50 protein-coding genes and 5 tRNA genes (1 of these 55 running past the window's edge) are annotated in these 57,671 nt (G+C 49.7%); 51 read left to right on the forward strand and 4 right to left on the reverse strand.

Translation table 11 applies throughout. The features are described from left to right. Positions 1 to 496: 496 nt before the first annotated feature. The 8 genes from WC659_00005 to WC659_00040 all read left to right on the forward strand — a co-directional run bounded on the left by WC659_00005 (position 497) and on the right by WC659_00040 (position 5,584). Positions 497 to 691 (forward strand): type II toxin-antitoxin system HicB family antitoxin, encoded by a 195-nt coding sequence (locus tag WC659_00005; GenBank protein MFA4872308.1) that lies wholly within the window; start codon positions 497 to 499, stop codon positions 689 to 691. 119 nt (positions 692 to 810) lie between these two features. Continuing rightward, complete coding sequence (locus tag WC659_00010) at positions 811 to 1,062, forward strand: type II toxin-antitoxin system HicA family toxin (protein ID MFA4872309.1); 252 nt, start codon at positions 811 to 813, stop codon at positions 1,060 to 1,062. Between the two features lie 5 nt (positions 1,063 to 1,067). Beyond that, entirely contained in the window at positions 1,068 to 1,595 is a 528-nt protein-coding gene (locus WC659_00015) for a GNAT family protein (protein MFA4872310.1), read from the forward strand. Positions 1,596 to 2,268: 673 nt separating this feature from the next. Next, positions 2,269 to 2,691 (forward strand): EamA family transporter, encoded by a 423-nt coding sequence (locus tag WC659_00020; protein MFA4872311.1) that lies wholly within the window; start codon positions 2,269 to 2,271, stop codon positions 2,689 to 2,691. A 65-nt stretch (positions 2,692 to 2,756) separates the two neighbouring features. Continuing rightward, complete coding sequence (locus WC659_00025; protein MFA4872312.1) at positions 2,757 to 3,056, forward strand: hypothetical protein; 300 nt, start codon at positions 2,757 to 2,759, stop codon at positions 3,054 to 3,056. A gap of 241 nt (positions 3,057 to 3,297) precedes the next feature. Further along, positions 3,298 to 4,020, forward strand: a complete 723-nt coding sequence (locus WC659_00030; GenBank protein ID MFA4872313.1) for an SIMPL domain-containing protein — start codon at positions 3,298 to 3,300, stop codon at positions 4,018 to 4,020. Positions 4,021 to 4,254: 234 nt separating this feature from the next. Next, the gene (locus tag WC659_00035; protein ID MFA4872314.1) at positions 4,255 to 5,013 is read left to right on the forward strand and encodes an SIMPL domain-containing protein; all 759 of its coding nucleotides are present in this window, start codon (positions 4,255 to 4,257) and stop codon (positions 5,011 to 5,013) included. Between the two features lie 289 nt (positions 5,014 to 5,302). Further along, a complete protein-coding gene (locus tag WC659_00040) occupies positions 5,303 to 5,584 on the forward strand; it encodes a hypothetical protein (GenBank protein MFA4872315.1) in 282 nt (93 codons plus the stop codon). A 387-nt stretch (positions 5,585 to 5,971) separates the two neighbouring features. Here WC659_00040 and WC659_00045 read toward each other — a convergent pair whose 3' ends face one another. Beyond that, a complete protein-coding gene (locus WC659_00045; GenBank protein ID MFA4872316.1) occupies positions 5,972 to 6,328 on the reverse strand; it encodes a PspC domain-containing protein in 357 nt (118 codons plus the stop codon). Between the two features lie 114 nt (positions 6,329 to 6,442). On the opposite strand from WC659_00045, the gene WC659_00050 reads away from it, so the two are divergent. From WC659_00050 to WC659_00195, 30 genes are all read left to right on the forward strand, one after another. Next, the gene (locus WC659_00050) at positions 6,443 to 7,864 is read left to right on the forward strand and encodes an amino acid--tRNA ligase-related protein (GenBank protein ID MFA4872317.1); all 1,422 of its coding nucleotides are present in this window, start codon (positions 6,443 to 6,445) and stop codon (positions 7,862 to 7,864) included. A 205-nt stretch (positions 7,865 to 8,069) separates the two neighbouring features. After that, positions 8,070 to 8,438, forward strand: coding sequence for a hypothetical protein (locus WC659_00055; GenBank protein ID MFA4872318.1), 369 nt, complete (start codon positions 8,070 to 8,072; stop codon positions 8,436 to 8,438). A gap of 59 nt (positions 8,439 to 8,497) precedes the next feature. Then, a complete protein-coding gene (locus tag WC659_00060) occupies positions 8,498 to 9,043 on the forward strand; it encodes a YbaK/EbsC family protein (GenBank protein MFA4872319.1) in 546 nt (181 codons plus the stop codon). Positions 9,044 to 9,271: 228 nt separating this feature from the next. Beyond that, positions 9,272 to 10,039, forward strand: a complete 768-nt coding sequence (locus WC659_00065) for a segregation/condensation protein A (GenBank protein ID MFA4872320.1) — start codon at positions 9,272 to 9,274, stop codon at positions 10,037 to 10,039. Between the two features lie 141 nt (positions 10,040 to 10,180). After that, positions 10,181 to 10,762 (forward strand): SMC-Scp complex subunit ScpB, encoded by a 582-nt coding sequence (scpB, locus tag WC659_00070; GenBank protein ID MFA4872321.1) that lies wholly within the window; start codon positions 10,181 to 10,183, stop codon positions 10,760 to 10,762. 150 nt (positions 10,763 to 10,912) lie between these two features. Then, complete coding sequence (locus WC659_00075; protein ID MFA4872322.1) at positions 10,913 to 11,863, forward strand: D-alanyl-D-alanine carboxypeptidase family protein; 951 nt, start codon at positions 10,913 to 10,915, stop codon at positions 11,861 to 11,863. Positions 11,864 to 11,974: 111 nt separating this feature from the next. Next, entirely contained in the window at positions 11,975 to 12,745 is a 771-nt protein-coding gene (gene tpiA / locus WC659_00080) for a triose-phosphate isomerase (GenBank protein ID MFA4872323.1), read from the forward strand. Between the two features lie 10 nt (positions 12,746 to 12,755). Continuing rightward, a complete protein-coding gene (locus tag WC659_00085) occupies positions 12,756 to 13,559 on the forward strand; it encodes a hypothetical protein (GenBank protein ID MFA4872324.1) in 804 nt (267 codons plus the stop codon). A gap of 374 nt (positions 13,560 to 13,933) precedes the next feature. Next, positions 13,934 to 14,009 (forward strand) — tRNA-Thr (locus tag WC659_00090). A 228-nt stretch (positions 14,010 to 14,237) separates the two neighbouring features. Next, positions 14,238 to 14,996, forward strand: coding sequence for an SDR family NAD(P)-dependent oxidoreductase (locus WC659_00095; protein ID MFA4872325.1), 759 nt, complete (start codon positions 14,238 to 14,240; stop codon positions 14,994 to 14,996). A gap of 137 nt (positions 14,997 to 15,133) precedes the next feature. Then, positions 15,134 to 15,217, forward strand: a tRNA-Tyr gene (locus WC659_00100). A gap of 2 nt (positions 15,218 to 15,219) precedes the next feature. Next, positions 15,220 to 15,295 (forward strand) — tRNA-Thr (locus WC659_00105). Positions 15,296 to 15,557: 262 nt separating this feature from the next. Continuing rightward, positions 15,558 to 15,713, forward strand: coding sequence for a 50S ribosomal protein L33 (rpmG, locus tag WC659_00110; GenBank protein ID MFA4872326.1), 156 nt, complete (start codon positions 15,558 to 15,560; stop codon positions 15,711 to 15,713). Between the two features lie 129 nt (positions 15,714 to 15,842). Continuing rightward, positions 15,843 to 16,226 (forward strand): hypothetical protein, encoded by a 384-nt coding sequence (locus tag WC659_00115; GenBank protein MFA4872327.1) that lies wholly within the window; start codon positions 15,843 to 15,845, stop codon positions 16,224 to 16,226. Further along, positions 16,227 to 16,297 (forward strand) — tRNA-Trp (locus tag WC659_00120). A 79-nt stretch (positions 16,298 to 16,376) separates the two neighbouring features. Continuing rightward, positions 16,377 to 18,497: a hypothetical protein gene (locus WC659_00125; GenBank protein ID MFA4872328.1), complete on the forward strand. Its 2,121-nt coding sequence runs from the start codon at positions 16,377 to 16,379 to the stop codon at positions 18,495 to 18,497. Between the two features lie 237 nt (positions 18,498 to 18,734). Next, entirely contained in the window at positions 18,735 to 19,076 is a 342-nt protein-coding gene (locus WC659_00130) for a hypothetical protein (GenBank protein MFA4872329.1), read from the forward strand. Positions 19,077 to 19,368: 292 nt separating this feature from the next. Further along, on the forward strand, positions 19,369 to 21,174 hold the full coding sequence (locus WC659_00135; GenBank protein MFA4872330.1) for a hypothetical protein: 1,806 nt from the start codon (positions 19,369 to 19,371) through the stop codon (positions 21,172 to 21,174). Positions 21,175 to 21,255: 81 nt separating this feature from the next. Beyond that, the gene (locus WC659_00140) at positions 21,256 to 21,861 is read left to right on the forward strand and encodes a class I SAM-dependent methyltransferase (GenBank protein ID MFA4872331.1); all 606 of its coding nucleotides are present in this window, start codon (positions 21,256 to 21,258) and stop codon (positions 21,859 to 21,861) included. Positions 21,862 to 22,325: 464 nt separating this feature from the next. Continuing rightward, complete coding sequence (locus WC659_00145) at positions 22,326 to 23,264, forward strand: DUF5655 domain-containing protein (GenBank protein MFA4872332.1); 939 nt, start codon at positions 22,326 to 22,328, stop codon at positions 23,262 to 23,264. Positions 23,265 to 23,329: 65 nt separating this feature from the next. Next, the gene (locus WC659_00150; protein MFA4872333.1) at positions 23,330 to 23,911 is read left to right on the forward strand and encodes a hypothetical protein; all 582 of its coding nucleotides are present in this window, start codon (positions 23,330 to 23,332) and stop codon (positions 23,909 to 23,911) included. Between the two features lie 47 nt (positions 23,912 to 23,958). Further along, positions 23,959 to 24,948, forward strand: coding sequence for an endolytic transglycosylase MltG (gene mltG / locus WC659_00155; protein ID MFA4872334.1), 990 nt, complete (start codon positions 23,959 to 23,961; stop codon positions 24,946 to 24,948). A 291-nt stretch (positions 24,949 to 25,239) separates the two neighbouring features. Further along, complete coding sequence (locus tag WC659_00160) at positions 25,240 to 30,651, forward strand: Ig-like domain-containing protein (protein ID MFA4872335.1); 5,412 nt, start codon at positions 25,240 to 25,242, stop codon at positions 30,649 to 30,651. 2 nt (positions 30,652 to 30,653) lie between these two features. Further along, a complete protein-coding gene (gene amrB, locus WC659_00165; GenBank protein ID MFA4872336.1) occupies positions 30,654 to 32,426 on the forward strand; it encodes an AmmeMemoRadiSam system protein B in 1,773 nt (590 codons plus the stop codon). A 363-nt stretch (positions 32,427 to 32,789) separates the two neighbouring features. Next, complete coding sequence (locus WC659_00170; protein ID MFA4872337.1) at positions 32,790 to 33,368, forward strand: hypothetical protein; 579 nt, start codon at positions 32,790 to 32,792, stop codon at positions 33,366 to 33,368. Positions 33,369 to 33,372: 4 nt separating this feature from the next. Beyond that, positions 33,373 to 33,750 (forward strand): FAD:protein FMN transferase, encoded by a 378-nt coding sequence (locus tag WC659_00175; protein MFA4872338.1) that lies wholly within the window; start codon positions 33,373 to 33,375, stop codon positions 33,748 to 33,750. Next, the gene (locus WC659_00180) at positions 33,692 to 34,264 is read left to right on the forward strand and encodes an FAD:protein FMN transferase (GenBank protein ID MFA4872339.1); all 573 of its coding nucleotides are present in this window, start codon (positions 33,692 to 33,694) and stop codon (positions 34,262 to 34,264) included. Before WC659_00175 ends, WC659_00180 begins: the two co-directional genes overlap by 59 nt. A gap of 280 nt (positions 34,265 to 34,544) precedes the next feature. Continuing rightward, on the forward strand, positions 34,545 to 35,294 hold the full coding sequence (locus WC659_00185) for an energy-coupling factor ABC transporter permease (protein ID MFA4872340.1): 750 nt from the start codon (positions 34,545 to 34,547) through the stop codon (positions 35,292 to 35,294). Continuing rightward, positions 35,291 to 35,698 carry a PDGLE domain-containing protein gene (locus WC659_00190; protein ID MFA4872341.1) on the forward strand — a complete coding sequence of 136 codons (408 nt, stop codon included), beginning with the start codon at positions 35,291 to 35,293 and terminating at the stop codon, positions 35,696 to 35,698. Before WC659_00185 ends, WC659_00190 begins: the two co-directional genes overlap by 4 nt. A gap of 29 nt (positions 35,699 to 35,727) precedes the next feature. Then, positions 35,728 to 36,789, forward strand: a complete 1,062-nt coding sequence (locus WC659_00195; GenBank protein ID MFA4872342.1) for a hypothetical protein — start codon at positions 35,728 to 35,730, stop codon at positions 36,787 to 36,789. A gap of 118 nt (positions 36,790 to 36,907) precedes the next feature. On the opposite strand, the gene WC659_00200 is transcribed toward WC659_00195, so the two are convergent. After that, positions 36,908 to 37,375, reverse strand: a complete 468-nt coding sequence (locus WC659_00200; GenBank protein ID MFA4872343.1) for a flavodoxin family protein — start codon at positions 37,373 to 37,375, stop codon at positions 36,908 to 36,910. Positions 37,376 to 37,809: 434 nt separating this feature from the next. Between WC659_00200 and WC659_00205 the strand changes: the two genes are divergently transcribed. Further along, positions 37,810 to 39,297, forward strand: coding sequence for a glycosyltransferase family 39 protein (locus WC659_00205; protein MFA4872344.1), 1,488 nt, complete (start codon positions 37,810 to 37,812; stop codon positions 39,295 to 39,297). A 138-nt stretch (positions 39,298 to 39,435) separates the two neighbouring features. Next, on the forward strand, positions 39,436 to 39,948 hold the full coding sequence (gene greA, locus WC659_00210) for a transcription elongation factor GreA (GenBank protein ID MFA4872345.1): 513 nt from the start codon (positions 39,436 to 39,438) through the stop codon (positions 39,946 to 39,948). Positions 39,949 to 40,002: 54 nt separating this feature from the next. On the opposite strand, the gene WC659_00215 is transcribed toward greA, so the two are convergent. Then, positions 40,003 to 40,500: a hypothetical protein gene (locus WC659_00215; GenBank protein ID MFA4872346.1), complete on the reverse strand. Its 498-nt coding sequence runs from the start codon at positions 40,498 to 40,500 to the stop codon at positions 40,003 to 40,005. A 370-nt stretch (positions 40,501 to 40,870) separates the two neighbouring features. Between WC659_00215 and typA the strand changes: the two genes are divergently transcribed. The 6 genes from typA (at position 40,871) to WC659_00245 (ending at position 47,617) form a co-directional block, all read left to right on the forward strand. Beyond that, complete coding sequence (typA, locus tag WC659_00220) at positions 40,871 to 42,685, forward strand: translational GTPase TypA (GenBank protein MFA4872347.1); 1,815 nt, start codon at positions 40,871 to 40,873, stop codon at positions 42,683 to 42,685. Between the two features lie 326 nt (positions 42,686 to 43,011). Then, a complete protein-coding gene (locus tag WC659_00225) occupies positions 43,012 to 43,824 on the forward strand; it encodes an inositol monophosphatase (protein MFA4872348.1) in 813 nt (270 codons plus the stop codon). A 125-nt stretch (positions 43,825 to 43,949) separates the two neighbouring features. Further along, on the forward strand, positions 43,950 to 44,972 hold the full coding sequence (amrS, locus tag WC659_00230; protein ID MFA4872349.1) for an AmmeMemoRadiSam system radical SAM enzyme: 1,023 nt from the start codon (positions 43,950 to 43,952) through the stop codon (positions 44,970 to 44,972). A gap of 163 nt (positions 44,973 to 45,135) precedes the next feature. Then, entirely contained in the window at positions 45,136 to 45,924 is a 789-nt protein-coding gene (gene amrB / locus WC659_00235; protein ID MFA4872350.1) for an AmmeMemoRadiSam system protein B, read from the forward strand. 175 nt (positions 45,925 to 46,099) lie between these two features. Beyond that, entirely contained in the window at positions 46,100 to 46,675 is a 576-nt protein-coding gene (amrA, locus tag WC659_00240) for an AmmeMemoRadiSam system protein A (protein MFA4872351.1), read from the forward strand. A gap of 108 nt (positions 46,676 to 46,783) precedes the next feature. After that, a complete protein-coding gene (locus WC659_00245) occupies positions 46,784 to 47,617 on the forward strand; it encodes a trypsin-like peptidase domain-containing protein (protein MFA4872352.1) in 834 nt (277 codons plus the stop codon). Between the two features lie 105 nt (positions 47,618 to 47,722). Here WC659_00245 and WC659_00250 read toward each other — a convergent pair. Next, a tRNA-OTHER gene (locus WC659_00250) sits at positions 47,723 to 47,835 on the reverse strand. A gap of 112 nt (positions 47,836 to 47,947) precedes the next feature. On the opposite strand from WC659_00250, the gene WC659_00255 reads away from it, so the two are divergent. From WC659_00255 to WC659_00275, 5 genes are all read left to right on the forward strand, one after another. Then, positions 47,948 to 50,608, forward strand: a complete 2,661-nt coding sequence (locus WC659_00255) for a cation-translocating P-type ATPase (protein MFA4872353.1) — start codon at positions 47,948 to 47,950, stop codon at positions 50,606 to 50,608. A gap of 8 nt (positions 50,609 to 50,616) precedes the next feature. Beyond that, positions 50,617 to 51,327, forward strand: coding sequence for a glycosyltransferase (locus WC659_00260; GenBank protein MFA4872354.1), 711 nt, complete (start codon positions 50,617 to 50,619; stop codon positions 51,325 to 51,327). A 274-nt stretch (positions 51,328 to 51,601) separates the two neighbouring features. After that, the gene (locus WC659_00265) at positions 51,602 to 52,891 is read left to right on the forward strand and encodes a hypothetical protein (GenBank protein MFA4872355.1); all 1,290 of its coding nucleotides are present in this window, start codon (positions 51,602 to 51,604) and stop codon (positions 52,889 to 52,891) included. Positions 52,892 to 55,275: 2,384 nt separating this feature from the next. Next, positions 55,276 to 56,904: a hypothetical protein gene (locus WC659_00270; GenBank protein MFA4872356.1), complete on the forward strand. Its 1,629-nt coding sequence runs from the start codon at positions 55,276 to 55,278 to the stop codon at positions 56,902 to 56,904. 128 nt (positions 56,905 to 57,032) lie between these two features. Further along, positions 57,033 to 57,671, forward strand: the 5' portion of a protein-coding gene (locus tag WC659_00275) for an EamA family transporter (GenBank protein MFA4872357.1). It continues 291 nt past the right edge of the window; the window shows 639 of its 930 coding nt (coding positions 1-639); the start codon lies at positions 57,033 to 57,035; its stop codon lies off the right edge, out of view.

Below are 57,671 nucleotides of genomic sequence, written 5' to 3' on the forward strand. Positions count from 1 at the left end.
CCGGCGCTCCCGCGCCGTTCGATCCCGATGGGATGATGGTAACATACGAGCATGGTGTTATTTAATCGTATGCTTCCATGATCTCACCGGAAGACCTAATTGTCAACCTAATTGGAAATACTCAATAATTCACAGGAAGCGATGACTACGTGAGAAGCCACCGGAAGTACCCCGCATAAGGATGCGGTGAGTTAAAAAAGCCTGCCGAGAAGCTTTCTCGACACGTTCACATTTCTCTGGAAGCAGACAACGTGGGTTAAACCAGCTGGGTAGATGGGAGAGAAGTGTGAGCTGTCGGACATGTCTTTTCGACAGGCTCTTTATTTTTAAAAAAATTTTTCCAAACACCCCTCGCCTAGCCCGCATGCCATAGTGGCCTCCTCGGAGGCTTGTATATCGGATGCTAAATAGTACGCACTCACTTGACCCCCTCTCGCTCCCCCTTCTAAAGGGGGAGATAATTGTCAAAGGGGTAAATCGGTGATATACTCGAAACATGAAAGATACCTATCTCTATCCCATCATCATTGAATCCTGCGAGGAAGGAGGATTTTTTACCTCGTGTCCCGTAGTGCAGGGCGCGCATGCGGAAGGAGAAACATACGCGGAGACCGTTGAAAATTTGGAGAGCGTGATGAAACACATTTTTCAGCTGGTACCGCATTTCTCTGTACACACCTATAGCAGATAACGTCAGTTTTTTAATAACGTCATTCCAGACTTGATCTGGAATCCAGAAAAATAAACAAACAAATAAATCGATTTTCCTTTTGGTTTCTGGATTCCCGCTGGAGCCTGCCCCGTACCACGATACGGGGCGGGAATGACAATGAGGCGTTAAAGAATTTTTATTACTTACTATATCATGACCTTTCAAAACTTGCCCGCGAACGCGGGTTTGTGTTTTGGTGCGCAGGCAAAGGGAGCCATGAAGTATGGGTGCGGCAGTCCGATAATCGGCGCACGGTCATCCCAAATCACGGCAGCACGCCGCTCAAACGAAAAACCGTCAAGAGCGTGCTTGATGATCTGGAAATAGATCTACAGACATTTATGGATTAATAAGTATGGTGCTTCACGGTGCCAAAGTGATATTGCGGCCAGTGGTGATGGCGGATGCGGAGCGGTATGCGCGCTGGCTTTCTGATCCTGCGGTGCATCAGTTTATCATGCGCAGGCGCGTCACGCTTAGGGAAGAGCGGCAGTGGATCCGGAATATCCCTTTGAGGAAGAATGACCGCATCTTTGCCATAGACACGCTGGAAGGAGTGCATATTGGTACCGTGGATTTGCACGTAATCAACCAGATGGATCGCTGTGCGGTCTTGGGCATATTCATCGGCGATAAGCGTTATTGGAACCAGGGCTATGGCACGGATGCGATGCGGACGATCCTGCGCTACGGGTTCCAGAAATTGAAGCTACATCGCATCGAGCTTGGGGTCTATGCGTATAATCCGCGGGCGATACGCGTGTACGAAAAGTTGGGATTCACGCACGAGGGCAGGCAGAGGCGCGCCATTCGCTGGCGCAATAATTATTACGATCGTTTGATTATGGGGATTTTGAGGGAAGAGTGGCTGAAGCGCGAATAAGGGCGCCAGAAAAAATAACTTGTAGGATCGTTTTGATGCGTAATGCCATTATTTCAGGCAATGCAGTTAATCAAAGTGTGAAGTTATTTTTGCAGGGCGCCTAAGGATGAGGTGCGAGTAGGATAGAACGAGCGAATCAAGCAACCATTATAATGCGAAAACCCTGTGGCTTATGCTCAACAGGGCTTTTTATAAGTGTCTCATGTGAGACCTCCTTTCAAAAACGAAATCAGAGTACGCGACTATCTCGCGCCCGGCCAATCCGGGAATTATATAGAATTAATTTTCATCCCATTTTTCCCTGTTGGGCCGCTGGGATTTTTGACCACCCATCTCTTTCAGAACTTTAGAGATGTTATATGCTGAAGATTTTTTTTCAGCTGAAGCTGGATGGTCATCAAAGCTTTTTGGAAGTCCCTGCTTTGGTCGCCGGGACTCCTGGTCATCATACACCATCGGTCTCACCTCCTTTCTATTTGGGATTCTGAAGTCTATTTTTCAAACAAGTGTATTCCTTGTATACTAATGTTGTCAAGGCGATGCACTTATCTGTTTGCGGCAAACAAGCAGTGAGGAATAGTGATAATCATAGGGACCTATTAAAATATGGGATAGGATAGATAGGTCGAATAATAAGACTAATAAGTCTGATAAATTTGATTGTTTATAACTTATGTGGCTCCTGTTTGCATTTTTGTCTGCGGTGACGGCCGCCGCAGTGGCAATTTTTGGGAAACTGGGTTTGAAAAACCTTGATTCCACGCTCGCGACCACGATCCGTTCCATGGTCATGGCGCTCTTCCTGCTTTTAGTGAGTTTCAGTTTGGGCAAATGGCGGCAGTTTTCCGCCGGAAGCATCGCAGGCAAAGATTGGCTCTTAATTGTATTATCAGGCGTGGCCGGTGCGCTGTCGTGGCTGTTCTACTTTTTCGCGCTAAAAAGCGGCGACGCCTCCAAGGTCGTGGCGATTGACCGGTTAAGCATCCTGTTCGTGATCGTATTTGCCGTGATTTTCCTGGGGGAAACCCTTGGCTGGAAACAAGCGCTCGGGGCGATTCTCATGGCGGCCGGGGCGATTTTGATAACGATGCGGTAGGGGTGGACAATTGAACGGTGTCGTGATATGTTTTAATAGTCCTTATTAAGCTAACTTATAAATATATGGCACAAATTATTGGAGCAAGAGAAGGAGCGGGTGATGCAATGAGGAATATGGGAGGTTCAATGTTTGCACGGGATAATACAACTCCAAAAGGTGAAATTAAAAATTATCAGTTGATTTTACAAAGGTTACAAGGAAGGTTGAATGACCAAGATGCAGCGGTTGTAAAGAGTGATTTTGATGCACAAGTGAAAGCGAAAGCGGATATGTCAGATCAGGCAAAGGTTGAGTTGATTCAAGGCTTATTAGTACAGCACAATGTCCCAGAGATAAAGGAAGAGGTCAAAGAGGCGGCATGAACAAAAATTTGAAAAATGAAAAGCGCGGATTCCCGCGCTTTTTTCGTGGCTGAGCCGTTAGTTAGAAGTCAGCGTTTTCCAAAAAGAGCCAAATGAAACCGCCCCTCAATGTCCCCTCCTTAGTAAGGAGGGGATGGGGAGGTCTCCTTTGGGGAAATGTGAATAGGTTACAGCTGTTATCATGGTCGTTTTTTGAAGAATATGATAAAATATCTCCGCTTACTCACTAACCTTATCCCCTATGGAGTACTTTAAATCCCCCAAATTCGCGCTTTCTGTATTGGGAATAGCCGCCGTCACCGCGATCGTCATCATGGCCTTGGTGCAAAAGCCCTTCTCTAATCCTCCTCAGCAATTTAATGTCTCGGGCGAGGGCAAAGTGGAGGTAGCACCTGATATTGCGCTGGTGCGCGTGGGCGTGGCAACCACGCCGAAAGCATCGGCGGGGGAAGCAGTAAAAGAAAATACGTTCATCATGAACCGCGTCATGAAGGTGGTATCTGACGCGGGCATTGCGCGCGAAGACATAAAGACCATGAATTATACTCTGAATCCCCAGTATGAATTTCCCGACGGGAAGCAGAGATTATTGGGGTACGTGGTGTCGCAGGACGTACAATTGAAGATTCGCGATCTCACGAAGGTCGGCGATATCATCGGCGCGGCGACGTCGGCGGGCGCTAATCAGGTGAATGACATCCAGTTCACACTCGAGAATCCGGAAAGCGCGAAGGCAGACGCGCGCGCCAAGGCGATCGAAGCAGCAAAATTAAAAGCAGCCGTGATTGCGGATGCCGCAGGGTTGGATTTGAAAAAATTAATAAACTTCTACGAAGTGGAGTCTCCCATTCCCACGCCGTACTATGACGGCAAGGGCGGCGGCGGCACGGATATGTCGGTGCCGGTGTCGCAGGGGATGTACGAGGTGGTGGTGCAGGTGAATTTGGTTTATGAGGTCAGATAATGATACGAACAGTTTGCAAGAAGAGGCTTTTTGTTTCTATTAAGTATTCATCATCGTTTTTCCTTTACTCAGGAATACACAATTTTTTTGCGGACGCGACCTAGCAGCTTGATACGCCTAAATCCTCGAAAAATTGGTATTCCTTCGCTCTAAATTCATGATTAATTCACCTGCGAGTGGGAGAGAAGGGAAAGGATACCCATTTAACAATTTAGCAATTTAACCATTTTCATTATGTCTTCATTACAAAAATTTATACTTTCATTAATAGGCGTGTTGGTGGTGGGCGGGGTGCTCGTGGTGGGCGCGGCGAGGATGGGGAAAGGGCCGTCGCGCATTGAGGTGTCTACGGCAGAACCGCAGGACCACTTTTCCATATCCGCGGAGGGCAAGGTGAGCGCAAAGCCGGACATTGCGGTGATGACTTTCGGCGTGGTGACGGAGAAACCCACGGTCGCGCAAGCCACCAAAGAGAATACCGACAAAATGAATGCAGTTATTAAGTCGGTAAAAGCGAATAGGGTAGCGGAGAAGGATATCAAGACTTCGCAGTACCAGCTCAATCCCGTGTACGAATACCCGCCCAACGGCAGGCCTTATATCCGCGGCTACTCCTTAAACCAGCAGATTGAGGTGAAGGTGCGCGATTTTGACACGATCGGCGATGTCATCGCGGCGGCGACCGGCGCAGGCGCCAATGAAGTGGGTTCGCTCCAATTTACCATTGATGAGCCTGATGCGTTAAAAACACAAGCGCGCAACGAAGCGATTGGAAAGGCGCGGGACAAGGCGCGCCAGATTGCGGACGAAGCAGGATTGAAGCTCGGGCGGCTTATTAATGTGAGCGAGTCAGGTGGTTATACGCCGCCGGTGCCGATGTACGACCGCGCGTACATGCTGGAAGCGAAATCAGTTGGCTCTGTGGCGCCGGAAATTCAAGCAGGGGAGCAGGAGATTACGGTGACGGTGACGTTGGTGTACGAAGTGGAGTAAGTGCGAGGCATGTCTGTATAAAAAGACGCGGTTGTCCCGCCCTGCGAGCGGGACACCGCTCGGCTCTCGGGTTCGCTCCTCCGACGTGGCGTCGGAGACCGTGCCCGCTCACCCTCCGAGACGCTTTTTATTGCAGCCACTCCTCGCTTGGGGGGATATAGGAAATCGGTTTCGTGACGGTCTGGAAAAGACATTACTTCGTATACTAAAAAGTAGGGGGAGAGAAGGTAGGTAACCATTTAGCAATTTAATGTAAAGGTCCATTGTAAAATAATTATTCTCATTATGTATGAATACCTTAAGTTATAAAGTTACCGGTTGGACCGTGTCAGTGTTTTCAGTGTTGAGCTATGCCTTATGTTTCCTCTGGGCGTATACGCTGGCGGGCGATTTGAGAGAAATGCATGTGAATTGGCTGCGGATGGCGTATTTGAAATTTGCCGGACTTGATGTGATGAGTTTTTTGTCAGGACTTGTGCAGACGTTTGTGTGGGCATGGATTGCGGTGATCGCGTTTGTCTGGTTGTGGAACAGGTTTTACCATAAGTTCGAGAAGACGGGGACAGCATAGGAGAGGCGCTCGGAGTGTTTGCATAAAAAGACGCGGTTGTCCCGCCCTGCGAGCGGGACACCGCTCGGCTCTCGGGTTCGCTCTCCCGCTTCGCGGGATCCGTGCCCGCTCACCCTCCGAGACGCTTTTTATTGCACCCACTCCTCGCTTGAGGTTAAGAGTTGAAGCTGCGAGGGTGTTCACGAACGCACATCCTCGCTTGGGAAAATTAGGAAGATCCATACCCGCGGAATCTCCGAGACACTTTCCTTCACAGGCAATCCTCACTTGGGGGGAGTAAAGAGTTGCGAGGGTGTTCACGAACGCACATCCTCGCTTGTGGGGAGGAGGTTTTGTATTATAAAAACCGCCTGTGGAGGGCGGTTTTCATTATGATTTAATCAGAAACTATGATTGCGGATCCTTTTCATTCTGTTCATCCTCCTTATTTTCTTTTGGCGTGTCTGGTTTGCTCTTCATCTCCTCCACCGTTTTCTTGATTTCATGGACGACGGTTTCCGCTTTCTCCTTCATCTCCGCGCCGACTCGCGTGAAATGCGCGCGATCAAGGTTTGCGTCTGCCGCACCTTCAAGGGGCACGATAATCCAGAGGATGAGATAAGCCAGCACACCGAATCCTTGGAAGAGCGCAAGGAGCACAAAGGCAAGGCGGACGATGGTTGGATCAATGTTGAAATATACTGCAAGCCCGGCGCACACGCCGGCGATCATTTTATTGTTACGAGAGCGGTATAGTTTTTTCATATAGTATTTTGCATTAATTAACGATTAGATTGTACTATAACGTGGTAAAATTGTCGAGGAAGGAATAGATAATAGAAGATTGTAATTATAATAAATTTGTGATAGGCTCATAGCATGAATAGAACTATTGTGAGTGAAACTACGGGTGCCATTGGCGCCACGGTGCTCCTGAAGGGATGGGTGCATGCGCGCCGGAATCTCGGAAAGATCGTATTTTTTGACGTGCGCGACCGGTCTGGCATCGTTCAGGCGGTGTGCGTGCCGAAAGAATTGGATCCCGCATCGGTGGACGCAGTGACCAAGATACGCCCGGAGTGGGTGGTGGAAATTGAAGGCGCGGTGCAGATGAGGCAGGAGAAGGACGTGAATCCGCTCATCCCCACCGGCAAGATAGAGGTCCTCGCAAAGCGCGTGGCGGTCCTCAATGAGGCGAAGACGCCACCGTTTGAAATCGACAAAGACACGAAAGGGATTTCCGAAGAGTTGCGCCTGAAGTACCGCTACCTTGATTTGCGCAGCGACCGGATGCGGCGGAACATGCTCATGCGCTCCAAGATGATGCACTATGTGCGGAGTTACTTGCGCGAGAGGGGATTTACCGAAATCCATACGCCCATGCTTTCCAAATCAACGCCGGAAGGAGCGCGCGACTATCTCGTGCCTTCGCGCAAATACCACGGCAAGTTTTTTGCGCTCCCGCAATCTCCCCAGCAATACAAGCAGATGCTCATGGTGGCGGGATTTGAGCGGTATTTCCAGATCGCGCCCTGTTTCCGCGACGAGGACGCGCGCGCGGACCGCAGTCCCGGAGAATTCTACCAAGTGGACATGGAGATGAGCTTCGTGACGCAGGACGAGATCCTTGCGCTCACCGAGCACATGTTCACCGCGATGGTGAAAGAGCTATGGCCTGAAAAACATTTCATGCAAGAGCCGTGGCCGCGGCTGAAGTACCAGGAGGTGATGGTGAAGTATGGCACGGACAAGCCTGATTTGCGCCGGAATAAAGAGGATATGAGTGAGCTCGCATTCGCATGGGTGCTTGATTTCCCTCTCTTCATGCGGCAGAGCAAAGAAGACTTCTTCTTCGGCGCAGGCAAGGTATGGGCGCCGTCCCATCATATGTTCACGGCACCCAAGGAAGAGGATGTGCCGCTTCTTGATACTGATCCCGGGAAGGCGAGGTCTTACCAGCATGATTTGGTCTTGAATGGGATTGAAGTGGGAGGCGGCAGCGTGCGGATTCACAGCGCCGCGCTCCAGGAGAAAATATTTGACCTCATCGGATTTACTGCGGAGGACAAGAAGAAATTCGAACATCTTTTGCGCGCGTTTGAGTTCGGGGTGCCGCCCCACGGCGGCATTGCGCCGGGGTTTGACCGTCTGCTTGCTATCCTGCAGGGAGAAAAATCAATCCGCGAGGTGATTGCGTTCCCCTTGACCGCCGATGCCCGCGATCCGCTCATGGATTCGCCGAGTGAAGTGACGAGCGAGCAGTTGGAAGAATTGGGGATTAAGGTGGTTGAGGAAGCTTGAATCTAGTGCCGTGACAATTAAGTTTTGCCACATGGCATGTATGAATTACCCAATATCCACGGGCATAAAACACACTGATGATATTCCATAATTAAATTGTCACGGTACTAGAATATAGAAGCTGGAATCTAGAAGTATGTGGGTGGGAATGCAAGAAAAAAAGTCGTTTGGAGTATTCAGAGGGAATATTGTATAATGAAGGCGTGTGATGCGCCTTTCTTTGTTGCAGAAATACATACTTCGCATGGTGTATGAGGGCCGTCTGAAGCGGTTCCCGAGGGATCGGTTTGTGCAATATTACGCGGAAGAACGCGGAACGTCACGCGTGGCAATAACGCGGAAACACGCGGAAGGCGATGATGCGGTGAATGCGATTACAAAGAGTATTGAGCGTTTAATTGACAAAGAGCTTATGGTGGGGTATGGCGTGCGCACGCCGCATAAGTGGTATATCCACGAGGTAAAGCTGACTGCGAAGGGAAAGAAAATTGCTAAGAGACTGAGGGGAGAACAACAAGTATTACCCTTAAAAACACCAAACACTAAGAAACAAACATCAAATAATACCCAATAACCAAGTAGCAATGATCAATATTGGTTATTGGATCTTGTATCTTGATTATTTATATTACTATGTCTATTCCAAAAAAACTCCTTAATTATTTACAGCAGAAAAAGGCGAAGTATGAGGTGGTCGAGCATAAGACCGTGTTTACCGCGTGGGACTTGGCGCAGACGCTGCATAAGAAGCCGAAAGAGATCATGAAGACCGTGGTGGTGAAGCTCAACGGTAAAGAGCCGGTGCTCGTCCTGCTCACCGCGGACCAGATGCTTGATAAGAAAAAATTCCTGAATGTAGTGAATGCATGGATCACGGCGCCGCGCGCACCGGAGGTCGCCGTGGCGCTAAGAGTTAAGCTCCATGGCAAAGCGCGCTCCCTTGTATTTGCTGAAGAGCGCTGGCTGCGCGAGAAAGTGCTGGGCAAGCCCGGCGCCACGCCGCCGTTTGGCGAAGTGGTGAAAATGCCGGTGTTCGCCGATCGGCAGGCCATGGCGTCCAAAATGCTGCTGCTTAATTCCGGAAGCTATGAAGCGTCGCTGCAAATGGCAAAGGAGCATTATGAAAAATTGCAGCCGGTGGTGAGGGGAAGATACGGTGTACTTCGTAAGCTCAAATAACAAAGTTCAAAGTTCAAATGAAGATCAAATAACAAAGTTTAAAAGAATGACAACCCTTCGACTTAGGCTCTCGGGTGACACGTCTTATTTGTCATGGTGAGCAATGTCATAGTGAGCCGAGTCGAACTACTGTCGAACCAAGGCATTTGTCCCGCTCCTTTATTCCTTATTCTCAAGGTAAGCGGGATCCCGTTGAGGCGGGAAATTTTGAGCTTTGAACTTTTATTTATGGCAGCGTTTGAAGGAAGCAAGGCAAACTTTACTATTAGTTTAGAGAAATTCGACGGTCCCTTGGACCTTCTCTTAAAATTGATAGAGCAGGATAAGCTCGCCATCACTGAGGTAGCGATTGCGCACGTGACGGAACAATACCTGAAGGTCATACGGGAGACGGAAGGAGGGATGCATCCTGAATTGCTGGCTGATTTTCTCGTGGTCGCGGCAAAGCTCCTTTTTTACAAGTCGCGCGCGCTGTTTCCCCAGTTAAACGTCGCAGAGGAAGAAGGGGAAAGTTTGGAATATCAATTAAGGCTCTATCAGAAATTCGTGGAGGCGTCCAAAGCGATTGAGAAACTTTTTCACCGGCGGCATTATGCGTTTGCGCGCGAGCGCCTCGGCGGGTTTGTCTCGCCGGAACACGGTGAAGGCGGGCAGACGGAAACCGTATTTGCGCCGCCATCGCATTTGAAGTCTGACCGGATGTATACGATCATGCTCCAGGTGCTGAAAAGCCTTGAGCCGATAGTGAAAGTGCCGAAGACGATCATTAGAAGGATGTTTTCCTTGCGCGATACCATACGCAGGATTGAGGAATTGCTGTGTGGACAGGAACAGATGCGGTTCGGATCGCTCTTGAACGGCGCGCAGAATCGCACGGAAATCGTGGTGACGTTCTTGGCGCTTCTGGAGCTGGTAAAACAGCGCACGGTGGTGGTCACGCAGGCGGGGATGTTTGAGGAAATGACCGTGGTGAAAATCCTAAACCCTAAACCCTAAATACTAAACAAATCCAAATATCCAAAATCAAAACAATTTGAAACATTGGCTATTGGAATTTTGAATTTTCCGCCGAAGGCGGATCCGCCTTTGGCGTGAGTTTAGAGTTTAGAAATTAGTGCTTAGAGTTTATCAATAGTTATGTCCTTAGTATCCCAAATTGAATCCCTCCTCTTTATTTCCAACCGGCCGCTGACGGTGCGTAAGTTGGCGGAATTGGTGGAAGCGAAACCGGATGAAGTCGCGGCGGCGCTTGAAGCGTTACGGGAGGCCACGAACAGCGAAGGGAGAGGAGTGGCGCTGGTAAAGGCGGGAGAATCCTACCAATTCGCCACGCGCGGCGAGCACGCGAAATTGGTTGCGGCGTTCGTGAAGGACGAACTGGTCGGCGAAATGACGCGTCCTCAGCTGGAAACGCTCACCATCATCGCGTATCGCGGGCCGGTTGCGAAATCGGAGTTAGAGCGCATCCGCGGAGTAAATTGCAGCCTGATATTGAGAAATTTAATGATACGAGGATTAGTAGAAGAGGCAGAAACGGGAAATGGGGGAGAGAGGGGAAACGAGGGACTGGATGCCCTGCTGCGGAAATACCACGTGACCCATGAATTTTTAAGATTCCTCGGGCTCACTTCGGTTGAGCAATTGCCCTCGTATGCGGAGCTTTCAAAACACGAATACCTCGAAGCTATGAAGAGCCAAGAAGAGCAACAGGCGGTATAAAGTTTAGGGGTTATCAATTAGGATTTATAATTTAGAGTTTATCTGGCTACGTCATAGCTTCGCTAGATCTGGCGCAGCCAGACCAGATCTCGTCGTAGCTTCGCTAGATCCCGCGTAGCGGGACGTAGCGAGAGAATTATTCATTACGTTATGTCTCCTGCCATTTCATTCATTCTCTTCCTCACCACCTTTATCCCTTCGCTTCTGCATTCGAGCCCCGCGGTAACGAACGAACGGATCGCGTCTCTTGCGCGCGGCAATGAGCCTGGAGAAGTGCAGGAGGAAGGCGACCGCCTCACGGTGCCGGTATGGCGCCCTGAGGACAAGAAAATACCGCAGCGCGTTCCCGGCGTGGCAGGCCCAAGTTTAAGCGCAAAGAGCGCACTGGTCGTGGATACCGATACCGGCAAAGTGCTTTATGCGAAAAACAGGGATGTCGTGCGGCCGCTCGCTTCCCTTACTAAGCTCATGACGGCGCTCGTGGCGGTTGACCTGCTGCCTGACCGCACCAAGAAGGTTACTATCATCAAGGCGGATGAAGCGGGAGGCGGACGGCTCTTAATCCGGCAAGGCGATGAAGTGACCGTAGAGGACCTGTTTTATTTGGCCTTGGTAAGCTCCTCGAATGACGCGGCGCTCGCGCTCGCGCGCGCCACAGGGAAGAGCCGGGCAGTATTCGTGAGCGCGATGAATGCGCGGGCGCGCCGCATCGGCCTCACGCGCGCGCGGTTCACCGATCCCACCGGATTGGATGCGGGAAATGTCGCAACCGCAAAAGAAGTGGTACCATTATTGCAGGCGGTCGTGAGCAATCCTTTCCTCCAGCGGGTGGTCACCACTAAAGAGTACCGCCTCGCGCTGGGCGAGGGAAAGATGAGCACCGTGCAAACCACCAATAAATTATTAGGGAACAGGTCCTTGCATGTGTTGGGCGGTAAGACCGGTTACATTGACGAGTCAGGATACAATTTTGCCATCCACGTGCAGGGGACCAAGGGCGAGACTCTCACGATCGTACTGCTTGGCAACCAGCAGGATACGGACCGTTTCACCCAGGCAAAAGCCCTGCTTGAGTGGGCGGAGAAAGCATGGAAGTTTTAGTCTTCATCACTGTAGCGTAAAGTTGCATTTATCGTGGCAAAAAGTTGCTTCTATTCTCGAAGATAGAAGCCAGTTAACGCCTTGTATTACGCCACAAAACGCCATTTGAGTATGACAAAAAAGTATTTAGTCGCTAATTGGAAAATGAAGCTCACCATTGCCGAAAGCATGGCGTTGGCGCGTGCGGTGTGCGAATTTGCGGAGCGGCATGATGCGTCTGATTTTCATATTGCGCTCTGCCCTTCGCACGCGGCATTAAGCGAAGTGGGAAAAATACTTTCCAGCAGCAATATCGCCTTGGGAGCGCAGGACGCCGCGCACGTGGACCGCGCGTCATTGACCGGCGCGACTTCGCCCCTGCACTTGGCGGAGCTAGGCGTTCAAGAAGTGATTATCGGCCATTCGGAGCGCCGTGCCTTTTTTGGCGAGACCGACGAATTGGTTCACCATAAGGCGAAGGCGGCGATCGCCCATGGGTTAACCGCAATCATATGCGTGGGAGAGCGCAAGGAAGAGCGCGAAGGGGGAGAAGCGGAAGCGGTCGTGCGCCGCCAGGTGCGCGCCGCGGTTGACGCGGGGACGCCGTGGGAAAAATTATGTATCGCATATGAGCCAGTGTGGGCGATAGGCACGGGGACACCTGTGAGCCGTGAAGACGCGGTGGCGCAGACGAATGCGATCCGCGATGAGCTGGGGAAGGCTTTGGGCAATAAGGACGCGAGTGCGCGCATACCGGTGCTCTACGGCGGAAGCGTGGACGGGGACAATGTGCGCCTCTTTACTCAAGCGCCGCTTGATGGTACGCTCGTCGGCATGGCAAGCCAGTCGAAGGAGGGGATGTACGCGCTCCTTTTGGCCTTGCAAACCCCGCCTCAAGAATAACTACACTTCCATGCTGCTCCTCATCATATCCATTTTCGTATTTTTAGCCGCCATGGGGGGGCTGGTGCTGCTCGTGGTGAGAAAATTTCCGGTATTGTCGCTGTTGAATGTGCATGACGTGAAAGAGGAAGCGGAGCGCCGCGTGAAGCGCACGATCCTTGAGCAGCGCATGTACCGGAAATTGGGCCACACGATCCGTACTTCTCTGCAAAAAATACGCCCGTTTCTCCTTTGGGCGCGGCAGAAGCTCGGGTCCGTCAAAGAATGGGCGCGCGCGCTCGAAGCGCGCTACCAACAGACGCTGGAAGAGGAGCGGCAAAGGGTCGTGCCCCAGATGCCGCAGTCGGTAGATGAGCTCATTGAAGAGGGGAAGAAACAGCGGGAGCGCGGGGATGATGCGGGAGCGGAGCAGACGATCCTGCGGGCGATCGCGTTGGACACGCGGTCGGTAGCCGCCTATAAAGCGCTCGCGCGGCTGTACGCGTCGCGTCGCGAGTATGACCATGTGAGAGAGCTCGATGAATTTATTTTAAAATTGGATCCGCATCAGGCAGACGTGTATGCAGATCTCGGCGCTGCCCTCACCGCGTTGGGAGAATCCGCGCTTGCGCTCGATGCGCTTGAAAAGGCGGTGATGATAGAGGAAGAGAACCCCAAGTACCTTGATCAACTGCTGGAACTTGCTATACTGCGTAAGAAAAAGAGCCTGGCAAAAGAAACATTGGTAAGATTGCAGGAAGTAAATCCCGAAAACGAGAAAATACCCGTCCTTGTGGGGCGGGTGCAGGAATTGCCTGAAAAAGAAAGCAGTTAGTGTCTAGTTGGTCAGTTGTTCAGTTGTTCAGTTTTTCAGTTTATCGGTTTGCATTTGTTATTTTTTTATTTTTAGGTTAGTCTGTGTGAAGCACGCGCCGTGTCATGAACGTTATTTGAAATCATTGAAGGGCGGTAAACAGCTCGATATAGAAATCGAGACAATGAAGAGTAATGCCGTTGTAGCTCCACCGCTGGAGCGGGGCAGGCAGTTGGTACCCCGCAAATGCGGGGCATGGTAAGGATGTGGTCTAGGAAAAACGTCATTTTGAAGCTAGGATTAGCCAAGGTGAAAAAAATGATGACCACTTCCTTGGGGTACATGGTCGCGGGCTAATGGGAAGACGAACGCAATTTTACAACCAAAAATCATATGCCGTTGTAGCTCAGTTGGTAGAGCAACTCCATGGTAAGGAGTAGGTCGTCGGTTCAATTCCGACCAACGGCTCCAGATTTTTTCAGAGCTGCAAAGGCAGCTCCACCGCTGGAGCGGGGCAGGCAGGCATGGTAAGTCCCGCCGCACAATATTTATTGTAAAAATAATGAAGGCGGGATCCCGCCAAGGCGGGAGAAGTAGGTCCCCCGCACAATGCGGGGCAACGGCTCCAGATTTTTTCAGAGCTGCAAAGACAGCTCCACTTTTATTTAATCTGGCATAACCATTTATAGAGAGATTCCTATGGCATCATCTCATCATGTTGCCCTGATCACCGGCGCAAGCTCCGGGTTCGGCCGCGCCACCGCCGCATTACTTGCCGCACACGGCTACGCCCTCGTCCTTATCGCGCGGAGGGAAGAACGGCTGCACGCATTGCAGAAAGAGCTCTCGGTTCCCGTCTATGTGAAGAGCCTGGATATCAGAAACCGAAATGAAGTAGAAGCGTTTTTCCAAACGCTCCCCGACGCGTTTTCTCCCATAGATGTGCTTGTTAATAATGCAGGCCTCGCGCTCGGCCTGACGCCCGCGCAGGATGCGCAACTGGATGACTGGGAAGGGATGGTGGATACGAATGTCAAAGGGCTTTTGTATGTCACGAGATGCGTGCTGGAAAAAATGAAACAGCAGAACCGCGGCATTATCATCAATATCGGTTCGGTCACGGGAGAAGTGCCGTACAAGGGCGGGAATGTCTATGGCGCCACCAAGGCGTTCGTGAGCCAATTCTCGCGCAATCTGCGCACTGATTTATTCGGCACCAACATTAAGGTCACCAATCTCGAACCGGGAGCGGCGGAAACCGAGTTTTCCTTGGTGCGGTTCAAAGGGGATGCGGCGCGGGCGAAAAGCGTTTATGAACGCTCCACGCCGCTGACTGCGCAAGATATCGCCGAGACGATACTTTGGATAATCCAGCGGCCCGGGCACGTCAACATCGATTCGATACGCATCATGCCCCTTGACCAGACATGGAACGGCCTCGTGATGAATAAGAAATAAGACGTAAGGCAGGGCGCAAAGGGCGCCGATTGATAATTTGGAACAATTATGTTAGTTTAAGAATGGCCGGACGCTGCAGAACGCATGTATTCGAGCCTTTCATAAGCGAGATGGCGACATTTAAAAAGAGAGGATGTGGGCAGGTGGCGGAGTGGTCAAACGCACCAGACTGTAAATCTGGCGCCCTTGTGGCTACGTAGGTTCGAACCCTACCCTGCCCAATGCCACCTTAGCTCAGCTGGCAGAGCAACACTTTTGTAAAGTGAAGGTCCTCGGTTCGAATCCGAGAGGTGGCTCCAGTATTCTTAATTCATTATTCCTAATTCTTTTGAAAGTATGCCCAGCAATACAACATCCAAGAGGGAGGCAAGACCTTATGCACATTTGAAGATAGATTGTAGGAGAGGCTTTATTAAGTAGAATGTTTTTTTCTTCGCCTCCCTCACGACTCGCCAAACGTTAAGAATAATGACAGAAAAAATTTATTCACTATGGTCGTATTATTACATGATAATCATTCAGCAACAGCGCCGTTTGGCGTTGGATGTTGATATACTGGGTATGCCCTCACAAGATAATCTCATCAAAATGGAGTGCACGGATTGCCATCGCGTAGGATACTATACTTACAAGAACAAGCGGGTGAAAGTGCGCTTGGAACTCAAGAAGCACTGCAAGTTCTGCAAGAAACACACGATGCATAAGGAGACCAAATGAGAAATCCTAAACTCTAAGCACTAAATTCTAAACAAAATTCCAATGGCCGAAATTCAAAACGTATTTTTGGACATTTGGATTTCGAATTTAGTATTTGTTTAGGGTTTCGGATTTAGGATTTAGAATTTTATGGTCGCAAAGTCATCGTTATATGGTTTTAGTTCCGGCATTGCGATTCTCATCGTAATGGTGTTGGTGTTGGGCGCTATTGTTTGGGGTTTGTGGCCTCGGGGGAAGACCTTTGAGCAGGTGACCGGATGGAGACTGCCGTGGGATAAGGCCAGCTCGGAAACCGGACCCTCATCCGAGGACTCGTCCGGAGATTTTGTGAATATTCAGGAGCGATTACAGATCGAGGAATGGATTACCAAAAACAGACTCAACCAGTACGGCGATCCCGCGGATACGCTTTATGAAGGAGGCTCTCCCTTAATGGATGAAGCGACTGGAAAGCTCATGACGCGGTACGAGTATCTCTTTAAAAAACATCCCACGAGGCCGTGGAGGCAATAAGGGGGGTTCGTATAACGGTAGTACAATGGTCTCCAAAACCATTAGCGAGGGTCCGACTCCTTCACCCCCTGAATTTACATAGCAATAACCCAGAGGTAATCCCTCTGGTTTTTGATTTATTTAAGTATTATTATGGTATAATTTATTTGTATGCACAGACATGGTATCTTGTTTTCTAAACCGACTATTATTTCCTTTTTAGCAATTTTAAGCATTGCTGGTATCGCAGTTTATGTGATCCAAACAAAAGAGCAGGGCCAAGTTGCCGGCGTCTGTTCCGCAAAATCAGTAACTTCCACCAGCTTCATCAAAACTTTTCACTTGCTTGATTTAACTGACGGTTTTGACATTTCATTCACTAAAGATGGCGGATATTTGCTGACCGGCGACATTCTTCCGGCCTCTGGCATGGGAGCGCCAAAACCTTATATTATCCAAACCGATACTAAGGGGAATCCACTATGGAGCAGGCAGTTTAGCAGTAAAAGCATGGCTCTTGGGCTGATGTCGTCCCGGCGGATCGGGCGTCTCGCTCTAGAGACGATTGACGGCAATATTGTCACGGCCATCGATGTACTGGATTTTGTTGATGAAAACGTGAAAGAACTCTATGGCGATATTTTGGTGACCAAAATTAGTAAAAAGGGAACGCAGCTCTGGTCATTGATGCTTGGCGATTATAGTATAGATCGTCCGCAAAAAATATGGGCTTTATCGGATGGCGGTGTGTTGCTCCTTGCCCGTTTCATGCAAACCGGTTATGGCACTGATGTAGGCGATACTGATGCAGTGCCCAAGTATAGCGTTTTAATAAAAATTGATAAAAACGGGAAAGTGCAATTTGCAAAAAAATTGAATTGGGAAGCAGAGGATGTGCAATATTTAGCTGATGGCAGTTTTATCGCCTTGGCCAATATTGTTGTTCCAAAAACTGAACAGCCAGAAAATATTTTGGGGCAGGAGTTGGTTCCGCACGCCTTGCCGACCGTTATAAAACTGGACAGTGATTTTAAAGTGGCGTGGGCGAAGAGCCTTGAGATGATTCCGTCGGAGATAAATGCTCCCACCAGTTATTCTGGCAGCAGTTTTACCATGGGAAAAACCGCTATCCGCATGCCGGGCGGTGACTTTAGGGCGGTTCAGCCTGTGCCCGACGGCGGTTTTATTGCGTTCGGTTTTGGCGATTTAAGTCTAATTTCGGGGCTGATGACGGGATCAGCCAATACTATCAATAGTTTTTCCGCGCGATCATTGATCGCGGTCAAGGTCGATAAGGTAGGGAATTACAAATGGGCAAAAAAATTAACTGTAAATATGACCTCTAGCCCATCAAGTAATGATTTTCAGGTGATAAAAACTTTGGACGATTATTTTGTGATTATGCAGGATGTGGTGCGCGAGAGCGCAAAGGTGCAAGCGGCTGATTTTAATTTATCGCCAGAGGCATTGGCCTCAAATATTGAATTGATTAAAACTGATGTCGATTTTAATCCGATGTGGGTGAAAAAAATTAATGCGGAACGGGATTTGTCAGGCTATGGCATCGCGCCGACAGCCGATAAGGGAGTTGTGATTGCCAGCAGTATGCTCACCACTAAACAGCATATAGTAATGATGAGTCTGGAACCATATAAGGAGGCGGCTTTGATAAAAGTTGATGTCAATGGCGAGGTGCGCGGATGTCCCGGAGTAACGGATTACCGCGGGGCAACGGTGGAAGACCAAAGCAGCTATTTGGTGATGCAAAGTATGCAGGTCGATGGGGCTGAAAATATGACGTTGCCTATTAATAAAAAGGTAAAAGAAAAGGTTTTCCTCATAAAAAATACGGCGCGAGACATTTGTAAATATCAAAAAAGTAGCGTAGCGCCAAATTGTTCCGTTTCCCTACCGCTGACGTCAGGTCAGACAGTCACGCCGCCCACGCCCAAAACCTGGGCGCTGATCGGCTATGGAAACACCAAAGAAGTCGCAGTAGACGGCGAGAAGAACCAGGCTGTTCATAAAGAATTACTGCCAATACTTAACCAAATTTTCAATAACCAGGTGAAATTAAAAGATAGCATGAAAAGCATGTGGCTCACCTATGTGTTCCCACGTCAGGTGACGCGCTCGGACGTGGAAGTCGTGCAGAAAAAATATGAGGAACTGGGCTACAAGATTGACCAGTCAGAAGGAGGCGTGCTGTGGGTTTCCAAGATTGGACTGACATTGCATCTGATTTTCTCTATTCAAAATTCCATGGTTGGAAAATTAGAAGTGTTATTTTAACCTGACCCATCCCCGCAACAAAAATATTTTAACCTTAGTCAAAATTAGGTAGATATATATACCCTCGCCACTCCCGAATTCCAGTTCTAACATCGTCCACGATGCCCTGAATTTACATGGCAATAACCCAGAGGTAACGTCTCTGGTTATTAGTTGATAAAATGATATAATGAATATGTACATATTTAGGTCGATCCCAAACATCAAATTGAATCTTAATTTATTAACTTAAATACTATGCATAAAACTAAAATTATTTCCGGATTTTTGATTTTTGAATTAATTTACACACTCATCAACATATTACCAGAGCTATTAGTCACATTTGATCCTTCACAACTTATTTATTATGCACGTCTTTTCTTTATCCTAGCACTTTTATTGAGCGCCATAGGGATATATTTTCAAAAAAAATGGGCAGTTATCTCTCTTTGGATATATATACTTCATCCATTATTGATAGGATACTCGTTATATGTTGGCTTTGGTGGGTATTATTATATAGTTGTTATCAATACAGCCATTGTCACATATTTGTCAGTTACTTGGAATTTATTTAGTAAAAAAGGTAATGTTTAACAAACATGTACAATGATTAATATTTATAAATCTTATATGTATTGTATAGCTAAATTTGGTATATATAATTTTACTGATTGTTGAATTCCAGTTCTAACATCGTCCACGATGCCCTGCCATATTTCACCCCGATTCTTGGGGTGTTTTGTGATAAGGGGAAAGGACTTGAAAGAGTATGCTGAGTGAAGCCACCAGGGCTTCGAATCGGAGTGAACAGGATTCCTCCCGTGCTCGTGTCTAAAGGGCGATTTGCTGGTATAATGCAAAGACAATGTCATTAATCGAACGACGTATGAAAAATGTTAAACCGACGACGCGCATACTAGCGGCATTTTTTATTATACTTGGCATAGCAGGGATGATTGCCTTACGGTATGCGATAAAAGTGTCGAACGATAAAAAAACAAATACCGATAGCCTCACCATCAGTTTCAATAATCAAGGGTTGGTTCCTTTCGATACCATGGTAATCGAGGGCAAGAACCTTGATCCCCATGCTGCCACCTCCGTTATTTTTGATACGTATACCAAGCAGACGCTCACTATACCGGCATTGAACGTGACGCCGACGACCGTGACCGTCGCGGTGCCGCCGCTCGCATTTAATAAAAATTCCGGCAAGTTCGGCCTTGATGTCGTGTCGTTCAGAGTTATTCAGGCAAAAAAAGATGGCGATACGTTGGCTGTCAAGTCCTCAAACACAGTGTCGGGCATTCAAGTGCTGGCCCCGGCGGTCCCGCGTGCCGTACAGATGGCACGCGCACAAGATCTGCCACCAGGCACGATCACGCGGGCATTTGCCGCCATGGCGCTCAAGAGCATTGATTCATTGGCAGACCAGGCGCCGGTAGAAAACAAAGCATTAACTGCGTCGCTTGCCAACGCCCGCACGGAGATGGAACGCTTGCGTTCAGGCCTGGATGCATTTATAAAAAATCCCCACACTACAGTTCGCCTTCAAACAGCCACAGGATCAACGGTAGCATTAAGCGCGGCGCAGATTGCCTGGCTCGACGCATTTTATTCCGGCTTCCTTGGATCAATTGAGAAAAGCCAGCTGCAGGGGGAAGAAAAGAATTCGTTTTCTTTGAGTCCCGCCGCCATGGCGGCAGAGACAGATTGCTGGAGTCTTGGGGAGTCGGAACATGTTACCGCCGCGACGATCACCCGTCAGCTGGATTGCCTCTATAAAAAAACGTTCATCGATCAGGCCGGAAAAACAGACGAAGAGATAACGACCGAAGCAAATGAATTGATGAAAAAACATCTGATACTGTTGGGGAGTATTAGTCTTGCCCTGGCCACGGGCGGGTTGAGTCTTGAGGCGCAGATTGCATATGGCATTACGTATTCCCTGGTGATGGAGTACCTGGTGAACAACAAGAATCCCGGTGTAAATTCCATTCCCGATGTCGGGGCAACCGTTATCGACACGATTCTAAAAACGCCCGCGGTGTTTCCCATCACCGGACTTTTCGTCGGCGTGTTAACCGCGTGCGATGAAGAATGCAAAAAAAATCCAAAGGCATGTTATACGTCCGATATTCTTATTACGGACCCTTTGAATCTGCGGGATTTATTATTTATAAAATATGGCACCCTTGACCATGACGTAGACCGATTCAAAACTCCGGAGGAATTTGAATCGTATTTGTATGGTGACAAAGGGATTGATAGCGGCGGCTATGAAACGGTGATCCCTCCGGCTCCGGTGCCGACTCCCTCTCCTACGCCGACGCCAACACCTGCCCCGGAACCTACACCACAACCAACGCCATCGCCGGCTCCCATAACCCCGGAACCGATCATCGATATAGTTCCCACCCCTGCACCGACACCCACGCCGGTGCCGCCAGGCCCGAAATGTTCCCAACTGAAACAAACTGCGTATGATCAATGTGTTGCCGGCTGTGGCAATTCACAAGATTGCTACAGTGCCTATAGCGACTGCACGCCTGGGTGTGAGGGCACGGGAAATCTTTTTACCAAATCAGACTGTATAAACTCCTGTCTCGGGACGTTATCAAAATGCACCGGAGCGGTATCAAAATGCAATGCTGATTGTTTGAAAGCCGAATATGCGTACACCTGTCCTTAATTGTCCAGATATGAATGCATGACCTTAGTTCTCACATCCTTCACGATTCCCTGCCATACGATTATGGAAAATTAGGTGGATATGCTGCTCAACAAGATCGAATTCGCGGCCATGAATAATCCGGTGTGGGGCGCATTGCAGCGTTTGCTTGTGAGCAGCCGATGGCTTCCGCATTCTTCTCTTGTGCGCGCGCATCCCCGCATTTTGGAAATCGGATGCGGCAGCGGACGCGGCACACACGCGCTGTGGAAATTCTATTCACCGCGTGAAATATACGGCATTGATTTAGATGAACAGATGATTCAGAACGCGAAAAGATTCGAGAAGGAGAATGTTCATTTCGAAATAGGTAACGCCAGCCAATTGGAATTCCCCGACAATTCTTTTGATGCCGTATTCGATTCCGGCGTACTCCATCATTTGTCCGATTGGCGGGATTGCGTGCGAGAGTGCTATCGGGTCCTGAATCCGGGCGGCGTAATGTACATCATGGATTTTTCCATAGAGACTTTCACGTCTCCTGTCGGCAATATTCTTAAGCATTTTTCCGTGCACCCGTATCGCGAAATGTACCATGCACAGGAATTAGTTGAATATTTTAAGCAGGTTGGATTTGAAATTAGTCATTATACACGACACAACTCTCTGCATCTACTGAAAAATTTCACGTTAATCGCAAAGAAATGAATGGGAGGGGAAAGCGAAACCAAGTCTTCCTAAAATCCTGGGTTTTCCGCCCGGGTTTTGATTATTTGCGCCGTACGCGCTCACTGGGGGCATCGCCATCCTCGCGGTTTAAACCCCCCTCTTGATCTCCCCCCTGATAAGGGCGCTTAAAAAAATAACATTTCACTTGTCCCATAGGTTTGTCCTTATTTTGTTGACGTACGGCGTAGATGGCGGGATATGTTATTTTTTTACGGCGCCTAAGGGGGAGACCACACGCCTTGTCCTCCCCCTATGGCTTCGCCATATCTTGATGATATAAAGGGGGAGGTTTGGGGGGGTGTTGATGGACAGTGAGCGCGTACTTTTCGCCATGTTGCATCGCGGGGTAAAAAGTGGGAGAATTGAGGTAATAAGTAAATAGATGGTAATAGTGAGAAATTAGATTTTTAGAAATAATTTAATTATAATTAATTATCACGTCCATGCCTTTATTCCAGAAAAAACAAAGTAAGCTTATAAGGGTGAAGAGCGTGCTTTTTAAGAAGGAGTTAGAATTACAAAAGCTCACTGAACAGAATCTTGACGTGATTTATGGTCTTAAGTTTGTACGCACTGAATTTCCCATCAAGGATTTGTCTATTGACACGCTCGCGTTTGATGAGGAAACAAAAACCTTTGTCATCATTGAGTACAAAAAAAACGAAAGTTTTTCCGTCATTGATCAGGGTTTCGCCTATTTATCGCTCATGCTTGATAACAAGGCGGCGTTTGTCCTTGAATATAATGAACGGTTCAATAAGAACATGCGTCGTGAAGATATTGACTGGTCTCAGGCGCGTGTTATGTTCATTTCCCCGAGTTTCACACGTCATCAGATCGAAGCGGTGAATTTCAGGGATTTGCCCTTGGAATTATGGGAAGTTGAGCAATATGACAACGGCTCGATACTATACCGCCAGGTACGTGCGGCAGGGAAGGGGGCATCTATTACAAAATTAGGTGGCAGTAAGGTAATCGAGGAGGTGAGTAGGCAAGTTAAAGTATTTACGATAGAGGATCATCTCAAGGGTAAGCCGGAGAAGATTAAAGAATTGTTTAATGAATTAGTGGACGGATTGAGGAAAGTTGATTTGACGTTTGAACTCCATCCTGTGCGGAGTTATGTAAGTTTTCATAAAAACGGCTGGAATCTCATAACCATATCTGTGCAGCAGGGTAAAATTTCATTTTCACTTTTGCGTGTAACTCCGAAGGATTTGAAGGACCCGGAAAAGAAAATGCACTATATGAAAAACAGCGTGAAATATTACAATCAACACATTTCCTCGTTGGATATTAAGAATATGGAGGATGTGGCGTATGCGCTCATGCTCACGCGGCAGTTGTATGAAAAGTATAGTGACACGATCAGTAAGTGGTAGTTCTAGGCTTATTCTCTAATTCGCGCGAATAGGCGAATAGTATACATTAATTAATTTAAAAGGATATGAGCGATGACATTGTGCAACCTGTGAGCGTTGAGGTTGAACAAGAGAGTGCGTCTGATGCGCCGGTGCCTGTTGTTCCTGCGATTGAAAACAGTGAGCCTGTGGCACCGACGGAGGATGCTGACGTGTTAGAATCTGCGCCGGTTGGCAAGGAGGAAGATTCTTTTGCGCCTGTTGCAGAACCCGCGCCAACGCCAGCCGTAGATGCTGCGCCAAATGAGCATTCTGCCGAATCTGTATCGGTGGCGCCAACGCCGGAACCCCAAGTGCGGGAGGTGATTATAGAAAAGGAAAAGCCGCTCACTGAAGCTGACAAGGACGCCATTTTTAAAAACAAGTTAAAAGATAATTTAACCAGTGCGAATACGCGCAAACAACAGAAACACGAGGCGCATTTGAAGGAGATCATTGATTTTATTAGGAAGAAGGGGACTTTGGTCACCAATCAGGACATCGAGGAGGTGTTGCAGATTCCTGATACCACCGTTACCGACCGCTTAAACGAACTTATCCAACGAGGCAAAGTACAGCGATTAGGCGATCGTCGTAATGCCAAATATCGTCTTGTAGGTGCTGTATGACCAATTGGCCGAAATGCAGCATTTCGGCCATATTTTCTCCATAAGGTATGGTTCTTAAGGGTGGGCACGTTTTATCAAAGAAATGGCGGATCGCGGGAGCGGTCCTTATTATTGCCGCAGGCGCGGCATGGTTTGGTTACCATAGAATCTTCGGCGCGCCGCAAAGGCAGGCGGAGCGCGTGCAGTTCACCATCCCTTTTGGAGAAAGTGGCGTGGAGGTGAGGCTTGAGGAAGAGGGATTTGTCAGAAGCGCGTGGGTATTCCATTATGCGCTGCAGCGCACGCGCGGGAGCATTAAGCCGGGCGGGTATGAGATTTCCAAAGCCATGGACGTGTGGGAAATCGCGCGCACCCTCACTCGCGCCCCTGCGTTGGTGTGGGTCACCATCCCCGAAGGGCTGCGCAAAGAAGAGACCGCGGAGATTCTCGCCGCCGCGCTTGGCTGGAGTGAAGAGGAAAAGGAAAAATGGGTGAGCACGTATACTGCCATGAAGTATGAGTATGTCGAGGGCGTGTATTTTCCCGACACCTACCTTATTCCCATCGCGGAAAAGCCTTTTGACGTGGCGGAACGCTTTAGAAAAAATTTTGAAACGAAATTTGCGCCCTTTGCAGAGGAAGCGCTGCGGCAGAACATTAAATGGGATACTGTCGTGAAAATCGCTTCTCTCCTGGAGCGGGAAGCGGCAGGCAGCCATGACATGCCGCTCATTGCGGGAATTATCTGGAACCGGCTGCTTCAAGGCATGAGGCTTGAAATCGACGCGACGCTCCAATACGCGAGAGGGGATACGGGCAGGGGTTGGTGGGCGCCGATTACGCCACAGGATAAGCAGATTTATTCGCCCTACAACACCTACAAATACAAAGGGCTTCCGCCGCACCCGATCGCCAACCCCGGCCTTGCCGCCATAAACGCCGTCCTTCATCCGGAAGAAACCGACTGCCTTTTCTACCTGCACGACCGGCAAAAGGTTATTCACTGCGCGAAGACGTATGAGGGACACAAGGAGAATATTGAGACGTATTTGCGCTAATTTAGGGATAAGAGGAGGGTTCTTATGGCAGCGGTGGAATCGTAAGGTAACTGCTCACTGGGACATTCTCCAATCCCGCAGTGGAACCCCCTCTTTTGCATCTCCCCCTGACAGGGGAGAACAACGATTGTCCTCCCCCTAAAAGGGGGAGGTATGGTGGGGGTGTCGATGGTCAGTGAGCAGTTACATCGTAAGCGCTTCACAAACGGGATTAAGCCGAGTAAAATAAAGACAGTAATTATCCTTTTTAATGCGTCCGGGTGCGCATAGTGCGCCCGTGACCCTCTATCTATGTTCAACAAAATATCTACATGGTGGTCAGGAGGACCGGTGAAGCGAGCCGTACTCGTCGGCGGAACGCTCTTGGTCGTGGGGGTTGCTGCGGCATCCCTTTTTTATTCCTCTTCTCGTCTGATCGCGCCCGGCGATGTCTTCACTCGCGACACCAGGGATCTCTTTGAAGGATTCACCCGGCTCGTATTGTCAGGGGCAAACGCGCAGGACAACTTTGAGCTCAAGGCAATTGCATCGGACAGCCTGGGGGTGGAGCCTTCCTCCGCCTATCTGCTTACCAGCAAGGAAGATATTGAGACAGCGGACGTGGGGGAAAGCATCCGGGTGACACCTGATGCGAAGTTTTTTTTGACTAAGAGAGCGGCGAAAGAATGGCTCCTCGCCTTAACAGAGCCGCTGTCGCCCAATACACTGTTCAAGGTGGCGCTCGCCGCATCATATCAGGACGCGGGAGGGGAGGACCAGACGCGGGATTATGAATGGGCGTTTCAGGTGAAGGATTCCTTCAAGGTGCTCCACAGCATTCCGCGCGACGCGGCAACGAGCGTCCCTTTGAATTCCGGCATTGAAGTGACCTTCAGCCATGACAATTTTATTGACTATGAGCGGTTCGTCACGATCACGCCGCGGGCAACCGGCAAGTTTGAAAAACACGGCCGCACGCTGGTCTTTGTGCCGGAGGCTCTCTCTCCCGCCCAGGTGTATACGGTGACCGTAAAAAAAGGGCTGCCGCTGCAAGGGAGCGGTGAAACGCTTGCCGAGGACTACTCGTTTGCGTTTGAAACGCAAGTTACCGCAGACTCATTCTCGCCCGACGCGCCCTGGTTCAGGATTTACCAGAAACTCCAGGATGTGAGCACTACTGAACCTCCTCTGATACAGCTCTCCGCGAGGAACATGAAGGATAATGCGGTTGAAGTGGCCGTCTATCCTTTAAGCAGTGAAGCAGAATACCTGCAAATGCTCGACCGCCGCGACCAGCTGCCGTGGTGGGCGTATTCAAAGGATTATTATTTGGATGATACGTCGAGCCGAAAGGCGCTCACCTCATTTAAAGCGCCAATCCAGGAAGAGGAAAATGTGCAGTTTGTGCGTTTCACGGGGAGCCTGCCGCCGGGATACTTTTTGGCAGAACTTAAGAACGGCGACCTGCGCGATCAGGTATGGATTCAAGTGACTGACGCTGCTGCGTACGTGAATGTGGCGAAAAACCAAACCGTCGTCTGGGCAATAGATTTGGCCGCGAAGCGGCCTGTGGCAGGCGCCCGGGTGGAGCTCATCGGCACGGGCAAGGCATTTTCCGCCAATAGCCAAGGAGTTGCGGTGTTTGCCACGCCGCGAGAATTGGTGGACGCTTCATCCCGTCAGCAGGAGCGCAAGCGCTATTATTTTAAGGTGAGCTTTGCCGACAAGGAGCTGATTATCCCCGCGACGTATCTTTCCCGCAGCTATGGCTACTGGAATGACAGCGGCGCGGTTGAATACTGGAAATACCTCTATACCGACCGTCCCCTGTACCAGCCGACGGATACGATAAAATTTTGGGGGCTTCTGAAGCGGCGCGACGAGGGACGCGTTGCTGATAATGTTACGTTGACGTTGTATAAAGAGGGATACGTTGATTACTATTATCGGCCAGTGGTGATTAAAGAACAGGCGCTTGAGATAGATAATCTCGGCGCTTTTACCGGGGAAATAGCTATCAAGGATTTGCGCGCCGATTCTTATTCATTGGAGCTTAAAGTCGGCGATGAAGTCATTGAGCAAAAATATATACAGATCAGGCCGTACGATAAGCCCGCGTATCAGCTCAGCCTTATTCCAAGCAAGAAAGTTGAATTTGCGGGCAATGCCATCACGCTGGAAGCGCAGGCTTCGTTCTTTGAAGGTACCGCAGTGCCTGATTTATCCCTGGTGTTTGAAACGCCGGAAGGCAAAAAAACGGTCGTCACGGACGCGGAGGGGAAAGTGAAGCTCACCTACACCAAGGATTATCATGAGTGCAAGAGCGATTACCGCTGCTGGCCGGAATATGCATGGTTGAAAATCAGTCCCGAGCTTTCTGAAATCGCGGAAATCGAGGCAAGTGCCAATCTTTATTTTTACGGGCCTAAAGCGTACGCCACCAGCAAGGTTAGTTATCCCGCCAAGGGGCGCGGCAAGGTGGAAGTGGCGGTGAGTTCGATTGATTTGGACAAAGCCGAAGACGGATATTGGCGCCTCGATGACGAAAAAGAGAGAGCGCCGAGCGCCGGTACGAAAATAGAAGGCGAGATTATAAAAATTACGCATAGCAGTACGGAAATAGGCACGGGGTATGATTTTATCAACAAGCGCACATATAAGAAATATTCATATTCCACACATGAAGAAAAGGTGGATTCCTTCAGCGGTGTCACGGACGGCTTTGGCAAATATGTATACGAACGTAATATTGAGCCGGAAACATCGTATCAGGTCAAACTGAAATATTATGACGCCAACGGCAGGCATGATATCCAATCTGCGTATTTATACTACTATGACGGCGCGCATTTGAATCGCTACGGAGGGGCTGGTTATAATTTTTACCACCTTCAGATCCCGGAGGATAATGCGTTTTCCATGGGGGAGCAGGTCGTGGTTGATTTCGCCAATAACGACGAGAGCTTGCCGGATAACGGGAATAATTACTACCTTTATCTGCAGTATCAAAACGGTTTTCAGGAATATGCAACTTCCCAGACTTCCGAATATTCGTTTCCTTTTGAAGCGCGGGACATTCCCAATGTGAACCTGTCGGGAGTGTATTTCAATGGAGAAACGTTTATCGTGGCGGGAACAGGATGGGTCGGCAATTCCATCCAGTATGACACTGATGATAAAACCCTGCAGATTGAAATCGTGCCGGATAAGAACCAGTACAAACCGGGCGAGGAAGTAGCGCTCAAGGTCACCACGCGCGACGCGCGCGGCCAGCCTGTGTCGGCGGCGGTCAATCTGAATCTGATTGATGAGGCGTTTTACGCCGTCATGGACAGCCAAGCGAGCCCCATAGATTCGATTTACGAAGGCTTGTGGTCAGGATCCGTATTTTCTGCCTATTCACACCGCCGTCCCGAGAACCAGTTCGGCGGCGCGGAGAAAGGCGGTTGTTTCTTGGCAGGCACACAGATTTTGATGGCTGATGAGAGCCTTAAAAATATTGAAGACGTCGAGGCGGGCGATGAAATACTCACGCTCGAGGATCCGCGCACGAATAAAAAAGTGAGCAGCACCGTGACTGAGCTCTATTATCACGTGGTCAGCCACTACCTTGTCATTAATCACGAGTTAAAGGTGACGCCGGAGCATTTGGTATATGCGAATCTGGGATTTACGCCTGCGGGTGATTTAAAAGAGGGAGACTGGATGCTTAAAGAGGACGGGGAGCATGTGTTTGTCACTTCTCTTGAAGCGGTGCGAGAGGTGGTGCCGGTCTATAATTTAAAGGTAGAACCGCAGCATACGTATTTCGCGGACGGATATTTTGTCCATAATGAGAAAGGCGGCGGCCCGAGGGAATTTTTTACCGATGCCGCGCTCTTTAAAACCGTCGCCACGGACGGCCGCGGCCAGGCGCGCATGTCGTTTACCCTGCCTGACAATATCACCTCGTGGCGCGTGACCGCCCAAGGGTTAAGCTCCGGCCTTGACGTCGGGGTGAGCGTGTCCAAGATTCCCGTTTCATTGCCAGTCTTTATCGAAGCGACCATAGGAAAGGAATATTTAGCAGGCGATGAACCAGTGGCGCGCCTGCGTTCATTCGGCGACTCCCTGATGCGAGGCGATCCCGTCACTTTGAGCCTGACGGCGCCGGAATTGGGCATTGCCGATCCGCAGGTGAAACAGTCACAAGCCTTTGTCCCGGAATTCTTCCCATTGCCGAAATTGACGCGCGGCACGTACGTGGTGACCTATTCGCTCGATGCAGCAAGCAAAGGCAAAGATGCGGTGAAGCTGCCTTTGGAAGCGGTTGGCTCAAGACTTACGGTGCAGTCGGTGCAGACCCAGGATGCCACGGAGGGCTTTGTGTTATCAAATACGACCAGCCATCCCATGGCCATTATTTTTAGCGATAAGCAACGCAGTGCGGTCTTTAGTACGTTACAATGGCTATCCTGGTCATGGGGCGATAGAATAGACCAAGGCCTGGCCCGCACGATCGCCCCGAAGATGCTCAATGAAACGTTCGGCGTAAACAGGAGCGTACCGGAGTTTGCCGCTTCGCAGTACCAAGTCTCAAGCGGGGGATTGACGTTGCTGCCCTACAGCAGCGAAGACTTGGAGCTCTCCGCACGTGTTGCTGACTTGCACGTTTCAGGATTTGATGAAAATTCTCTGACCCAATATTTCTTCCGCAAGCTTGAGAATAATAAAAGCAATAAAGAAGAGGTAACGCTTGCGCTCTATGGGTTAGCCGCCCTGCAGCAGCCGGTGTTGCCGAGGCTCCGGGCGTGGCTCGAGCGGGATGATTTGACGGTACGGGAGAGGTTGTATGCAGCCCTTGCGGCCTATGCGCTCGGTGACGGAGAACAAGCCAGGTCCCTTTACCGCGATATAATGAATCAGTACGGACAAATCAAAGAGCCGCATATCATTATCAAGGCCGGAGATTCAGATGATGAAATATTAAATAATACGGCCTTGACTGCAGTGCTCGCGTCCTATTTGAACGAACCGCAGCAGTACGGCTTGTGGGGTTACCTGCGCTTCAATCGTCCTCAAGAGATATTGCTGTATTTGGAAGAGTTAAATTTTGTCAAAGCCAATCTGGCGCGTTTGGTAAACAAACCGGCGAGTGTCGAATTTCAAGTGAACCAAGACGCGGTGACCGCCGCGCTTGACCGCCCGCGTTTTAGCTATGCGTTCGAAATGCAACCCGGTGATGCGCTGAAGGTGATAAAGTCTGCGCCTGACATGGTTATCACTGCGAATACCCCGCTCCCTTTGGCAGAAAGCGGATTGGAAGCAGATTCTGACATCAGTATCCGTCGGGAGTATTATGTGAATGGGCAAAAGACCACTACCTTCAACGAGAATGACTTAGTGGAGGTTCGGTTGATGCCGGAGTTTAAAGGCGGGGCGCTTGACGGCAATTACCAAATAACCGATATTCTGCCCTCGGGATTGCTGCCGGTCACCAAGCTGTACCGCGGCGGCGGTGGCTCTGATTGCCATTATTGGTACCCTTACCATCGTGAAGGGCAAAAGGTTAAATACATGATTAATAAGAACTGGCGCAGCACATACTGCGGCGGATCCTACATTATATATTACGCCAGAGTGAAGACGAAGGGCTCGTATCTCGCGGAACCCGCAGTCATCCAGTCGGTGCTCAATCCTGATTTTATGAACTTTACCGGCGAGGATAAAGTAATGATTAAGTAATCATGCGCAAACGTTGGGTCATAATAATATTGTTCGTTTTGGCGGGGGCGCTGCTTTTGAGCGCCCTCGCAATGTTCAGCGGCCGGAAGCGTCCGGAGGTGAGCGCTGTGGATCTGAAGTCTGCGTTGCCTGTCATCGCCTCACAGCCGATGTTTTTCGAGTTTGATAATTTTCAAAACGCCCTCGCGCGCGCTCAAGCAATTGCCCCGCGTGCGGATATACACGCGGTGGTCGTCCCGCAGCATTTACTCGCGTCCTCATTGATTGCAGCACAAATAAAACGGGCAAGCGGCAGGCGTATCACCTCCGTGGCCATTATCGGCCCCAATCATTTCAACGCAGGGGTGGAGCGCATCGCCTCCGCTGCGGCTGTGTGGCAGACCGAATTCGGGGAGGCAACGTCAGACTCGGCGCTTACCTCAAAATTCATCAGTGATTTTGGGTTGCTGGGCGATGCGGAGGTTTTTGCGAATGAGCACGCCATAGGGGCAGTAGTCCCGTTTGTGAAATACTATCTTCCGGAAGCAAAAATCCTGCCAATTGTATTTAATTCCTACGCCACGCTGCAGGATGCGGAAAAGGTGAGCGCCTGGCTTGCGGATAACCTTCCCCGTGACAGCTTGGTCATCTACTCGATTGACTTTTCACATTACCTGCCCAGAGAAGAGGCGGATCTGAAAGATATTGAAACCAGAGCGTTCATCGAAGGCGCGCAGGTAAGCCGGATTATGGCGCTGGGCAATGACCATCTTGACTCACCGGCCAGTTTGGCTGCCGCGCTCCTGTATGCCGATAAGAAGAACCTGCGCGCCGATATCGTCGCGACAAAAAATTCCGATGACTTCAGCATTGAGCGTACACAGGAAACGACCAGTTATTTTATCATCACCTTTTCTCCCGATGATGCGCCTGAAAAACGCAAGGCGGCGACTTTGTTATTCGCGGGGGATGTCATGCTTTCGCGCGCCGTCGGAGACGCCATGATCCTCCGGAAGGATTGGTGCTGGCCCTTCAGGCTCTCATCCGCATATACTCGCAAAGCGGATATTTTTTTCGGCAATTTGGAGGGCCCCATTTCAGCGAGAGGCAAGAGCGTCGGCAGCCCTTACCCCTTCAGAGCCGACCCCAAGGCGGCGGAAGGGCTCTCGTGCGCCGGGTTTGACGTGATGTCGGTGGCGAATAATCACATCGGGGATTGGAGCAGGGCTGCCGCAGAGGACACGTTCCGCATATTACAAGAAAATAATATCGCGTATGCCGGGGGCGGATTTGATGTGTCAGAGGCGCATGCCGCGAAAGTAATAGAAGCGAATGGCGCCAAGTTTGGTTTCCTGGCGTATACGCCTTATGCCCCCCGATCGATAATTGCATCTGAACACGAATCGGGGGTGGCCGCATTTTCCGTCACCGGCATGGTTGATGACATAAAAGCCGCGAAAATAGCATCCGATGCGGTTATTGTTTCTTTGCATTTCGGCGACGAGTACGCGCGAGCAGAAAATGCAAATCAGCGCAATTGGGCCCATGCAGCCATAGACGCAGGAGCGAAACTGGTCATTGGCCATCATCCGCACGTGGTACAGCGCGTGGAACAATACAAAGACGGGTACATCGCCTATAGCCTCGGTAATTTTGTGTTTGACCAGACATTTTCTTCCCATGTCATGGAAGGGCTCCTGCTCAAAGTGGTATTTGAGCGCGGCGAGATTGCGAGCATCGCGCAGATTAAGGTGGAAATATCGAATAGTTTTCAGGCGATAATTGCGCAGGAATGAAATTGAATCTCTTTTTATAATTCTGCCGTGTGGCACATTTGCAGCAAATGTGCCACTTTTTTGTATATAGTGCATTGCTATTCAGATTCCGATTTTCAACGTCATTCCCGCCCCGTATCAAGGTACGGGGTAAACTCCGGCGGGAATCCAGAAACCAAAAGAAAACACCGATTTTTATTTATTTTTTGTCTGGATTCCTGATCTCGGTCAGGAATGACATTATCGGAATTAGGTTAGCAATCTAGTATATTTCCCTCTGTAATAAATTACGCTATACTGTGTAGTACTTATTAGAAGCGCCAAGGTTAATCCTTAAGCGCTTTTCATAACACCGTCGCATTATCCATTTAAATTCACAAAACTATGGACCAGCCAGTCCCTACCCAAACCCCTGCGCCCGGCGCGCAAAGCAGCCCAAAGAAAGGCGTTACGGCTTCTCTTATTGCCGTGATCGCAGTCGCGGCGATCGGCACCGTGTACGCGTTTTTTTCGAAAAAGCAAGCGCCCGTAGGTCCGCAGCCCTCATCAGGCGCAGGCGCGCTTCCGCCGCAAAATGAGCCGACCCCAGAGGCACCTCTGCCGTCAACGCTCGCGCCAACGCCAACGCCGTCAGTGCCGGTTACCCAAGCCCCTGCGCAAGATGAGTATAAAGACGGCACCTATACTGCGGTAGGCAATTACGTGTCACCGGGAGGACCAGAGGAAGTAGGCATCACGCTCACACTTAAAGATGATACCATTGTTGACACCTCATTTGAGATGAAAGCGTTCCGTCCCAAGTCTATAGAAATGCAAACTGCGTTTGCGGAAAATTACAAGCAATTTGTGGTTGGCAAAAACATTGACGAAGTGAATCTTTCCAAAGTCTCGTCCTCATCACTCACGCCGAAAGGGTTCAATGATGCTTTGGAGAAAATTAAACAACAGGCTACCCAATCGTAGCAGTATGGCCATATCGCGCACCGGAGATCAGATTTCATTTGAAGCGATTGGCACACATTGGCAAATTGATGTTTACGATAAGCGCGCTCAAAAAATTGAGCGCGCTGCGCTGTTCAAAGAGATAAGGGAACGGATTGAAGAATTTGACCGCACCTATTCGCGGTTCCGCGACGACACTTTGGTTTCTGCAATGGCGCGCGCTGCCGGGACTTACACGCTTCCGTTTGACGCCCAGCCGCTCATGGATTTGTATCTATCGCTCTATCAAGCAACCGGCGGCGCGTTTACGCCTCTCATCGGCGATACGCTCGCGGAAGCAGGGTATGATGCGCAGTATAGCCTGCCGCCCGGGAGCGCTCCACACGCCGCGTGCGTGGGATGAGGCGCTTAAATACCATTTTCCTTTCTTAAGGATAATAAAACCTGCGGTGCTCGACTTTGGCGCGGCGGGAAAAGGATATTGCATAGATCTCATTGGCGCGCTGCTGCAGGCGCATGGCATTGCCACGTATGCAATAGACGCGGGCGGGGACATGCTTTACCGGAATAGTGCAAGCACTTTGAGAGTAGGGTTAGAACATCCTGAAAATCCAAGGCAGGTAATCGGGATATATGCGCTCGCAGGTGGAAGTATCTGCTGTTCCGCGGGAAACAGGAGAGCCTGGCAGGGGTTTCATCACATCATCGATCCGCGCACGCTGCAGTCGCCGCGGGACATCCTCTCGGTCTGGGTGACTGCGGAGACTGCACTGCTGGCGGACGCAATGGCCACCGCGCTTTTTCTCGTCCCTGCAGCGCGCCTTGCTCCCAAATTTTCATTTGAGTATCTTCTCATGCGGCCTAATGCGTCCATTGAGCGCTCATCAGGTTTCCACGCGGAGCTTTTTACCGCATAAATATTTTAAAGTAAAAACCCCCTCTTCGTGTCTCCCCCTTTCAGGGGGAGAACAGCCATATTTGTCCTCCCCTTATAAGGGGGAGGTTGGGAGGGGGTATAGATCATTCATGAGGTATAACAGAAGTCATGTTTCAGCTGAATGGTATTTATGGTAAAATAAAGCTAATTATTATATGCCCGCCTAAGTTTTACGGGCAAGAATGAGGTAAAATTCGACAGGTCGAGTCGTTGTCATGGAGTAGTTAAGCGCATCAGACTGATGCAAAATTTAGGCGGGTATGCACATTCCCGATGGGTTCTTAAATCATAGTGTATCTCTGTTTTCGGCAAGCGCCGCGCTTACCGCAGTGGGGTTTGCGATGAGAAAGGCGCGCCAAGGATTCCTTGAGAAGGTTCCTGTCTTTAAGGCGCGATTTGCCACTTTTCCTCCATCAGGCAATGCAGATGTTCAAGGCTGGCAGTACCATGTATCGAAGTGGGGGCAGCAAAAAATGTGGCGCATGGCGGGTGTGGGCTCGCTTATTTTTGCAGCACAGATGGTGAATTTCCCCATAGCGGGCGGGACATCAGGGCATTTGCTCGGCGGTGTGCTGGCGGCGCTCATACTCGGGCCGTATGAGGCGTTGTTGGTGATCAGCGCCGTGCTTCTCGTGCAGGCATTCGCCTTTGGCGACGGCGGGATTGCGGCGCTTGGCGCGAATATATTCAATATGGGCCTTATCGGCACGCTCGGAGGCTATTGGTGTTTTGTTCTTTTGCGGAATAAATTGAAACGTTATAAACTTGGGATGTGGGCAAGCGCATGGGGTGCGGCGTGGCTCTCGGTCACTGCTGCTGCGGCGTGCGCCTCGGCGGAGCTCGCGCTCTCCGGCACCGCGCCTTTCATGCGCGTGCTTTCCGCCATGCTTGAGTATCATGCGGTGATCGGATTGGGCGAGGCAGTGATCACTGTGGTGATTTTGCGCACACTGGCGCGGCGCAATTTTCCTCTTGCACTTTTTTCGGGAGAAACGTCAAAATCCATATGAATTTATACACATCCCAACCGTCGAATGAGAATATTAAGAATGCACTTCAGGAGACCTCCCCTCACATCCCCTCCTTCATAAGGACTGCACTGCCAGTCAAGGGCAGCGCAGGGGGTGGTCTCATTTGTGTACTTCTGGGAGCGCTCCTCATCGGCGGGTTTTTGTCGCTCTTTGCCTCCGCATCGCCGGACGGTTTGGAAAAAGTGGCCGAGGAGCAAAGTTTCCTGTCGCAGGGAATTGCATTTTATAAGGGCGTTATGCAGGACTATGCGTTTCCGTGGATAGCGGATGAACGGATCGCCGCGTCATTCGCGGGGATCGCGGGGACGCTGCTGGTGTTTGCGGTATTGGCAGGAGCGGGGCGTGCGCTTTTTAGATTAAAAAGTCCTCGTGAAGATCAATAATTATTTTACTTATTATTAATGTATTCACTATGCCGATCTTCGACAATTTCAATTTCACAAGATCAAATATCCTCAAAATCACCGGCATCGCGTTCGTGGCGATCGTACTAATTGCGCTTCTCATCCGCCTGATCGGGTCATCGGTTGGCACGTTGGTTAACAAGAGCCGGGTAAGCACCATGCAGGCGCCTCTCACTGGTTCGGTGTCGTACGGATTAGGAGGGAAATACACCGAAGACGCCGCGTATGGCGTAGCAGGCGGCGCGCCTGAATTGTCCGTGAGAAATATTGCGCCCATTCCTCCTGACAGCGGAGGCACCACGGGAAGCGACGCGGAGGCCTACGAAGTGACCGACTACCGCGGCACCATTGAGACCCGTAGCAAGGATGAGACGTGCCGCACGTTATTTGATTTAAAAGCAAAAGAATACGTTATCTTTGAAAATGCGAACACCTATGACAGGGGCTGCAATTTCACGTTTAAGGTCGCGCGCGACCATGTGGAGGAAATAGTGGCGGCCGTGAAGGCGCTCAAACCGAAAGAGCTCGTGGAGAACACCCATACCATCAAGAAGCAGGTGGAAGATTTTACAAGCGAAATTGACATATTGCAGAGGAAGCAGGCAGTGATCGAGGATACCTTAAACAAGGCAATGGCCGCGTATGACGAAATTACCGCGCTTGCGACGCAGACGCGGGATGCGGAGAGTCTGGCGCGTATTATTAACAGCAAAATACAGACCATTGAGCGCCTCACGCAGGAGAGGCTGAACGTCAGCACCCAGCTCGATCGCCTCGCGCGCGCGAAGGCAGAGCAGCTCGACAAGCTTGAGTATACTTATTTCTACCTCACGGTGGTGGAAAATAAATTTGTCGACGCGAAAAATTTGAAAGATTCCTGGAAAGCGGCGATCAAGGCATTTGTCCGCGACGTGAACACGGTGGCGCAGGACGTGAGCGTCAACCTCGTCACGCTCTTACTCAAAGTGCTCCAATACCTGCTCTACGCATTCATCATCCTCATCATCGCCAAGTACGCATGGAATTTAGCAAAGCGCATCTGGAAAGGGCAATCCCCGCCACAGGCATAATGCGTCAAACCCATAACTCCCCTCCGCCAGCGGGCGGATCCCCTCTTACCTTAAGAGGGGAAGTCGGTATGCGCTTGAATCCCAAGAGGGCCCACACTAATGTCTGAAGAGCCATTTATCATCCTTTGAGCTGAGTCGCGAGCTGGTGCGCCCACGCATCGATCGCGGCGTCTTGGGTTTGGGGAAATGAATCAATGCGGAGCGAAGGCACAAGCAGGTTTCCCTCCGCTTCTTTCACGAAACGTTCAAGATGATCAGCCGCCGCGCAGAAGCGCATGTAGTTGGCGTCGCCAAGCCCGAAGACGGCGAATTTTTTGTTATCAAATTTCCTGCCTTTTAGCGCGTCCACTAATTTCTGCATCTGGTCCTGAAGCTGGCCCTCTTCGAATTTGGCGGTGGCAGTATGCCTGTTCCACGTGCAGGAGCCGAGGACCACCGCATCGAATTCAGTGAAGATATCCGGCGCGGCGTCTCCTGCGGAGACCATATCAAGCGCCACGCCGTCCTGTCGCAGGGCGCTTGCGATGCGCTCGGCGACATAATAGGTATTGCCCGAGTTTGTGGCATAAAGCAATAGGATTTTCATATGATGATAGTTTTAGTCTTGCACGTGCCATCATTATAACGTTTCTGAAGAGGCTGGACAATTAGCTGCGCAGGGTATTATTTCGTTGTGAGAGCGTGTTATGAGTGCTATAATTGCACTATGCCCCGCAATACAACATCCAAGAGGGAGGCGGGAACTTAAGAGTGGAGAATGGATGAACTTGAGGGAGTCTGGGCGTGCGCATTAAGAGATAGTTTCATTGCCTCCCTCATTATATCGCCACACTCGCTTTTAATCATATTTTAGACTATGCTACTATAGTCGTTTTATTCATCAAAACTATCTCACGCCATTTATGTGTGGCGTTGGATGTTGTTATACGGGGTATGAACAAGAAGCGAAAAATAGCGCAAAAGAAACACCGCAAGAAGTCAGGGAAGAAAATTGGTGCGGTGAGGAATAGATAATGCGGTATGCGGAATAGCGCCTTGATGCGCATGAATGCACTTCTGCGCCGTTTCAGGGAGTATGCCGTGCCCGCGGGGCTTGTGTGTGCCACTGCGGTTTTTTTTAGTTGGCAGCTGGGCGCGGTGCCGCTCGTTGATTACGACGAGGCGACGTACGCGCAGGTTGCCATGGAAACGCGGGAGAACGGCGACCTTGCGCATCTAGTACGTTTGGGGCGTCCGTGGCTTGATAAGCCTCCGCTCTATTTCTGGCTTGCCATGGGGTCGGTGCGCTTGTTTGGCGAACAGGAATGGTCGTTTCGCATCCCCTCGGTGCTTGCGGCAATGGCGACGGTGTGGTGCGTGTATGCGCTCATGGCGAGACTTACCCGAATGCGCGCGGTGGCCGCGGCAGCAAGCGGTATCCTCATGGCGTCGCCCATTTACTTTATGTACGCGCGTGAAGCGCGCCTTGATGCGGGAGTAACGCTTGCGCTCGTGGCGGCGCTGTACTTTACCGTGAGAGGATGGAAGAATCCTGTTTTTTTATTGGGGATTTTGCCTGCCCTTGCGATGGGATTTTACATGAAAAGTTTTGTGGTATTTCTTGCCTTGCCGGTGCTTCTTGTGTACAGCGCGGCGTACCATCATTGGGAGTGGATTAAATCAAAGTATTTATGGTTTGGGGGATTGGCGGCCGCGGCGCTGCTGTTTCCTTGGCATTATCTTCAATATATAAAGTTCGGGCATGAATTCATCCAGACCTATTTTATTTTTCAGGTCCTTGCCCGGTCAGTGACGACCCTGACAGGCACCAGCCATATCTTAAGTTACGCGGCAAACCTCTGGATATACCATCAGCCTTGGACCGCAGGGCTTCTCGTGGCTATGGGAGCGCTAATCTGCGTTCGTGCATTGAGCCGATCTCACAGGAAAATCAGTCCGCATGTGTTAGCGCCATTTCTTTCTGCCGTTATCATCGTCGGCTTATTTACCCTCATGCGCACTCATTTGTCGTCCTATCTTGTGCCGTCGTTTCCTTTTTTGGCGATGGCAGGAGCCATGTGCGCCTGGGAGGTTAGCGCCACGTTGATTCGACGCCGATTTGCCTACGTAGGTATTATGATAATCCTGCTTGCGTTCGGTTTTTTTGAAACATGGCAATTGAGGTATAACCTGGTTTTCCCCTATCACTTTGAAGAACGCGCCGCAGGCATGCGCATACAACAGGACAACCGAGGCCAAGCGCCGGTCTATATCGTCAATTGGCCGTACCATGAGACTATCCGCTATTACGGGAGCACCGATATAGTGCCGCTCAATTTGCAGGATTCAGGCGGCCGGCACTTGAAAGCCCCTTTTTATTTTTTGGTAAATACTCAAGCGGCGTCATTTCTCAACGACACCGCAGGGAATCCGCCTACGGCATATCCGGGCGTGCAAGAGCTTTATCGGGGCGAGTACCTGTGGCTGTTGAAATCAACCATCGATTTTACCCTGCCGACTTTTCAATAAATTTTATTAAATGATTTCAATCATATGCGTAGTAATGCGTTGTGGATGCGTAGAGATGCGAAATAAAAACTTGGGTATCGCATCCAGACGCACTTACTACGCATTTAAACGCAGGTGAGAAATAGTGTTTATTTATATATGCGCGTGCCAAAGAGAAAATCGGAAGAATTCAGGAAATATAACAGGCCTGACAGCACGCCTGTGTTTGTCACGCAAGAGGGATTAGAGAGGCTCCAGAGCCAGCTTGCGCGCCTTGAGAAGGAGCTTCCCGACCTTATTGCCGAAGTGCAGAGGACAGGCGCTTTTGGCGATTTTTCGGAAAATGCGGAGTATCAGGCGGCAAAATACCTGCTGCGGCGCACGCATGGGAGGATTGCGTCTTTGAAAGATCGTCTTAATAGGATTGAAATCATTACCGCGCGCGGCAAACATTCAGATACCGTGCAGATCGGCTCAACGGTCGTGCTGGAAAGCAAGGGGAAACAATTTATCTATCAAATTCTTGGTTCATACGAATCAGATCCTGCCAAGGGCCGCATTTCCCACAAATCTCCTCTGGGGGAAGCGCTCCTTCACCATCGCGCGGGCGACCATATTATCATTGATACACCTAAGGGAGTAATAGGTTATCAAATTCTGAAAATACAGTAAGATTTTTTACTCTCATAATGAACAAGCCAGCATGAAGTTCAATTCATGCCGGCTTTAAAAAATCGCATACCAGAGCCATTCAATGGCTCTGACAAAAGTGGCGGAAAAGGGAATCCGTAATGTATTGCCTATGAGATAGGCAATGAGGAGCCTTCTGTCGCCTGTCCTGCCTATTAATACTAGAGTGGGAACATGAACTGCCCACCCGAATAAAATTGTTGGCCAAGCGGCGACTATACAAACAGCCACGGGGAGACCAAATTTCCCCGCAATTCTTGTAAAGAGTCGCTTTTTGGTGAGGTACGCCGAAGCGCGTACCTTTCTATGAATGTGCCAATTCTGGTTCCTGTTTTTTCTTCCCCTCGTTTTTTTCTTTCTTCTAATCATCCCCCCGAGGCGAAAGTATATGGTACTGGAGACGGTCGAGATGATTATCGCGACTACCATAGCCCACTTGTAGGTGAGACCGATGGTAAATCTCCACCAAAAAATTGAACTGTCAGCGTTAAAGACAGTCCATCCCACTGTCAACAACAACTTAATCCAGTTCATTTTTACTTTCCTTTCTTTTATTTGTTTGTTTTTATCTTTTATATCTTATGGGAGAAAAGATTTTTTGTCCATTGGACGAGTGCAAAGATTGACATAAGAGTTACATTCCACTATTATTAAGACATGCATTAGGGTTCACTTTTTTATCCCTTGAGGGATTTTTTTAATATAAACGTGGAATAATTTGGTAGTCAAGTTATCACGCAGATGAACGCAGTAGCCTCTTTGGCTACTCGCCGATGAGGCGAGATGATCGCCCGCACCACATTATGACGTAATTTTTGTACCTCATCCGTTTAATTCTTGCAGTCACCCCCTTTGCCTTCCCCCCTAGAAGGGGGGAAACATAGGGGGGTGTATAATTTCAATTATGAAAAGTTTGCGAAACGTTGCGATTATCGCTCACGTCGACCACGGGAAAACGACGCTCGTGGACGCTTTGCTGCGGCAATCGAAGGCGAAGCTGAATAAAGACATGGCCGAGAGAGATCTCATCATGGATTCGAATGATATTGAGCGCGAGCGCGGCATCACCATTTTTTCCAAGAACGCCTCGGTGAATTGGGAAGGCACGAAAATAAATATCATCGATACGCCCGGGCATGCGGATTTCGGCGGGGAAGTGGAGCGCGTGTTGACCATGGCGGACGGATGCCTTTTGCTTGTGGATGCGCAGGAGGGGCCTATGCCCCAGACCCGTTTTGTCCTGAAGCAGGCGCTGAAAATGAAATTGAGGATTATCGTGGTCATTAACAAGATAGACAAACCAGCAGCGCGCGTTAATCATGCACTCAATAAAACGTTCGACCTTTTCGTCGAACTGGGCGCGGATGACAAAACGCTTGATTTTCCCGTGCTCTATGCGGCCGCGCGCGAAGGCAAGGCCGGATTAACTCCGGACCTTGGCGCCATGACGAGCATAGCGCCGATTTTCGAAGCAATCATTAAATGCATTCCTCCGCCTGCAGGAAACGCCGACGAACCATTACAGCTATTCATCACCACGTTAAGCAGCGATACGTTCCGTGGCCGCATCGCCACGGGGCGCGTGTATCAAGGGAAGGTGCGCGCGGGGCAGGATGTCGTGCACATAAACCGCAAAGGTGAACAAAAGACCCTGCGGCTCACCTCTTTAATGACATTCGAAGGCTTGGATCGCGTTGATGCGCAGGAAGCGATCGCAGGCGATATTATTGCAATCTCGGGCGTCCCTGAAGTTACCATCGGCGAAACCATTGCTGATTCCTCAAACCCCATTGCGCTGCCGGTAATGGCGATTGAGGAGCCGACGGTGAGGGTTGACATCCGTGTGAATGATTCGCCTTTTGCCGGCATGGAGGGAACCTTCAGCACCTCGCGCCAGGTGCGGGAGCGGCTGTATAAGGAATTGGAGACTGATATGGCGCTTCGCGTGGAAGACGAGCCGGATGGCACCTGGAAAGTTTCCGGTAGAGGGGAGCTCCATCTCGCGATTCTCATTGAGCGCCTGCGCCGGGAAGGCTTTGAGTTTCAGGTGTCGCAACCGCAGGTGATCACCAAAGAAGTAGACGGCACAGTGGTAACGCCGTATGAGCTCGTTTTTATCGAAGTGCCGGAGATGCATGCGGGCGTCGTCATCCAAAAATTGGGCATACGCGGGGGAGAGTTAAAAGAGATGAAAGTGGAGAACGCGATAGCCCACATGGAATTTTCCGTTCCCACGCGGGGCCTCTTCGGTTTTCGCACGGAATTTTTGACCAATACGCGGGGATTGGGAATTCTCAATACCATATTTGACCAATATAAGCCGGAGCACGGCAGTGTCCGGGAGCGCGAACAAGGATCACTGGTCGCGAGCGAGAGCGGGACCACGAATCTCTACGGCCTGATCAATGTGCAGGATCGCGGCGTGTTATTTATCGGGCCCGGTACAGAGGTGTATAGGGGGCAAGTGGTGGGGCAAAATGCGCGTCGCGACGATATCCGCGTCAATGCGTGCAAGACGAAACGGCTGTCCAATATGCGCTCGAAAGGCGAGGGAAGCCAAGAGCATTTTAATACTCCCCACGACATGGACAATGTAGAATATGCCTTGGAATATATTGGCGCGGATGAATTGGTGGAGGTGACGCCAAAGCACATCCGTATCCGCAAGGTGGTGTTGGACGAGAATGAAGCAAAGCGCAAGGAAAAGATAAAAGGGTGATCTCTCGTAATGCCGCAAGAATAATAAAAACATCCAGGCGTGGATGTTTTTATTTGGCCCTTCAGACATTTATGCGGCAATGCATAACGGTTTTTGGAATGTAAAGCTTACATCGAGTCCCCCTCTTAAGATAAGAGGGGTTAGGGGAGTTATGAGTTTGGTGCAAAAAGGGCTTAGGTTCGCCAGACCAGGGCATGCGCGCTCCATTCATAACTCACCCCCACCCTCCCTTATCTTAAGGGAGGGTGTCGAAAGCCGCCCATGGTGTTTGTTTAGAAAAGTCAGAAGAACCTTTTATTCGGGTATGTGCATGGTATAATACGCCTATGCCATATCACAAAGAACACGCAGCCATTTCGCGTATCGCCCAGGAGGTGTTACGGTTGACGAAGAAACATTTCGGCACGATTTTGCAGGTCGCCACCAAGACGGACGTGCGCGATATTTCGTCGTTTCTGGATCATGCTATTGACCGCGTGATTCGAAAACGAATTTCCGCGGCATTCCCCGCAGACATTCTTATCACCGAAGAATTTTCACCGCACCTCGATCCCGCGCATGGGCGCGCATGGGTGGTTGACCCCTTGTGCGGGTCCATGAATGTGGCGCGCGGGGTGAAATTTTTTGCCACCAATATCGCGCTGGTGGAAGGGGGGAAGGTGGTGGCGGCATGGGTTATAGACCATGCGCGCGAAGAGCTTATCTGGGGATTGGGGGATAAGAAAGTGTTTCAAAGCGCGAAAGCGGTGAGACGGTTGAAATATAGTTCCGTGATGAGCGTCGTTGAGATTGAACAAGCATACTATTATAAACTTCCAATAGTGGTGCAAGAACGCATCGCCAGATTCACGGCAGACGCATTGCTCCAGAAAAATATTACCTGTTACAACTATGGCAGTTCGCTTGGTTTCGCATATGTCGCCACAGGCCAGTTGCAAGCGGCTGTGACAGTGAATATTTATCCTTGGGATTTTATTGCGGCGTGTTTTCTCATAGAGCAGAACGGCGGCATTGTGACCAATTTCAACGGCACGCCGTGGAACATACGCTCAAAAAGCATTGTCATGGCAGGGGACAAAAATATTCACCGCACCTTATTGAGACTTTTGAAGAAAAATAAACTCGATAACCTTACGTAAATGCAGACCTATTAAACCAAGTAGCGTGGCCCCGCCTGGGCGGGGCCACACGATCGGTTGAGTCGGAGATAAACTCCGACGCTACAGAGTTGATAAAAGCCGAGGATTATTTACAAATAGATGATATGCGGGAAGCGGTGCTTTACAAAAAATTAGATAAAGGGGGAGTACAGTGTCTTGCCTGCGCGTGGCGCTGTACCATCGCGGAAGGGAAGAGGGGCGTATGCGGCGTGCGGAAAAACGTTGATGGCGAACTCCAGCTTTTGGTGCACAGTTTCCCCGTAAGCGTGAATCTTGATCCAGTGGAGAAGAAACCGCTCTACCATTTCCTCCCGGGCACGAAGATATTTTCCCTTGGGACGGTGGGGTGCAATTTTGCGTGCGAGTTTTGCCAAAATTTCGACATATCACAGGTTACGAAGACAGGGTGGAATGTGGCTGAAGTTGAAGAGGGGCAGGAATATACCCCGGAAACGATCGTGCAGTATTGCCGTGACCATCACATTCCTTCAATCGCCTTTACTTATAACGAGCCTACTATTTTTAGCGAATATGCCGTGGATGTAATGAAATTGGCGAAACCTCACGGTATCAGTGGTGTATATGTTTCAAATGGCTATGAGACGAAGGAGGCGCTCGATTTTCTTGAGGGCTTTATCGATGCGTATAATATAGATTTGAAATCATTCCGCAAAGATTTTTACCAGAAGGTCTGCCATGCGCGCTTGGCTCCTGTGCTTGAGACGATTAAGGCGCTGCACCGGAGAAGCAAATGGTTGGAAATAACAACGCTGTTAATTCCGGGGAAAAATGACCATGCGGAAGAGATCGCACAAATAGCAGAATTTATAAAGGATGTATCGCCTGACATTCCTTGGCACATTTCCGCGTTCCATCCGGAGTACAAAATGACGGAGATTGGCATCACGCCAAGCGAGAAACTTTTTGAAGCGTACGAGATTGGGAAAAAATCCGGGCTTAAATATATTTATACCGGCAATATCGCGGACAAAAGGCACAGCAACACCAATTGTCCGCAATGCGGCTCGGTCCTCATTGAGCGGGACGGCATGTATCATACCAAAGTTATTGCAGAAAAAGGAATCTGCCCGAAGTGCCAGACAAAGATTCCGGGGGTATGGGAATAAAAGATTATTGATACCATACAACGAAATGGTTCATCGCCTCGCTTAAGATTTGTCTGTGCAGAGGCATATAAACGATACATTGTAGCGTGGCAGTTCATCTGCCACCCAAGATGTCGGAGACAAGCTCTGACGCTACAAATGAATAATAACGAATTATTTTAATATGGTCAGAAAACCAAACGTCGCAGGGAGTTTCTACCCCGCAGACAAAGGTGAGTTATCTGCGGAGCTTGAGCGGTGTTTTCGGGATGCCGCGGTTACACCTTCTGAAGTGCAAGGCAAGGGCATAAAGGCCATCATCGCGCCTCACGCAGGATACATATACAGCGGCGCTACCGCGGCAAGCGCGTATCAATTGCTAAAGCGACCTTATCACCGCATCGTACTGTTGGGGCCTTCGCATTATGTAGGATTTAATTCAGTGGCGCTTGATGAGGCTCAAGGGTGGCGCACGCCGTTGGGAGAAGTTGCGCTTGATCAAAAGGCGCTATCTATATTATCACGCAGCGAATATTTTAAAGTGTTGCCGGAAGCGTTTGCGCGCGAACATTCGCTGGAAGTGCAAGTTCCTTTCTTGCAGAAACAATTAAAGTCGTTCAAATTGGTTCCGTTGTGCTGCGGGCAAGAGCTTGCGTCTCTGCCAATCGCGCTGGAATTGAATAATATTATTGATAACGATACGCTGGTGGCGGTGAGTTCAGATTTGTCTCATTATCAACCTCAACAAATTGCGGAAAAGATAGACCATAAAACCATTGATGCTATTTTATCCCGTGATCAAGAAAGGATAAAAATGGATTTAGACGCTTGTGGCAGAGAAGGAATCGTAATTATTAACGAATTAGCAAAGTTAAATAATTGGCAACCGCAGCTGGTTGATTACCGCACGAGCGCCGAGGCATCGGGGGATGAGAGTGCGGTCGTGGGGTATGTGGGAATGGTTTATTATTAATAGACCAGAGCGGAGGGTTATTCGCTCGGGAAGGTCGTCGGCAGACACGCGTCGATCCCGCCAGCGCGGGATCGCGCTCCGCCTCGCCCGAACGATCCGCCTCGGGCGGAACCATGCTCGTTCGGGCTGCGGAGGGTCTGCCCGACGACCACTCCTTCGCTGATATTTTTTCTATATGGGAGAAATTCATAAACAATTGAGCATGGGGGAGAGGAGGAAATTGCTGGAATTGGCGCGGGAGGCGATTGGGAGCAGGTTGCGGGGGGAAGAATTCTCTTGTGATGAAGCGGCGCTTGATTCTGTATTGAAAGAAAAACGGGCTTGTTTTGTAACACTTAACGAAGGGGGCCGGTTGCGCGGATGCATTGGCCATGTGCTCCCTGTGCAAGAGCTATATTTGGATGTTATTGAAAATGCGCAATCAGCAGCGTTTGAAGATCCGCGCTTTGCGCCTCTTGCACTTTCGGAGTTTCCATTCCTTGAGATTGAAATATCTGTGCTTTCGGTCCCAGAACCGTTTTCCTATAACACCACGGAAGAATTAATAGAATATCTCGCGGCGCAAAAGCCCGGGGTCATCCTGAAGAAGAATGGTCGCCAGGCGACATTTTTGCCCCAGGTGTGGGAACAGATTGTGCAGCCTGAAGAATTTCTCACAGAATTGTGCATGAAAGCAGGTCTTGCGCCTGATGAATGGAAGAAACAGGTAATGATTCAAATTTATTATGCTGAACATTTTACGCTATCTTAAATATGAGCTCATCGCATTGTTGGTGTGCGCTGTCGCGGGCGGGGTGGGGTATTACGCATATTCACAGCTGGCTGCGGTAGACGGAAACCAGCGTGATCTCGCGAAAAAGTGTCCCAATTGCAAAAAGAACTTGGCAACGCGCAAGGCGATATTGCTTCGCTCACCAAAGCGCTGGCTGACGTGCAGGGGAAACCTGTAGAGGTAGTGCGGCAGGAAATTATAAAAGAAAAGACGCAGGATGAAGTGCTCATTGCCGCCGTGGCTAAAGTCGCGCCCGCAGTGGTATCCCTCGTGGTGACAAAAGACGTGCCGCAGCTGGAAGTGGTGTATGTGAATCCTTTTGGCGATGACCCATTTTTCAAAGATTTCGGATTCAGGATCCCTCAATACCGGCAGAAAGGGACAGAAGAGAAGAAGGTGGGTGCGGGCACGGGCTTTATCATCCGCAGCGACGGCTATATTCTTACGAATCGCCATGTGGTGGAAGATCGCGAGGCGCGCTTTACTGCGCTGCTTTCCAACGGCGTGCAGGAGCTTGCAGACGTAGTGTATAGGGATGAGGAGAATGATATCGCCATATTAAAAATAGCGCGCAAAGGGCTTACCGCAGTTTTTTTCGGCGATTCAGAATCTTTAAAGCTCGGGCAGTCGGTATTTGCCGTCGGGAACGCTCTGGGCGAATACAATAATTCCGTGTCGGTCGGCGTCATCTCCGGCCTCAAACGCACGATTCAGGCATCAAGCAGTTCCGGCAGCGAGACGCTCGAAAATGTCATTCAGACGGATGCCGCGATCAATCCGGGCAATTCCGGCGGGCCATTGTCTAACTTTGACGGGAAAGTCGTGGGCGTAAACGTCGCCACCGTAATAGGGTCTGAAAATATCAGCTTCGCCATCCCCGCCAATATCGTGAAGTCCATCATCGCGTCGGTGTTGAAGTAAAATACCCGTATCATGCGCTGACTTACGCAGACTAGACGCAGACATACGCGGACAGGATAGATTATAAATGAGGAAGGCAGCAAGTAGAATTGCTGCCCTTTTTTGTGAAGCCGAGCGGATTCGAACCGCCGATCTCTCCTTTAATATGGAGCGCTCTACCACAGACCTCTGGCGACCTCGCGACTAATCGCCCTAGGATCATACTGAGCTACGGCCTCAATATATGTAGTGGAGAGGATAGCAAGGGGAAAAAATTTGGTCAAGCGCTCTACTTTCATTTATAGCATTGTTTCTTTATGGTACATTGAATAGGCGGATAATCCGCTGTTTATGAATGAAGAATTTACCCCGTTACCAGAACGCTACGGTCGTAAGACTATGGATGAATGTTTATCAACCCCAAAGGGGAATGATGACCAATATCATGGCCGTAAGCCCATAGTAACGGGGTTTACCTTTCAAGGTCTCACGGAGCAAGAAGCGCGTGAAAGGCTGAGACAAGAGGGATACAATGAAATTCCTTCCGAGAAACGGCAGGGGATTTTGGCGCTCTTTTTCAAGGTGCTGCGGGAACCCATGCTCCTCATGCTGCTCATCGCGGGCACTATTTACTTATTCCTCGGAGATGCACGGGAGGCGCTCATGCTGCTCACCTTTATTGCGGTAGTGATTGGCATTACTTTTCTCCAAGAGCGTAAAACGGAAAAGGCAGTCGAAGCCTTGCGCAACCTGTCGAGCCCGCGCGCGCTCGTGATCCGCGACGGCAAGGAAATGAGGATCTCGGGACGCGAGGTGGTAAGGGGCGATCTGGTGGTAGTGAGGGAGGGGGATCGGGTGCCTGCGGATGCCATGGTGCTCTCGTGCGAACATTTGTCGGTGGACGAGTCGTTGCTTACCGGCGAATCGCAAGCAGTCAGAAAATCAGAAGGGAAGGAGAATCATCTTGCGGTCGCGCGTCCGGGAGGGGATGATCTTCCGTTCGTGTATTCGGGCACCATGGTAGTACAGGGACGGGGCATCACAAGAGTAGCCGCCACGGGTGCGCATACCCAGATGGGCAAGATTGGGAAATCGCTCGCCGCGATCCGTGAAGAAGACACGCTTCTCAAGAAGGAAACAAACAAAATCATCCGCGTCGTTGTGGCCATAGGCGCGTTCCTCTGCATCATCGTTGTGTTGCTCATCGGTTTGAGCCGCGGCAACTGGCTCGAAGGATTCCTTGCAGGATTGACCTTGAGTATGGCAATGCTGCCGGAAGAATTTTCAGTGGTCCTTATCGTATTCCTCACGCTCGGTGCGTGGCGTATTTCCAAAAGGAACGTGTTGGCGCGGCATATGCCCGCCATTGAGACGCTCGGCGCGGCGACGGTCTTGTGTGTAGACAAGACAGGCACGCTTACCAAAAATCAAATGACCTTGAAAGAACTCTCAAGCAACGGAATGTATGAGGAAATTACCTCTAAAGACGGACAAGCTCTTCCTGAGCAATTTCATGAGCTCATAGAGTACGGCATGCTCGCGAGCCAGACAGAACCCTTTGATCCGCTTGAAAAGGAGCTCCTGCGTTTGGGATCCATTTTATTAAGCCAGACTGAGCATATCCATAAGGATTGGGAATTAGTAAAAGAATATCCGCTTTCAAAGGAGTTGCTCGCGCTCTCGCACGTGTGGAAGTCTCCTGATGGGGAACAATATGTCATTGCGGTAAAAGGATCGCCTGAAGCGATCACGGATCTCTGCCACAGTACTCCGCAGCAGATAGGAGAAATTGAGAGGCAGGTGGAAGCAATGTCACGGAAGGGATTGAGGATATTGGGAGTGGCAAAAGCGATATTTAAAAAAGTCCATCTGCCCACCACGCAGCATGTCTTTGCATTTGAATTCGTGGGGCTTTTAGGTTTTGCTGATCCTTTGCGTTCCTCCGTGCCTGAGGCGGTAAATGATGCACAACGGGCGGGCATGCGCATTATCATGGTGAGCGGGGATTATCCCGGCACCGCGCAGGCGATCGCGCGGGAAGCAGGGCTCCGCAGCCCTGAATATTTCCTCACCGGTCCGGAACTCGAAACGATGGATGAAGCGGCGCTGCGCGAGAAAGTCAAAACAGTGAATATATTCGCGCGGATAATGCCGGAACAAAAGTTGGCGCTTGTGGAAGCGCTGAAAGCGAACGGCGAAATTGTGGCCATGACAGGCGATGGGGTGAACGACGCGCCCGCGCTCAAGTCCGCACACATCGGCATAGCTATGGGAGCGCGGGGGACTGATGTCGCGCGCGAGGCGTCCGATCTTGTGCTTCTTGACGACGATTTTTCATCTATTGTGAGTGCCGTGCGGCTCGGCAGGAGAATTTTTGACAACCTGAAGAAAGCGATGGGTTACATCGTTGCGGTGCACGTCCCCATCGCGGGCATGTCGCTTCTGCCTGTGGCGCTGCATCTCCCTCTCGCGCTGTTGCCTGCGCATATTGCGTTTCTCGAGCTCATCATTGATCCCGCCTGTTCCGTGGTATTTGAGGCAGAACCGGAAGAGCGCGACGTGATGGAGCGCCCGCCCCGCAATCTCAAAAAGCCATTGTTAAGCAGGATGACGGTGGGGGTAAGCCTCCTGCAAGGATTGAGCGTCCTCGCTGTGGTATTCGCGATGTTTCAAATCGCCCTCATGATGGGGAAGGGGGAGGCTGATGCGCGGACCTTGGCATTTTCCACGCTGGTGTTTGCTAATATCTTCCTCATCATTACGAATCTTTCATCTACACAAGGATTAGTGCGCACGCTCCGCACGGGCAACAAGACTTTGCACTGGATTGCGGCAGGAACCCTTCTCGCTCTTTTAATCGTGCTCTATACGCCTCCTTTGCGGAATTTGTTCCATTTCAGCGTGTTTCATGTGAGCGACCTCATCGTCACGTTTATCGCGGGGATCGCGAGCCTCCTGTGGTTTGAAGGGTTTAAGATAATACGAAGGATATTCGTCTCATCACGTGTTTAGCCCATGATATGGATTTATCCATTATTGTACCGGTGTATAATGAAGAAGTAATTATGGAGGAGAAAGTGCGCGCGATTGTTGATTTTTTCTCGACGCGAAGATTGACGTGGGAATTTATCATCGTGGATGACGGATCAGGAGACGGGACAAGGAGGCTGCTTGAAGCGTGCAAGGAAAAGTACCCGCAGCTTAATGTGATTTCGATAACACACAGAGGGAAGGGTGCTGCGGTGCGGGAAGGGTTTTTGAGAGGCACGGGAGACTGGTTGCTGTTTTTCGATGTTGATTTATCTACGCCGCTCATCATGTTTGACGCTTTTTGGGCAAAGCGCAATGAGAGGAAGGTGCTTATAGGATCGCGGGCACTGCCTGATGCGCACGTGAAAACGCATCAATGGTGGCTGAAGGAACGGGTGGGGAAATTCGGCAATACGCTGACCCGTATACTGCTTCCCATACCTTTCCGCGACACGCAGTGCGGGTTTAAGATGTACCCGGGCTCATTCCGGCAGCTTCTGCCTTTAAGCGTTACCAATGGCGCGGCGTTTGACATCGAATGGCTTCTCATTGCGGCAAATAATGGGTATGATGTAGAAGAGATTCCGGTGGAGTGGACGAATCGTGTTGAGAGCAAATTTGGTATGGGAGAATATTTGAAGGCAATCTATGAGCTAGGAAAGGTTGTGGCGATGCAGAGAAAAGGAAAGTATATTAAATAATAAGACGTCACAAGGTGGGAGCTGTGACGCCTTTCCCCGGGAGGTAGGATTATTTCTTACCAGCGTTTTTGCCAGATTTATGGTACGGCATATTATGACGCTTATTGGTGTGTCGGCCACCACCCTGGTGACCGTCTGCTGGTTTCACCTGCCTTCCCCTTCTCTTCTTCTTTTTCACATATCCTCCATCATTTAAAGGTTAGATATGACGGTGACCTAAACGTAAGAATTAATTTAACAACTGTCAAGTATATTATTGACTTTATTGGTATTTATGATTATAAACAAAGCCTGGATCGTCGCCGTGGACATGGGCTACGGGCATCAACGGGCGGCGTATCCTTTGAAGCAATACGCGTATGGCGGTGAGATAGTGAATGCGAATCGCTACCCCGGCATACCCCAGAAAGACAAAAAAATATGGCAGCAGGGCCAGGAAGTGTACGAGTTCATGTCGCGGTTCAAAAAGGTGCCTGTCATCGGCGAAGCGGCATGGGATCTCTATGACCAGTTCCAGGAGATTGACCCTTTCTATCCGAAACGCGACCTTTCAAGGCCCTCGCTCCAGCTCAAGAGCACGTATTCTCTCATCCGGAAAAAGCGATGGGGAGAACATTTTATCAAGCGTTTGGCGAAAAATCCTTTACCTTTGGTGAGCACTTTCTTTATTCCTGCCTATCAGGCGGAAGAGTTTAATTATCCGGGTGATATTTATATCGTGGCATGTGACGCAGACGTGAGTCGCGCGTGGGCGCCTCTGAAGCCTTCTCGCAGCCGGATTAAGTATCTTGCGCCGACCGAAAGGGCGGTTGAGCGCCTGAAGCTCTACGGCGTGCGTACAGACCAGATTACGCTCACCGGATTTCCTTTGCCGCGTGAAAATAGGGGTGTGCGCAATAGCGTGGTGAAAGCCGACCTTGCGGAGCGTCTGGTGAACCTTGATCCAAAGCGGGTGTATTGCCGCAAATACCATCGCACTATCAGGGAGCATGTGGGAATATTGCCGAAACGTGCGAACCACCCGCTCACCATCATGTTTACCGTGGGCGGCGCCGGGGCGCAGCGCGATTTGGGGCTCACCATTGCCGAGAGCTTTTATCATGAGCTCAGTGATGACCATACGAGGCTGGTACTGGTCGCCGGCATTCACAACGACGTGAGCCGTTATTTCAGAGAGGGGATTGCGCGTCTGGGCCTGCGCAAAGCATTTTCCAAGGGAAGCCTTGAAATCATCTTTGCCGCTCAAAGGGAAGAATATTTTCAGAAATTTAATGTTGCGTTGCGCACCACCGACATCCTTTGGACGAAACCCTCGGAACTGGTGTTCTATGCGGGGCTTGGCATCCCCATTATCTGCTCTGATCCCATAGGCTCGCAGGAATTTTTCAACCGCCGCTGGGTCAGGGAAGTGGGCGCAGGCACCAAACAATTGAATCCCCGCTATGCGGCAGAATGGATCAAAGATCTCCTCAATGAAGGCTGGTTTGCAGAAGCGGCGATGCAGGGGTATCTAGACATTGAACAAGAAGGAGTTGAGAATATCGAGAAGGCGGTGCTTGGCTGAATGGTTAAAAGGCTACATGGTTAATTATTGAAAGGTGAAAAATAGGAGTTGTGGATAACTGATGTTGTAGTATATCAGCACGTATGGTATCTTACGTATAATATCAATTTTATGAGGAATTTCATTGCACAAAATACCGTCATGTCGTACGTCTGCCTTCCGCAAGCGCTCCTTGCGAAGCGTTTTGCATGGATTATTGATTTTCGGATAAGGCCTTGAGTGTAAACACATATTTTTAAATAACAAGAAACACACACTCGGGCCTCACACAAGCCCGAGAATTTATTTTTTATAGAAAAAACCGCAGCATGTCATCCCCGACTTGATCGGGGATCCAGAAACAAATAAACGCCTCAATAACAAAGATTTTTTCCGCGAAAGCCCTATTTGTCATCCTGAGTCGAGTCGAAGGATAGGCAAATATAATTCCAAATACAGGCTAGGACATTTACGGAAAAAATTTTAAACCTATAAATCCAAATTGTTCTAACCAACAGAGAGGTGTTGTATGTGTAATTTTCTAGTTCTTGTTAAAGTAGATGGGGAACAGATTTTAGACGATATTGACCTACCACTTCAAGAGCTGATGGGAATGCAGGAGGTTTTTTTCGAATTACCACCTCCTGGTAACCCAAAAGGGGAAAGGGGAGTTGTGAAATGTAGAATTATTTATATTGAAACAGGAGGGGTATACCCTATCTTTGTTGTAACGAGAATAAACTAATTTTTTTATAAAAATAAAAATTGTTCACTAAGCCCATCATATTTTGATGGAAATAAAAAACGAAAGGAGGTGATGTTTTATGGGCGGCCAGCCCAATAAATACGAGTCGCCTGGGGATCCTCCCGATTGGAGGGCCTAAGGCGAAGAAGGCATCGGGATATATATATAATATCACCGATGCCTCTTTCATTTTATAAGGGGAAATGATGAGCAGTATATCAAAGTGTCATCAAAATATTGCCTGCCCGGTCGGATGACTGGGCGACCGCTAAAAATGATGACAGTTAAAATTTAATATATTGAGAGTGTAGAACAATTCAGGAGAAAGGTGTTCACGCAGATCAACGCAGATACTCGGCCGCAATAAACTTCGTATAAAGCATGGTGGAGAGTGTGATGCGGCCGAACGCAGATATACGCAGATATTTTTCTACTGTCTCATATTTTATTGATTTTTTTGTTTCTGGATCCCAGATCTCGGTCTGGGATGACAAGAAACGTGTAAGTCCTGACAGGTTAAGAATAGGAAACGTACCATTTGGCCCGAAATGGTATATTGTCGAATGCGTACGCACTCACTGTGTGGGCATCGCCATCCTCGCGGTTTAAGCCCCCCTCTTGATCTCCCCCCTGATAGGGGGGAGACCACACGCCTTGTCCTCCCCCTAAAAAGGGGGAGGTATGGCGGGGGTGTTTTAGGGGTGGGAGCATGTGAGTCCAGTGTAATTCCATTTGACCCGAAACCTCCCCTCGCGTCCCTTCCTTCTCGAGGAGGGGATATTCAGATAGTGCGCTTGTTTCAAGTTCTCAATTCGAATATAATAGAAATGAGGCTATTGAGGGACTACATAAATCGAAATGGTTACTAGAAGGGACAAATTTGGTGAAATATCGTACCCTGATTACATAAAATAGCACGTTAACAATGTTCGCAGCGCGGAAATGGCGATCAGTATCGTTGGTCACCACCACGGCGCTGCTGAACACTAAAAAAAGCTTTTTCAAAAAGATAGGGAGAAAGGAGGTGATGATGATGGGATGTAGTCCAGATAAAGCTGGTTGTGCTTCCGGGACTCCTCGGAAGACTTCGATCCAGAAGACTCCTCGGAAGACTTCGATCCAGAAGACTCCTCGGAAGACTTCGATCCAGAAGACTTCGCGGATCCGGTAAATTATAAGTTCACTTACTCACCTCACCGCGTTTTAAGCCATTCAGGGTCCCTATCCTCTGGATGGCTGTTATTTTTTATAAAAGAAGATTCAAGATAATATTAAAGTGTCATAAAAATTTTGCGTACGCAGAAAAATGATGACAGTTTTGTGGTGCGAACTGGGCACAGATTTGCGTGGACTTAACGCAGACAACGCTGACATCATTGTCACCGTAGTGGTCGGAGATAAACTCCGACGCTACGAACGTGAGATCATAGACGAGCTATGACGCTACAAACGACAATTGTATGTAGCGTGGCAGTTTATCTGCCACCACGTGGTCGGAGACAAGCTCCGACGCTACGGATTGAAATTGCCAGAGGTAAGATCATGGAACGAGGTTCAAAAAGGGAAACGTGCCATCTGGATCTAAATGGCTCATTTTTTAGCGTTAAAATACTATTTTGTGGTATAATTTTTATATTATTATCAGGATAACGTGACCGGAATGAAAAAACAGACTGCGTTTTTGGCTATAATGATAGTGCTTTTTTTGTTGCCCATTCCTATATTTGCGGCGCGGACGGTGAAAACCGCGGGGAGTAGCACCGTCTATTATGTGGATGACGGAGGGGTGAGGCATGCGTACCCAAACCAACATACGTACCGTAGTTGGTTTGGAGGGACCCTTCGACAAGCTCAGGGTGACAAATTAATTGAAACGGTGAAGGTTGAAGAGTTGGCGGGGATTGCGTTGGGGAAAAATGTGACGATGCGGCCCGGGTCCTTGGTGAAGATTCCTACTGCGCCGCAGGTGTATGCGGTGGAGGCAGGCGGCATATTAAGGCCGATAGTGGGAGAGCAGACGGCAATCGACCTCTGGGGGAAGGATTGGGCAAAGAAAGTAATAGATATGCCAGAGGTATTTTTCAGCGATTACCAGATTGGCAAATCAGTGCGGGGAAGGGCGGATTTGCCTGATGGCACGTTGGTGAAATTGGAGACCCCCCCAAGTGAGCCCCCCCTTGGTAAGGGTGGGACAAGTGCGAATTACTATTATTTCAAGGATAAAGGAGTTTTGAGACCATTTAAGGATGTCGCGGCGGTTAAGGAGAATAGGTTGGATACGAGTGTAGCGGTGGTTATCCCGCAATTATTTCCCATACGAACCCGCGTGATAAGCGGGTTAGAGTCGCGGATTGTCGAGCCACAATGGGACCTTTTGATAAATTCCGTGGACTGCGAAGCGGCAAATTTGCGCGCTGCTGTAATTTATCTTTCCCGCGGTTCCGGGAATACTGTCACGAAATTAAACCTGTGGCGCACTTCGGTGGCGTCCTCCTGGGAGAGGAGAACCGACGTGCTGTCGCTTATCTCTATTGATCCTGTGGAAGAGATGGTATTGGAGGATCGCTTTTTAGGCAGTACCACCCTTGAGATGCAGGAAATCAGCCGCACGTTTTTTGATACGCACCGCGATGTGTATGATTTCCTCTTTGTCTGGAACCCCGCCGTGCCGGTCAATGGCACGAAGGAACTTGCTGATTTTTGGCCGGTCACCAACCAGATCGACGGTTTGGGAAAGGCGGCGTTCGAGCGCGGTGAACTCTATGGCAGCAAGGGAAAGCTCAAAGCAGTAATCAATATGGGAAGGCCGGGCGATTATCCCATTGATGACACCGCCGGCATGGCAAGGGCGGTTGAAACGGGGCTGCATGAGCTGCTCCACCAATGGAGCGGGGAAGCGGATTATAAGGACAGCAAAGGAGCCGATCGCACTGATCTGCAGACCGCGGACGGCTATCACTGGTCGCCTCTTGCGGATCTCATTTCCCCGCTTGGCGGATGGGGATGGAGGGACAACGGCGACGGTACGCTCACTTCAAAGCGTTCTCTTTATACCACCCAGCAGCTAGCAGATCTTCATTTTCCTGATCTTGATTTATATTTGATGGGATTGGTGCCGAGGCATTCTGTGGCGCCGTTTTCCTATATCGTGCCCACTGCGGCAGGCGTTTCGCTCACGGATACGGTCGTGGGAACCCTCCGGAGCGTTAGCATCGATGACGTGGTGTATGGGAATGGTGTGAGAAGGTGCACAAACCGTAACATGGGTTATATTCAGGAGATTTGGTAAGTAAAAAATATTATTGTTTATTACAAGTATTAAAATTTTCAATTTTCAAGTCTCAATTATCAATTAATTTTCAATTTATCAATGTTTGAAAATTGGAAATTGAGATTTGAAAATTATTATCATAATTTATGTCTTGGTTTACCATCGCCATCATCGCTTATATACTTCTCGCGCTTGTCAACGTACTCGACAAGGTCATGATGGAGAATTTCGTGAAGGATGCGCGCGTGTATACGTTTTTGGTGGGAGTATTTGGGCTCCTCTCCATCGTGCTCGCGCCCTTAGGATTGACCCTGCTCTCCGCGCCGTTGTTGGGGATCGCGCTTGTTTCCGGGATATGGATGTTTTTCGGGCTCCATTGGTTTTTCCGCGCGTTGAGTTTGGGAGAAGCTTCGCGGGTCATACCGCTCTCCGGCGCTTCCATCCCCACCCTTACCGTGCTGCTTGCCTTTATCGTGCTCGGTGACACCTTTTCCCCGTGGCAGATGTCAGCGATCATCCTTCTCATCGCCGGAAGCGTGCTCCTCACCCATATACCGCAGGAGCACCACTGGTGGAATGCGGTGATCAACCGTTTCCGCCATCCCCGCAAGTACCATGACGTGCTGCTTGCCGTGGGTTCGGGATTTGCGTTTGCGCTCTCCTATGTTCTTTCCAAGTACGTGTATGACCAATCCTCATTTGTCACCGGTTTTATCTGGGGGCGCATTGGCACATTCCTCGCCGCCCTCTGTTTGCTCACCATCCCGAAGGTCCGCGCGCATCTT

The sequence above is a fragment of the Patescibacteria group bacterium genome (genome assembly GCA_041645165.1).
In the GTDB taxonomy this organism is placed as follows: Bacteria; Patescibacteriota; Patescibacteriia; order 2-02-FULL-49-11; family 2-02-FULL-49-11; genus 2-02-FULL-49-11.

Excerpts from the sequence above, each read along its gene's own strand:
- WC659_00005 (MFA4872308.1), top strand. The coding sequence starts at position 497 with ATGAAAGATACCTATCTCTATCCCATCATCATTGAATCCTGCGAGGAA.
- WC659_00015 (MFA4872310.1), top strand. The coding sequence starts at position 1,068 with ATGGTGCTTCACGGTGCCAAAGTGATATTGCGGCCAGTGGTGATGGCG.
- WC659_00020 (MFA4872311.1), top strand. The coding sequence starts at position 2,269 with ATGTGGCTCCTGTTTGCATTTTTGTCTGCGGTGACGGCCGCCGCAGTG.
- WC659_00025 (MFA4872312.1), top strand. The coding sequence starts at position 2,757 with ATGGCACAAATTATTGGAGCAAGAGAAGGAGCGGGTGATGCAATGAGG.
- WC659_00030 (MFA4872313.1), top strand. The coding sequence starts at position 3,298 with ATGGAGTACTTTAAATCCCCCAAATTCGCGCTTTCTGTATTGGGAATA.
- WC659_00035 (MFA4872314.1), top strand. The coding sequence starts at position 4,255 with ATGTCTTCATTACAAAAATTTATACTTTCATTAATAGGCGTGTTGGTG.
- WC659_00040 (MFA4872315.1), top strand. The coding sequence starts at position 5,303 with ATGAATACCTTAAGTTATAAAGTTACCGGTTGGACCGTGTCAGTGTTT.
- WC659_00045 (MFA4872316.1), bottom strand. The coding sequence starts at position 6,328 with ATGAAAAAACTATACCGCTCTCGTAACAATAAAATGATCGCCGGCGTG.
- WC659_00050 (MFA4872317.1), top strand. The coding sequence starts at position 6,443 with ATGAATAGAACTATTGTGAGTGAAACTACGGGTGCCATTGGCGCCACG.
- WC659_00060 (MFA4872319.1), top strand. The coding sequence starts at position 8,498 with ATGTCTATTCCAAAAAAACTCCTTAATTATTTACAGCAGAAAAAGGCG.
- WC659_00065 (MFA4872320.1), top strand. The coding sequence starts at position 9,272 with ATGGCAGCGTTTGAAGGAAGCAAGGCAAACTTTACTATTAGTTTAGAG.
- scpB (MFA4872321.1), top strand. The coding sequence starts at position 10,181 with ATGTCCTTAGTATCCCAAATTGAATCCCTCCTCTTTATTTCCAACCGG.
- WC659_00075 (MFA4872322.1), top strand. The coding sequence starts at position 10,913 with ATGTCTCCTGCCATTTCATTCATTCTCTTCCTCACCACCTTTATCCCT.
- tpiA (MFA4872323.1), top strand. The coding sequence starts at position 11,975 with ATGACAAAAAAGTATTTAGTCGCTAATTGGAAAATGAAGCTCACCATT.
- WC659_00085 (MFA4872324.1), top strand. The coding sequence starts at position 12,756 with ATGCTGCTCCTCATCATATCCATTTTCGTATTTTTAGCCGCCATGGGG.
- WC659_00095 (MFA4872325.1), top strand. The coding sequence starts at position 14,238 with ATGGCATCATCTCATCATGTTGCCCTGATCACCGGCGCAAGCTCCGGG.
- rpmG (MFA4872326.1), top strand. The coding sequence starts at position 15,558 with ATGCCCTCACAAGATAATCTCATCAAAATGGAGTGCACGGATTGCCAT.
- WC659_00115 (MFA4872327.1), top strand. The coding sequence starts at position 15,843 with ATGGTCGCAAAGTCATCGTTATATGGTTTTAGTTCCGGCATTGCGATT.
- WC659_00125 (MFA4872328.1), top strand. The coding sequence starts at position 16,377 with ATGCACAGACATGGTATCTTGTTTTCTAAACCGACTATTATTTCCTTT.
- WC659_00130 (MFA4872329.1), top strand. The coding sequence starts at position 18,735 with ATGCATAAAACTAAAATTATTTCCGGATTTTTGATTTTTGAATTAATT.
- WC659_00135 (MFA4872330.1), top strand. The coding sequence starts at position 19,369 with ATGAAAAATGTTAAACCGACGACGCGCATACTAGCGGCATTTTTTATT.
- WC659_00140 (MFA4872331.1), top strand. The coding sequence starts at position 21,256 with ATGCTGCTCAACAAGATCGAATTCGCGGCCATGAATAATCCGGTGTGG.
- WC659_00145 (MFA4872332.1), top strand. The coding sequence starts at position 22,326 with ATGCCTTTATTCCAGAAAAAACAAAGTAAGCTTATAAGGGTGAAGAGC.
- WC659_00150 (MFA4872333.1), top strand. The coding sequence starts at position 23,330 with ATGAGCGATGACATTGTGCAACCTGTGAGCGTTGAGGTTGAACAAGAG.
- mltG (MFA4872334.1), top strand. The coding sequence starts at position 23,959 with ATGGTTCTTAAGGGTGGGCACGTTTTATCAAAGAAATGGCGGATCGCG.
- WC659_00160 (MFA4872335.1), top strand. The coding sequence starts at position 25,240 with ATGTTCAACAAAATATCTACATGGTGGTCAGGAGGACCGGTGAAGCGA.
- amrB (MFA4872336.1), top strand. The coding sequence starts at position 30,654 with ATGCGCAAACGTTGGGTCATAATAATATTGTTCGTTTTGGCGGGGGCG.
- WC659_00170 (MFA4872337.1), top strand. The coding sequence starts at position 32,790 with ATGGACCAGCCAGTCCCTACCCAAACCCCTGCGCCCGGCGCGCAAAGC.
- WC659_00175 (MFA4872338.1), top strand. The coding sequence starts at position 33,373 with ATGGCCATATCGCGCACCGGAGATCAGATTTCATTTGAAGCGATTGGC.
- WC659_00180 (MFA4872339.1), top strand. The coding sequence starts at position 33,692 with ATGATGCGCAGTATAGCCTGCCGCCCGGGAGCGCTCCACACGCCGCGT.
- WC659_00185 (MFA4872340.1), top strand. The coding sequence starts at position 34,545 with ATGCACATTCCCGATGGGTTCTTAAATCATAGTGTATCTCTGTTTTCG.
- WC659_00190 (MFA4872341.1), top strand. The coding sequence starts at position 35,291 with ATGAATTTATACACATCCCAACCGTCGAATGAGAATATTAAGAATGCA.
- WC659_00195 (MFA4872342.1), top strand. The coding sequence starts at position 35,728 with ATGCCGATCTTCGACAATTTCAATTTCACAAGATCAAATATCCTCAAA.
- WC659_00200 (MFA4872343.1), bottom strand. The coding sequence starts at position 37,375 with ATGAAAATCCTATTGCTTTATGCCACAAACTCGGGCAATACCTATTAT.
- WC659_00205 (MFA4872344.1), top strand. The coding sequence starts at position 37,810 with ATGCGGAATAGCGCCTTGATGCGCATGAATGCACTTCTGCGCCGTTTC.
- greA (MFA4872345.1), top strand. The coding sequence starts at position 39,436 with ATGCGCGTGCCAAAGAGAAAATCGGAAGAATTCAGGAAATATAACAGG.
- WC659_00215 (MFA4872346.1), bottom strand. The coding sequence starts at position 40,500 with ATGAACTGGATTAAGTTGTTGTTGACAGTGGGATGGACTGTCTTTAAC.
- typA (MFA4872347.1), top strand. The coding sequence starts at position 40,871 with ATGAAAAGTTTGCGAAACGTTGCGATTATCGCTCACGTCGACCACGGG.
- WC659_00225 (MFA4872348.1), top strand. The coding sequence starts at position 43,012 with ATGCCATATCACAAAGAACACGCAGCCATTTCGCGTATCGCCCAGGAG.
- amrS (MFA4872349.1), top strand. The coding sequence starts at position 43,950 with ATGCGGGAAGCGGTGCTTTACAAAAAATTAGATAAAGGGGGAGTACAG.
- amrB (MFA4872350.1), top strand. The coding sequence starts at position 45,136 with ATGGTCAGAAAACCAAACGTCGCAGGGAGTTTCTACCCCGCAGACAAA.
- amrA (MFA4872351.1), top strand. The coding sequence starts at position 46,100 with ATGGGAGAAATTCATAAACAATTGAGCATGGGGGAGAGGAGGAAATTG.
- WC659_00255 (MFA4872353.1), top strand. The coding sequence starts at position 47,948 with ATGAATGAAGAATTTACCCCGTTACCAGAACGCTACGGTCGTAAGACT.
- WC659_00260 (MFA4872354.1), top strand. The coding sequence starts at position 50,617 with ATGGATTTATCCATTATTGTACCGGTGTATAATGAAGAAGTAATTATG.
- WC659_00265 (MFA4872355.1), top strand. The coding sequence starts at position 51,602 with ATGATTATAAACAAAGCCTGGATCGTCGCCGTGGACATGGGCTACGGG.
- WC659_00270 (MFA4872356.1), top strand. The coding sequence starts at position 55,276 with ATGAAAAAACAGACTGCGTTTTTGGCTATAATGATAGTGCTTTTTTTG.